At 72.5% G+C, this 56,366-nt stretch carries 56 protein-coding genes and 3 tRNA genes (1 of these 59 running past the window's edge); 19 read left to right on the top strand and 40 right to left on the bottom strand.

The genetic code is table 11. The features are described 5' to 3' along the window. Nucleotides 1-217: 217 nt before the first annotated feature. The 9 genes from ABZU74_RS03875 to rsmD all read right to left on the bottom strand — a co-directional run bounded on the left by ABZU74_RS03875 (nt 218) and on the right by rsmD (nt 8,156). Complete coding sequence (locus tag ABZU74_RS03875) at nt 218-2,437, bottom strand: MMPL family transporter (RefSeq protein ID WP_355418257.1); 2,220 nt, start codon at nt 2,435-2,437, stop codon at nt 218-220. 219 nt (nt 2,438-2,656) lie between these two features. Continuing rightward, complete coding sequence (gene mutM / locus ABZU74_RS03880; protein ID WP_355418259.1) at nt 2,657-3,514, bottom strand: bifunctional DNA-formamidopyrimidine glycosylase/DNA-(apurinic or apyrimidinic site) lyase; 858 nt, start codon at nt 3,512-3,514, stop codon at nt 2,657-2,659. After that, nucleotides 3,507-4,430, bottom strand: a complete 924-nt coding sequence (gene rnc, locus ABZU74_RS03885) for a ribonuclease III (protein WP_355418261.1) — start codon at nt 4,428-4,430, stop codon at nt 3,507-3,509. The genes mutM and rnc overlap by 8 nt, the downstream gene beginning before the upstream one ends. Continuing rightward, complete coding sequence (locus ABZU74_RS03890; RefSeq protein ID WP_355418262.1) at nt 4,427-5,410, bottom strand: phosphate acyltransferase PlsX; 984 nt, start codon at nt 5,408-5,410, stop codon at nt 4,427-4,429. Before ABZU74_RS03890 ends, rnc begins: the two co-directional genes overlap by 4 nt. A gap of 114 nt (nt 5,411-5,524) precedes the next feature. Then, the gene (gene rpmF / locus ABZU74_RS03895) at nt 5,525-5,698 is read right to left on the bottom strand and encodes a 50S ribosomal protein L32 (protein WP_030335284.1); all 174 of its coding nucleotides are present in this window, start codon (nt 5,696-5,698) and stop codon (nt 5,525-5,527) included. Nucleotides 5,699-5,703: 5 nt separating this feature from the next. After that, nucleotides 5,704-6,267 (bottom strand): YceD family protein, encoded by a 564-nt coding sequence (locus tag ABZU74_RS03900; protein ID WP_091393061.1) that lies wholly within the window; start codon nt 6,265-6,267, stop codon nt 5,704-5,706. A gap of 109 nt (nt 6,268-6,376) precedes the next feature. Beyond that, the gene (locus tag ABZU74_RS03905) at nt 6,377-6,874 is read right to left on the bottom strand and encodes a hypothetical protein (protein ID WP_355418264.1); all 498 of its coding nucleotides are present in this window, start codon (nt 6,872-6,874) and stop codon (nt 6,377-6,379) included. A 239-nt stretch (nt 6,875-7,113) separates the two neighbouring features. Continuing rightward, nucleotides 7,114-7,596 (bottom strand): pantetheine-phosphate adenylyltransferase, encoded by a 483-nt coding sequence (gene coaD, locus ABZU74_RS03910; protein ID WP_334510137.1) that lies wholly within the window; start codon nt 7,594-7,596, stop codon nt 7,114-7,116. Beyond that, complete coding sequence (gene rsmD, locus ABZU74_RS03915; protein ID WP_355418266.1) at nt 7,593-8,156, bottom strand: 16S rRNA (guanine(966)-N(2))-methyltransferase RsmD; 564 nt, start codon at nt 8,154-8,156, stop codon at nt 7,593-7,595. Before rsmD ends, coaD begins: the two co-directional genes overlap by 4 nt. A 385-nt stretch (nt 8,157-8,541) precedes the next feature. On the opposite strand from rsmD, the gene ABZU74_RS03920 reads away from it, so the two are divergent. Then, nucleotides 8,542-9,684, top strand: coding sequence for an LPXTG cell wall anchor domain-containing protein (locus tag ABZU74_RS03920; RefSeq protein ID WP_355418268.1), 1,143 nt, complete (start codon nt 8,542-8,544; stop codon nt 9,682-9,684). 76 nt (nt 9,685-9,760) lie between these two features. On the opposite strand, the gene recG is transcribed toward ABZU74_RS03920, so the two are convergent. Both recG and ABZU74_RS03930 read right to left on the bottom strand, forming a co-directional pair. Then, nucleotides 9,761-11,959 carry an ATP-dependent DNA helicase RecG gene (recG, locus tag ABZU74_RS03925; RefSeq protein WP_355418270.1) on the bottom strand — a complete coding sequence of 733 codons (2,199 nt, stop codon included), beginning with the start codon at nt 11,957-11,959 and terminating at the stop codon, nt 9,761-9,763. Then, nucleotides 11,956-13,569, bottom strand: coding sequence for a DAK2 domain-containing protein (locus ABZU74_RS03930; RefSeq protein ID WP_355418272.1), 1,614 nt, complete (start codon nt 13,567-13,569; stop codon nt 11,956-11,958). The genes recG and ABZU74_RS03930 overlap by 4 nt, the downstream gene beginning before the upstream one ends. 287 nt (nt 13,570-13,856) lie before the next feature. On the opposite strand from ABZU74_RS03930, the gene rpmB reads away from it, so the two are divergent. Next, nucleotides 13,857-14,048, top strand: coding sequence for a 50S ribosomal protein L28 (gene rpmB / locus ABZU74_RS03935; RefSeq protein WP_007456456.1), 192 nt, complete (start codon nt 13,857-13,859; stop codon nt 14,046-14,048). Nucleotides 14,049-14,198: 150 nt separating this feature from the next. Here rpmB and ABZU74_RS03940 read toward each other — a convergent pair whose 3' ends face one another. After that, complete coding sequence (locus ABZU74_RS03940; RefSeq protein WP_355418274.1) at nt 14,199-14,660, bottom strand: GNAT family N-acetyltransferase; 462 nt, start codon at nt 14,658-14,660, stop codon at nt 14,199-14,201. A 29-nt stretch (nt 14,661-14,689) separates the two neighbouring features. After that, nucleotides 14,690-15,679, bottom strand: a complete 990-nt coding sequence (locus ABZU74_RS03945; RefSeq protein ID WP_355418276.1) for a thiamine-phosphate kinase — start codon at nt 15,677-15,679, stop codon at nt 14,690-14,692. A 96-nt stretch (nt 15,680-15,775) separates the two neighbouring features. Between ABZU74_RS03945 and ABZU74_RS03950 the strand changes: the two genes are divergently transcribed. Both ABZU74_RS03950 and ABZU74_RS03955 read left to right on the top strand, forming a co-directional pair. Next, nucleotides 15,776-16,009, top strand: coding sequence for an Lrp/AsnC ligand binding domain-containing protein (locus ABZU74_RS03950; RefSeq protein WP_030335303.1), 234 nt, complete (start codon nt 15,776-15,778; stop codon nt 16,007-16,009). Beyond that, nucleotides 16,010-16,702: a DUF3515 family protein gene (locus ABZU74_RS03955; RefSeq protein ID WP_355418278.1), complete on the top strand. Its 693-nt coding sequence runs from the start codon at nt 16,010-16,012 to the stop codon at nt 16,700-16,702. Between the two features lie 51 nt (nt 16,703-16,753). Here the strand turns inward: ABZU74_RS03955 and ABZU74_RS03960 are convergent, their stop codons facing one another. Both ABZU74_RS03960 and ABZU74_RS03965 read right to left on the bottom strand, forming a co-directional pair. Beyond that, on the bottom strand, nt 16,754-17,854 hold the full coding sequence (locus ABZU74_RS03960; RefSeq protein WP_355418280.1) for a D-alanine--D-alanine ligase family protein: 1,101 nt from the start codon (nt 17,852-17,854) through the stop codon (nt 16,754-16,756). 196 nt (nt 17,855-18,050) lie between these two features. Further along, nucleotides 18,051-18,269 (bottom strand): hypothetical protein, encoded by a 219-nt coding sequence (locus ABZU74_RS03965; RefSeq protein WP_355418282.1) that lies wholly within the window; start codon nt 18,267-18,269, stop codon nt 18,051-18,053. Between the two features lie 278 nt (nt 18,270-18,547). On the opposite strand from ABZU74_RS03965, the gene ABZU74_RS03970 reads away from it, so the two are divergent. After that, nucleotides 18,548-19,393 carry a helix-turn-helix transcriptional regulator gene (locus ABZU74_RS03970; protein ID WP_355418284.1) on the top strand — a complete coding sequence of 282 codons (846 nt, stop codon included), beginning with the start codon at nt 18,548-18,550 and terminating at the stop codon, nt 19,391-19,393. Nucleotides 19,394-19,398: 5 nt separating this feature from the next. Next, complete coding sequence (locus ABZU74_RS03975) at nt 19,399-19,599, top strand: DUF397 domain-containing protein (protein WP_355418286.1); 201 nt, start codon at nt 19,399-19,401, stop codon at nt 19,597-19,599. A gap of 41 nt (nt 19,600-19,640) precedes the next feature. Here ABZU74_RS03975 and ABZU74_RS03980 read toward each other — a convergent pair whose 3' ends face one another. The 5 genes from ABZU74_RS03980 to ABZU74_RS04000 form a co-directional block, all read right to left on the bottom strand. Next, the gene (locus ABZU74_RS03980; RefSeq protein ID WP_355418288.1) at nt 19,641-20,690 is read right to left on the bottom strand and encodes an ROK family protein; all 1,050 of its coding nucleotides are present in this window, start codon (nt 20,688-20,690) and stop codon (nt 19,641-19,643) included. A 205-nt stretch (nt 20,691-20,895) separates the two neighbouring features. Beyond that, nucleotides 20,896-21,672 carry a putative protein N(5)-glutamine methyltransferase gene (locus tag ABZU74_RS03985; protein ID WP_355418290.1) on the bottom strand — a complete coding sequence of 259 codons (777 nt, stop codon included), beginning with the start codon at nt 21,670-21,672 and terminating at the stop codon, nt 20,896-20,898. A gap of 8 nt (nt 21,673-21,680) precedes the next feature. Continuing rightward, on the bottom strand, nt 21,681-22,799 hold the full coding sequence (locus ABZU74_RS03990; RefSeq protein WP_355418292.1) for a cystathionine gamma-lyase: 1,119 nt from the start codon (nt 22,797-22,799) through the stop codon (nt 21,681-21,683). Between the two features lie 8 nt (nt 22,800-22,807). Beyond that, nucleotides 22,808-23,815 (bottom strand): NAD(P)H-dependent glycerol-3-phosphate dehydrogenase, encoded by a 1,008-nt coding sequence (locus tag ABZU74_RS03995; protein WP_355418294.1) that lies wholly within the window; start codon nt 23,813-23,815, stop codon nt 22,808-22,810. Nucleotides 23,816-23,891: 76 nt separating this feature from the next. Then, nucleotides 23,892-24,629: a lysophospholipid acyltransferase family protein gene (locus ABZU74_RS04000; RefSeq protein WP_355418296.1), complete on the bottom strand. Its 738-nt coding sequence runs from the start codon at nt 24,627-24,629 to the stop codon at nt 23,892-23,894. Nucleotides 24,630-24,756: 127 nt separating this feature from the next. Here ABZU74_RS04000 and cofC point away from each other — a divergent pair, with 127 nt between their 5' ends. The 5 genes from cofC (at nt 24,757) to ABZU74_RS04025 (ending at nt 30,535) form a co-directional block, all read left to right on the top strand. Then, nucleotides 24,757-25,404, top strand: coding sequence for a 2-phospho-L-lactate guanylyltransferase (gene cofC / locus ABZU74_RS04005; RefSeq protein WP_355418298.1), 648 nt, complete (start codon nt 24,757-24,759; stop codon nt 25,402-25,404). A gap of 104 nt (nt 25,405-25,508) precedes the next feature. Then, the gene (locus ABZU74_RS04010) at nt 25,509-25,706 is read left to right on the top strand and encodes a cold-shock protein (protein WP_355172353.1); all 198 of its coding nucleotides are present in this window, start codon (nt 25,509-25,511) and stop codon (nt 25,704-25,706) included. Between the two features lie 54 nt (nt 25,707-25,760). Next, entirely contained in the window at nt 25,761-28,124 is a 2,364-nt protein-coding gene (locus ABZU74_RS04015; protein ID WP_355418300.1) for an RNA degradosome polyphosphate kinase, read from the top strand. Between the two features lie 24 nt (nt 28,125-28,148). Beyond that, nucleotides 28,149-29,669, top strand: coding sequence for a CYTH and CHAD domain-containing protein (locus ABZU74_RS04020; protein WP_355418302.1), 1,521 nt, complete (start codon nt 28,149-28,151; stop codon nt 29,667-29,669). Beyond that, entirely contained in the window at nt 29,657-30,535 is an 879-nt protein-coding gene (locus tag ABZU74_RS04025; RefSeq protein WP_355418304.1) for an NUDIX hydrolase, read from the top strand. Before ABZU74_RS04020 ends, ABZU74_RS04025 begins: the two co-directional genes overlap by 13 nt. A gap of 19 nt (nt 30,536-30,554) precedes the next feature. On the opposite strand, the gene ABZU74_RS04030 is transcribed toward ABZU74_RS04025, so the two are convergent. The 4 genes from ABZU74_RS04030 to leuC all read right to left on the bottom strand — a co-directional run bounded on the left by ABZU74_RS04030 (nt 30,555) and on the right by leuC (nt 35,558). Beyond that, nucleotides 30,555-32,498 carry an endonuclease/exonuclease/phosphatase family protein gene (locus ABZU74_RS04030; protein WP_355418306.1) on the bottom strand — a complete coding sequence of 648 codons (1,944 nt, stop codon included), beginning with the start codon at nt 32,496-32,498 and terminating at the stop codon, nt 30,555-30,557. Nucleotides 32,499-32,660: 162 nt separating this feature from the next. Beyond that, nucleotides 32,661-33,338: an HU family DNA-binding protein gene (locus ABZU74_RS04035; RefSeq protein ID WP_355418308.1), complete on the bottom strand. Its 678-nt coding sequence runs from the start codon at nt 33,336-33,338 to the stop codon at nt 32,661-32,663. Nucleotides 33,339-33,510: 172 nt separating this feature from the next. Then, entirely contained in the window at nt 33,511-34,098 is a 588-nt protein-coding gene (gene leuD, locus ABZU74_RS04040; protein ID WP_355005286.1) for a 3-isopropylmalate dehydratase small subunit, read from the bottom strand. A gap of 14 nt (nt 34,099-34,112) precedes the next feature. Then, nucleotides 34,113-35,558, bottom strand: a complete 1,446-nt coding sequence (gene leuC, locus ABZU74_RS04045; RefSeq protein ID WP_355418310.1) for a 3-isopropylmalate dehydratase large subunit — start codon at nt 35,556-35,558, stop codon at nt 34,113-34,115. Nucleotides 35,559-35,607: 49 nt separating this feature from the next. Between leuC and ABZU74_RS04050 the strand changes: the two genes are divergently transcribed. Further along, a complete protein-coding gene (locus tag ABZU74_RS04050; protein ID WP_007456408.1) occupies nt 35,608-36,294 on the top strand; it encodes an IclR family transcriptional regulator in 687 nt (228 codons plus the stop codon). Between the two features lie 150 nt (nt 36,295-36,444). Here the strand turns inward: ABZU74_RS04050 and ABZU74_RS04055 are convergent. From ABZU74_RS04055 to ABZU74_RS04070, 4 genes are all read right to left on the bottom strand, one after another. Then, nucleotides 36,445-36,517, bottom strand: a tRNA-Glu gene (locus ABZU74_RS04055). Between the two features lie 206 nt (nt 36,518-36,723). Further along, nucleotides 36,724-36,796, bottom strand: a tRNA-Glu gene (locus ABZU74_RS04060). A gap of 135 nt (nt 36,797-36,931) precedes the next feature. After that, a tRNA-Gln gene (locus ABZU74_RS04065) sits at nt 36,932-37,003 on the bottom strand. 108 nt (nt 37,004-37,111) lie between these two features. Further along, complete coding sequence (locus ABZU74_RS04070; RefSeq protein ID WP_355418312.1) at nt 37,112-37,915, bottom strand: fumarylacetoacetate hydrolase family protein; 804 nt, start codon at nt 37,913-37,915, stop codon at nt 37,112-37,114. A 174-nt stretch (nt 37,916-38,089) separates the two neighbouring features. Here ABZU74_RS04070 and ABZU74_RS04075 point away from each other — a divergent pair, with 174 nt between their 5' ends. Further along, entirely contained in the window at nt 38,090-39,514 is a 1,425-nt protein-coding gene (locus ABZU74_RS04075) for a hypothetical protein (protein ID WP_355418314.1), read from the top strand. A gap of 34 nt (nt 39,515-39,548) precedes the next feature. Continuing rightward, nucleotides 39,549-40,415, top strand: a complete 867-nt coding sequence (locus ABZU74_RS04080) for a 3-methyladenine DNA glycosylase (protein ID WP_355418316.1) — start codon at nt 39,549-39,551, stop codon at nt 40,413-40,415. Nucleotides 40,416-40,429: 14 nt separating this feature from the next. Here ABZU74_RS04080 and ABZU74_RS04085 read toward each other — a convergent pair whose 3' ends face one another. The 9 genes from ABZU74_RS04085 to ABZU74_RS04125 all read right to left on the bottom strand — a co-directional run bounded on the left by ABZU74_RS04085 (nt 40,430) and on the right by ABZU74_RS04125 (nt 47,887). Further along, nucleotides 40,430-41,026, bottom strand: coding sequence for a TetR family transcriptional regulator (locus tag ABZU74_RS04085; RefSeq protein ID WP_355418318.1), 597 nt, complete (start codon nt 41,024-41,026; stop codon nt 40,430-40,432). A gap of 73 nt (nt 41,027-41,099) precedes the next feature. Further along, the gene (locus ABZU74_RS04090) at nt 41,100-42,098 is read right to left on the bottom strand and encodes an aldo/keto reductase (RefSeq protein WP_355418320.1); all 999 of its coding nucleotides are present in this window, start codon (nt 42,096-42,098) and stop codon (nt 41,100-41,102) included. Between the two features lie 120 nt (nt 42,099-42,218). Then, nucleotides 42,219-42,644, bottom strand: a complete 426-nt coding sequence (gene arfB, locus ABZU74_RS04095) for an alternative ribosome rescue aminoacyl-tRNA hydrolase ArfB (protein WP_355418322.1) — start codon at nt 42,642-42,644, stop codon at nt 42,219-42,221. A 34-nt stretch (nt 42,645-42,678) separates the two neighbouring features. Beyond that, nucleotides 42,679-42,975, bottom strand: coding sequence for a hypothetical protein (locus ABZU74_RS04100; protein WP_355418324.1), 297 nt, complete (start codon nt 42,973-42,975; stop codon nt 42,679-42,681). Between the two features lie 98 nt (nt 42,976-43,073). Further along, nucleotides 43,074-43,943 carry a trypsin-like peptidase domain-containing protein gene (locus tag ABZU74_RS04105; protein WP_355418326.1) on the bottom strand — a complete coding sequence of 290 codons (870 nt, stop codon included), beginning with the start codon at nt 43,941-43,943 and terminating at the stop codon, nt 43,074-43,076. Nucleotides 43,944-43,981: 38 nt separating this feature from the next. Continuing rightward, a complete protein-coding gene (locus ABZU74_RS04110) occupies nt 43,982-44,941 on the bottom strand; it encodes a VWA domain-containing protein (protein ID WP_355418328.1) in 960 nt (319 codons plus the stop codon). Further along, nucleotides 44,938-45,951 carry a DUF58 domain-containing protein gene (locus tag ABZU74_RS04115; RefSeq protein WP_355418330.1) on the bottom strand — a complete coding sequence of 338 codons (1,014 nt, stop codon included), beginning with the start codon at nt 45,949-45,951 and terminating at the stop codon, nt 44,938-44,940. Before ABZU74_RS04115 ends, ABZU74_RS04110 begins: the two co-directional genes overlap by 4 nt. Further along, nucleotides 45,948-46,997 (bottom strand): MoxR family ATPase, encoded by a 1,050-nt coding sequence (locus ABZU74_RS04120; RefSeq protein ID WP_355418332.1) that lies wholly within the window; start codon nt 46,995-46,997, stop codon nt 45,948-45,950. The genes ABZU74_RS04115 and ABZU74_RS04120 overlap by 4 nt, the downstream gene beginning before the upstream one ends. 380 nt (nt 46,998-47,377) lie before the next feature. Further along, the gene (locus tag ABZU74_RS04125; RefSeq protein WP_355418334.1) at nt 47,378-47,887 is read right to left on the bottom strand and encodes a hypothetical protein; all 510 of its coding nucleotides are present in this window, start codon (nt 47,885-47,887) and stop codon (nt 47,378-47,380) included. Nucleotides 47,888-48,275: 388 nt separating this feature from the next. On the opposite strand from ABZU74_RS04125, the gene ABZU74_RS04130 reads away from it, so the two are divergent. Then, nucleotides 48,276-49,214, top strand: coding sequence for an endonuclease/exonuclease/phosphatase family protein (locus ABZU74_RS04130; protein ID WP_355419127.1), 939 nt, complete (start codon nt 48,276-48,278; stop codon nt 49,212-49,214). 22 nt (nt 49,215-49,236) lie between these two features. On the opposite strand, the gene cimA is transcribed toward ABZU74_RS04130, so the two are convergent. Further along, nucleotides 49,237-50,820, bottom strand: coding sequence for a citramalate synthase (gene cimA, locus ABZU74_RS04135; protein WP_355418336.1), 1,584 nt, complete (start codon nt 50,818-50,820; stop codon nt 49,237-49,239). A gap of 304 nt (nt 50,821-51,124) precedes the next feature. On the opposite strand from cimA, the gene ABZU74_RS04140 reads away from it, so the two are divergent. The 3 genes from ABZU74_RS04140 to ABZU74_RS04150 all read left to right on the top strand — a co-directional run bounded on the left by ABZU74_RS04140 (nt 51,125) and on the right by ABZU74_RS04150 (nt 53,068). Next, nucleotides 51,125-51,655 (top strand): carboxymuconolactone decarboxylase family protein, encoded by a 531-nt coding sequence (locus ABZU74_RS04140; RefSeq protein WP_355418338.1) that lies wholly within the window; start codon nt 51,125-51,127, stop codon nt 51,653-51,655. 143 nt (nt 51,656-51,798) lie between these two features. Continuing rightward, nucleotides 51,799-52,257: a PRC-barrel domain containing protein gene (locus ABZU74_RS04145; RefSeq protein ID WP_141908179.1), complete on the top strand. Its 459-nt coding sequence runs from the start codon at nt 51,799-51,801 to the stop codon at nt 52,255-52,257. A gap of 55 nt (nt 52,258-52,312) precedes the next feature. Continuing rightward, the gene (locus ABZU74_RS04150) at nt 52,313-53,068 is read left to right on the top strand and encodes a tyrosine-protein phosphatase (RefSeq protein ID WP_355418340.1); all 756 of its coding nucleotides are present in this window, start codon (nt 52,313-52,315) and stop codon (nt 53,066-53,068) included. A gap of 66 nt (nt 53,069-53,134) precedes the next feature. Here ABZU74_RS04150 and ABZU74_RS04155 read toward each other — a convergent pair whose 3' ends face one another. Continuing rightward, nucleotides 53,135-54,232 carry a branched-chain amino acid aminotransferase gene (locus ABZU74_RS04155; RefSeq protein WP_355418342.1) on the bottom strand — a complete coding sequence of 366 codons (1,098 nt, stop codon included), beginning with the start codon at nt 54,230-54,232 and terminating at the stop codon, nt 53,135-53,137. A gap of 155 nt (nt 54,233-54,387) precedes the next feature. Further along, nucleotides 54,388-55,419 (bottom strand): 3-isopropylmalate dehydrogenase, encoded by a 1,032-nt coding sequence (locus ABZU74_RS04160; protein WP_355418344.1) that lies wholly within the window; start codon nt 55,417-55,419, stop codon nt 54,388-54,390. 228 nt (nt 55,420-55,647) lie between these two features. Between ABZU74_RS04160 and ABZU74_RS04165 the strand changes: the two genes are divergently transcribed. Further along, nucleotides 55,648-56,366, top strand: the 5' portion of a protein-coding gene (locus ABZU74_RS04165; RefSeq protein WP_355418346.1) for an FAD:protein FMN transferase. Its footprint extends 124 nt past the window's final position; the window shows 719 of its 843 coding nt (coding positions 1-719); its start codon is at nt 55,648-55,650; its stop codon lies beyond the right edge, outside the window.

Consider the following 56,366-nt stretch of genomic DNA (forward strand, 5'->3'; position numbering starts at 1 on the left):
CGCCCCGCCCCGCCCCGCCCCGCCCCGCCCCGCCCCGCCCCGCCCCGCCCCGCCCCGCCCCGCCCCGGGATCTTGCACTTTCGGTCGCTGATTTGCCGGGGGTAGCCGGCTTTGTCGGGACAGCAGCTGCAAGATCGGCGGGGCGGAGGGCGGGCACGGCAGGACGCGAGCGGGGTGGGGCGCGAGCGGGGCGCGGGCAGGGCGCAGGTGCGGGTGGTTACGGGACCGGCACCAGTTCCGGGGCGGAGGCGGGTGGGTCGGTGGGCGCGGGCACCGGGCTGCGGCGCAGGAAACGCGGGGCCCACCAGTTGGCGTCGCCGAGCATGGTCATCAATGCCGGCAGCACCACGCCCCGGATGATGGTGGCATCCAGCAGGATCGCCGCCGCCAGGCCGATGCCGAGCTGCTTCATGTCGATCGTGCTCAGCGTGGCGAAGATCGAGAAGACCCCGACCATCACGATGGCCGCGCTGGTCACCACCCCGGCCGACGAGGTGATTCCGTACGACACGGCGTCGCGGTTGGGCAGCCCGGACCGGACGCCCTCGCGGATCCGACTGACCACGAAGACGTGGTAGTCCATCGAGAGGCCGAAGAGCACCACGAAGAGGAACAGCGGCAGCCAGGACACGATCGCGCCCATCGACGTGAAGCCGAGCAGCCCCTGCGCCCACTCACCCTGGAAGATCAGCACCAGCAGGCCGTACGCGGCACCGGCGGAGAGCAGGTTCAGCGCGATCGAGCTGGCCGCGATCACCACCGACCGGAAGGTGAACGCCATGACCAGGAACGTCAGCACCAGCACGAAGCCCATGACCAGCGGCAACTTGTCCCGGACGTGAGACGCGTAGTCCTCGCTGTCGGCCACGCCGCCGCCCACCGCGTACTCGATGCCGGGTATGCCGCGCAGCTCGGTCGGGACCAGGTCTCCGCGCAGCTTCTCCAACGACTGCACCGATCTGTCGTCCCGACTGGCGTAGGGGGTGGGGACGTCCAGCACCGCGACCCGCTGGTCGGCCGACACCTCGATCTTCGGGCCGTCCGCCTCGGCCGGGGCGAACAGCGGGTCGCCGGCCGCCCGGGTGGACAGGTCGGTGAGGGCGGCGCGCACCCGGTCGGCCTGGTCGGCGGGCGCCCGGACGGCCACCACGTGATTGGTGCCCGCGCTCGGGAAGGCGGCGGTGAGCCGGTCGTACGCCTGCATCGCCGGAGTCGTGCGGGGCAGGTCCTCCATGCCGGGGAACTTCAGCTTCATGCCGAGCGCCGGCGCGGCCAGCGCGAGCAGCAGCCCGACCGAGATGACAAGCGTCGCCACCGGCGCGCGCAGCGCGGGCCGGAGCACCGCGGGCCACAGCCGGGGCGCGCGGGGCCCACCGTGCCGGCCGGTACGCGGCGCGGTCAGTCGCCACAGCAGCGGCACCCGGGGCCGGTCCACCCAACGGCCGAGCCGGGCCAGCAGGGCGGGCAGGACGGTGAGCGAACCGGTCACCGCGACGGCGACCACGAGGATCGAGCCGATGGCGAGGGACGAGAAGACCACGTCGCCGGCGAGCAGCAGCCCGGCCATCGAGATGATCACCGCGAAGCCGGAGACCACCACGGCGTGCCCGGAGGTCTCCGCGGCGATCTCCACAGCGTCCAGACCGGACCGGCCCTTGGCGCGTTCCTCCCGCTCCCGGCGGATGTAGAACAGCGAGTAGTCGACCCCGACCGCCATGCCGATCAGCAGGATCACCGGTGCCGTGGTGTCGGTGGCCGGGACAAGGTGCGAGGCGAGGGTGGACAGACCCATCGCGGCGGCCACCGAGGAGAGTGCCAGCAGCACCGGCACGCTCGCCGCGATCAGCGCGCCGAACGCGATGATCAGGATTGCCAGGGTGACGGGCAGACTGAGCAGTTCGGCGCGCTTGAAGTCCTTGCCCAGGGTGTCGTCGAGGGCCTGACCGATGGACGGCCCGCCGACCTGCTCGACGCGCAGTCCGGGGTGCGCGGCCTGCACGGTGGCGGTGGCGTCCCGCAACGGTTGCACCCGCTCCGACGCCGTCTCCGGGTCACCCGACATGGTGATCGGCAGCAGCAACGCCGAGCCGTCCCGGGCGGCGACCGGCTGGCCCACCCCGGCCACCCCGGTGACCGTACGCAGCCGGGCCGCCGCGTCGTCGGCCGCCGCCTTCGCCGCCGCCTGGTCCAACGCGCCAACCCGGGAGGTGATGAGGACGTTGTCCACGGCCGGGTCGTCGAAGTCACCGGCGTCCACGATCAGGCTGGCCCGCCCCGCCTCGCCGATCGCCTGGTCAGCGCTGGTGGCCTCGTTGAGTCCGGCGGCGTTGCCGCCGACGAAGCACACCGCCACGAACACGGCCCACAGTGCGATCGCCCGCCACGGGTGCTCGGCGCTCCACCGCGCCAGCCGCACCGTCACCGGTCTTCTGCCCATCTCGGGTCCCCCTGTCACGTCAACCCCCTGTCGACGGTGCTGACGCTAGGTGCGTGACGAGGCGGTCACATCGGGGATCGACCCGGGCCCACCCTGGAACTACCGGACCGGGCGCGGGGTGCGTTCGTCGGTGGTCGGCCCGCGATCTGGACGTACCCCGGGGTTCTGCCCGGAGCGACCCGCCGTGACCCGCCGACGTCGCCCCGAGCCGGCTCCGGGTCATCCCCGAAGGGAACCCCGGGGCCGTGGCTGACAGTGCGGGCAGCTGTACGAGGAGCGGTTCATGAACGCCTCGCGGCGGATCGGCGCACCGCACCGGCGGCACGGCTCGCCCTCGCGGCCGTAGGCGTTCAGCGCCCGGTCGAAGTAGCCACTCTCGCCGTTGACGTTGACGTAGAGGGCGTCGAAGCTGGTGCCGCCCTCGCTGATCGCCTCGGCCAGCACGTCGCGGACGTGGCCGAGCAGGCGCTGCGCGGCCGGGCCGGTCAGCGCGTCGGTGGGTCGGCCGCCGTGCAGCTTGGCGCGCCAGAGCGCCTCGTCGGCGTAGATGTTGCCCACCCCGGAGATCAGGGTCTGGTCGAGCAGGGCCCGCTTCACCTCGGTGTGCCGACGGCGCAGCGCCGCGACGAACTCCGCATCGGAGAACTCCGGGTCCATCGGGTCGCGGGCGATGTGCGCGATCTCGTCGGGCAGCTCGGCGCCGCCCTCGCTCACCGAGAGCCCGCCGAACGTGCGCTGGTCGACGAAGCGCAGCTCCGGCCCGTCGTCGGCGAACCGGAACCGGACCCGCAGGTGGGTCTCGTCGGTGGTGCCGGACGGCTGGAGCAGCATCTGGCCGGACATCCCGAGGTGCCCGATGATGGCGTCGCCGCTGTCCAGTGGCAGCCACAGGTACTTGCCGCGACGGCGGGCGTCCAGCACCGTCCGGCCGGCGAGCACGTCGGCGAAGTGCACGTCACCGGGGACGTGCCGGCGGACCGCACGCGGGTGACGGACCTCGACCGAGACGATCCGACGGCCGACGACCCACTGGGCCAGACCCTGCCGGACGGTCTCCACCTCGGGCAGCTCAGGCACCCCGCGACCCCGTCTCGTGGCCGTCGCCGCCCCCGGCCGGCAGTGCCTGCGCCAGGTGGTCGGCCTGCTCGGCCTGGGCCGCCCGCTCGGCGCGCTCCAGCGGCCCGAACGGCACGTCGGAGTCCGCCGAGCCGCCCCGGTCGACCGGCTGGTCCTGGCGGCCGTCGCCGGCCCGCCCGTCCTGACCGTCGTCGCCGTTCTGGCCGTTCTGCTCGGCGAGCGTCCGCCAGGCGGCCTCGGCGGCCCGCTGCTCGGCCTCCTTCTTGCTGCGCCCCTCGGCGCCGCCGTACCGGTTGCCGGCCACCACCACCCAGGCGGTGAACGTCTTCAGGTGATCCGGGCCGGTGCCCTCGATCCGGTACTCCGGCACGCCGAGCCCGAGGGCCGCCGTCAGCTCCTGCAGGCTGGTCTTCCAGTCCAGGGCGGCGCCCCGGCCGGCCGACTCGGCCATCAGCGGGTCGAAGAGTCGGTGGATGACGATCCCCGTGGTGTCCAGGCCGTACTGGAGGTAGATCGCGCCGAGCAGCGCCTCCAGCGTGTCGGCGAGGATGCTCGCCTTGTCCCGGCCCCCGGTGGTCTCCTCACCCTTGCCGAGCAGCAGGTACGCGCCGAGCCCGTCCGGGCCCAGACCACGGGCCACGTCGGCGAGCGCCCGCATGTTGACCACGCTGGCCCGCAGCTTGGCCAGCTGCCCCTCGGGCAGATCCGGGTGGTTGTGGAAGAGCGCCGTGGTGATCACCACGCCGAGCACCGAGTCGCCGAGGAACTCCAGCCGCTCGTTGGTCGGCAGCCCGCCGTTCTCGTACGCGTACGACCGGTGGGTCAACGCGCGCTGGAGCAGCTCGGGTTCCAGGCTCACCCCGAAGGCGGCTTCCAGGTGACCGACGGACGCCCGCCGCCGCTTGTCGTTGCTCATGTGCGTACCTCGGTGTCGGTGGAGCAATCGGTGCGATCCGTCACGGCGTCGCGGTCGAGCAACGCGGTGACCAGATCGGTGGCGCGCCGCCGCCACAAATGGGCGGCGAGAGCTATGCCGGAGGCGACGTCGTCGGCGCGGGCGGACCCGTGGCAGACGACCACCGTCCCCGCGACGCCCAACAGGGCCGCCGCGCGGGGCGCGCCGCCCTGCGCAGGTGGGCCGCCTGCCATCGCGTACGCGCCCTCAATGGCCTTGAGCAGCACGTTACCGGTGAAGCCGTCGGTGACGACCACATCGGCGCGCGCGCCGAGGGCCACGTCGTACCCCTCGACGAGACCGACGTAGCGCGCCCCGCCGGGCAGCGGTTCGACGGCGAGCAGCGGGTCGGTGGCGCGGCGGACCCGGTCGCCCTTGCCGGCCTCGGTGCCGACCGAGAGCAGCCCGACCCGGGGCGCGGTGATCGAGTGGGCGACCGCCGCGTACGCGGCGCCGAGCACGGCGTGGCGGGCCAGGGTGGCGGGGCGGGGTTCGAGGGAGCCGCCGACGTCCAGCAGCACGACCGGCCCCGCCACGGCGGGCAGGGTGGCGGCCAGCGCGGGTTGGCGGATCTCCGGCGAGCGGCCGAGGCCGAGCACGGCCGCGGTGACTGTGGCACCTGTGGCGCCGGCGGAGACGACGGCGTCGGCGGTCCCGTCACGGACGGCGGTGACCGCGGCCCGGACGGTGCTCTCGGCGCGGGCGGCGCTGGGATGGTCGGCCATTCCGACGACATCGCGGACGGGCCGCACAGTGATCCGGGCGCGTTGCGCCGGATCGAGGGCAGCAATCAGCTCGTCGGCGACCTCGGTCGGACCGACGAGAAGCAGATGCAGGTCAGGGTCGGCGCGCATGGCCCGCAGAGCGCCGTCAACCACGACGGCGGGAGCGTCGTCCCCGCCGAGGAGGTCAACGGCGATCCGCGCGGCGCCCGGCTCCACCGGAACGCCGGCCGGATTGGGCCGGCCGGCGTCGGAGGGAGCCGGGGCACCGGGCGAATGCCAGGATGCGCGCGCCGCCCGACCTGGGGTCGGGGGCGTCACTCGGCGTCCAGGTCAGACCTCGAGAACCTGGCGGCCGTTGTAGGTGCCGCAGACGGAGCAGGCGGCGTGCGGCAGCTTCGGGGACTTGCACTGCGGGCACGCAACGGTCGCGACCACCGTCGCCTTCCAGTTCGCCCGGCGGGACCGGGTGTTGCTGCGCGACATCTTGCGCTTCGGGACGGCCACGGTTCTTACTCCTCTGTAACGGTCAGTTGCGACAGGCCCGCCCAACGCGGGTCGATCTGCTGGTGACTGTGGTCGGCCGGCAGATCGTCCCAGTGCGCCCCGCATTCGGGGCACAGTCCTGGGCAGTCCTCCCGGCAGAGCGGGTTGGTCGGCAGCGTGAGCACCAACGCGTCCCGCAGCGCCGGCTCCAGGTCGATCAGATCGCCCTGCATCCGGCCCACCTCGTCCTCGTCGGTCGTGGCGTCCGTGGTGCTGTCCTCGTACGCGTACAGCTCCTGGATCGTCACGCCCATCGAGTCGTTGATCTCGCGCAGGCAACGGCCGCACTCGCCCCGGACGGGACCGGTGATGGTCCCGGAGACGAGCACGCCCTCGGACACCGACTGCAACCTCAGATCGAGGTCGAGGTCCGCGCCCTCCGGCACGCCGATCAACTCCACACCGAGGTCCGCCGGTGCCGGCACGACCCGCCGGACCTCACGCAACGCGCCAGGGCGACGCGGGAGGTCCCTCGTGTCGAGGACCAACGGCGACCTGGGGTTGAGTGTCGATGGCGAGTGCTTGGGCATAGTTAGACTCCGGCCGGTGAGAGGCCGACAAAAAAGGTTACCTGGACGACCGCCGGACCGTCGAACCGGGGGCGACGCCCGCCTGAGAAGTCGGCTGGTGAGGTGCCGCTCAGAAGGGTAGCGGGCGTTCCGCCTCTTCCCCAGCGAAGGTGCCGATCTCCCGTAGTGCGTGCATCTTGTCCCGGCCGCGCTCTATCGAGGCCAGCGCCCGGGTGAGGAACTGCTCGAAGTTGGCGAGCGCGGTGTCGACGTAGTCGTCGACCTCCTCACGCAGGCGCTGCGCCTCGGCCCGGGCCTCGCCGATGATCCGGGCGCCCTCGTGCTCGGCCGACACGGTGATCTCGTTCACCGAGACCAGGCGGGCGTGTTCTGCCTCACCCTCGCTGATGATCCGGTCCGCCTCGCGCTTGCCGGCGTCCATGATCTTGTCGCGCTCCTCCAGGAGCGCGGCGGCGCGACGCAGGTCGGCGGGGAGATCGGCACGCATCTCATCGAGGGCAGCGATCATCTCACCCCGGTCGACCATGCAGTTGTTACGCGACATCGGGACGGAGCGGGCCTGCTCCAGGATGGCGATCAGTTCGTCGATGCGATCGAGCGGGTCCACCGGCTACCTCACTCCTGTCGTTCGTCGGCCGACCTCCATGATGCGGGCTACGGCCGTTCCCCGCGCCACCAATCATGTCGTGCCCGCCCCACCGCCGCCCCACTCACCCCAACCCGGCGAGTCGCGACATAGTCACCCCCGGCTCCCTACGCGCCTATCTTGCGCTTTCGGTCACGCCAGACCACACCTGAAAGGGCGATCCGGGAACCGCAGGTGCAAGATCGCGGGGGTGGCGGGGGTCAGGGGCGGGGGCCCAGGCGGGTTTGGAGGGCTTCGCGGACCGGGTCGGGGACGTGGGCGGAGATGTCGCCACCCCACTTGGCCACGTCCTTGACCAGGCTCGACGAGAGGAACGAGTAGAGCGGGTTGGTCGGCATGAAGAGCGTCTCGACACCGGCCAGACCGATGTTCATCTGAGCCATCTGCAACTCGTAGTCGAAGTCGCTGACCGCCCGCAGCCCTTTGATCAGCACACTGGCCTGCTGGGCCCGGCAGAAGTCCACCAGCAGCCCTCGGAACGACTCGACCCGCACGTTGCCGTACGACGAGGTCACCTCGCGGAGCATCTCGATGCGCTCCTCGACGGTGAACAGGCCACTCTTCGACTGATTCACCAGCACACCGACGATCACCTCATCGAAGAGCCGGCTGGCCCGCCCGATGATGTCGAGGTGTCCGTTGGTGACCGGGTCGAACGAACCGGGGCACACCGCTCGTCTCATGATCGGCGACCGTACCAAAGGGTGGTCTCGCCGTAACGGCGACTGCGCTCGGCGGTGATCCCGTCCACCCAGTCGAACTCCCTGGTCCGGCGGGACCGCTCCACCACCACCAGCGCGTCGGGCGCCAGCCAGCCCCCGTCGACCAGCGCGGCCAGCAGCGCGGTGATCTCCTCGTCCGGCACCGCGTACGGCGGGTCGGCGAAGACCACGTCGTACGGCTCGCCGTCCGGTCCGGCGGCCAGCACCGTCGCCACCTTGCCGGTGACCAGACGGGCCGCCGGGCCGGCGCGGAGGGCCGCCACGTTCTCCCGGATCACCCGGGCCGCCCGCGGATCGGACTCGACAAGCAAGACGTGCCGGGCACCCCGGGAGAGCGCCTCCAGCCCGACCGCGCCGGAGCCGGCGTACAGGTCGGCGAAGCGGGCGCCGTCGAGATCGACAGTGGCCTGGACGGCGCTGAACAGCGCCTCCCGGACCCGGTCCGAGGTGGGTCGAGTGCCGGCGCCGGGCGGCGCGGCGATCCGCCGGCCACCGAGCGTGCCGGCCACGATCCGGGTCACCGCTTCCTCCTGCTCATGCCCGCGACGCTACGCGATGCGGCGCGGACCCGGTCAGCACGGCGCGGATCCGAGGAGCCGGCCAGCCGGCGAAAACGCGGAGCACCTGAGCGCGGCATCCACCGTGGAGCCGCCATCGGGCGGACCGTCCCCAGTGACCGGACCGACACCTTCGGTCTATCAAAGATCACGAATTGAACACATTGCCGGATGGCAATGATCTGAACTCCCCTCATTAACCACCCATCAGTACAGTCTCCCCCTGTCCCCGCTTTCGCCGCGGGAACACCACCGCGTCGCGCGACGCCCCGGTGAGCAGGTGACTCCCCCGTCACGATGCCTCCCGGCCTCCCGCCACGCGATCCGTACCCCCTCACCAGGAGCAGGCGTGAACCCTCCCAAGTCTCCGTTCAGGCGCGTCGCGGCCATCGCCGCGGGCGCGCTGATCGGCCTCGCCGGCGTCGTGACGTTCGCCGCACCCGCCAGCGCCCACCACAGCGAGATCCAGGTCAAGGCCGACTGTGACACCGCCACCGGCGAGTGGGTGGCCACCTGGACCGTCAGGAGCTACGCCCCGGGCAACGTCAAGAACTACAAGTTCAGCGAGGTCTCGGCGAAGACGTACGTCGGCGACACCGCCAGCGACGCCACCATCGCCGGCATCGCCGTGACCGAGGGCAAGGTCTACCCGCACGCCGTCAGCGACGCGGTGACCGCCACCCAGCGCCTGGACGCGAAGACCACCAAGGCCACCCTGTCGGTGCGGGCCATGTGGGACAACGAGTTCGAGGACGACCAGCTGCGCTCGAAGTCGATCGAGTTCAGCGGGGTCTGCGCCGAGGAGCAGCCCCCGGTGCCGGCGACCCCCAAGCCGACCGCCAGCGTGGCCGCCGACTGTGACGGCGACGTCCTGGTGAAGCTCGAGAACGGCAAGGACGCCACCGCTCCGGCGAAGTTCACCATCACCGGTGCCGACGACTTCACCAAGACCGTCACCGTCAAGGTCGGCGAGAACGAGTCGGTCAAGGTGCCGGCCAAGAACGCCACCAGCATCAAGGTCGTCGCCGACGGCGTGGACAAGGCCCTCTTCGAGGGCACGCCCGCCGCCGCCGAGAACTGCGTCGAGCCCGGCGAGCCGGCCGGCAGCTACAAGTCGACCTGCACCGAGCTGATCTTCGACATCGCCAACCCGGCCGATGGTGAGACGATCACCATCACCTTCACCCCGAACAAGGGCAAGGCCCAGACGTTGACCGTCGAGCCCGGCAAGAGCGGCACCGTCACCTTCCCGGCGCAGGAGGGTCTGACCGTGACCCCGACCGCCGAGGGTCTTGACGACAGCAGCCCGATCGCCTGGGAGAAGCCGGCCGACTGCACCCCGGGTCAGGGTGGTGGCGACAAGGACGAGCCCGCCCTGCCGCTGACCGGTGCCGCCACCGGCGGCATCATCGCCGGCGCGGCGGTCCTGCTCGCCGCCGGTGTGGCGCTGTTCATGGTGGCCCGTCGTCGTCGGGTTCGCTTCACCGCCTGAGACAACCCGCTCTGACACCTGAGGGCGCGCCGACCACCCGGTCGGCGCGCCCTCAGCCATGTGACGGCCTGCGCGGTCAGCCCTTTTCCAGGTACTCCGCGCGGTCCTCGTCCACCAGTGCGGCCACCGAGGCGGCCAGCGCCGGACTGCGGGTCAGCTCCGGGTCGTCCTCGATCAGGGTGATCGCCTCGGCGCGGGCGTCGCGGATCAGGTCGGCGTCACGTCGCAGGGACAGCAACCGCAGGTGCGAGCGGTGCCCCGACTGGGTGGCACCCAGCACGTCGCCCTCACGGCGCTGCTCCAGATCCAGTTCGGCGAGCTTGAAACCGTCGCTGGTGGACGCCACCGCGTCCAGCCGCTCCCGCGCCGACGACCCCTCGGCCGCCTCGCTGACCAGCAGGCACAGCCCGGCGGCAGCGCCCCGGCCCACCCGGCCCCGCAGCTGGTGCAGCTGGGAAACACCGAACCGGTCGGCGTCCAGCACGATCATCACTGTCGCGTTCGGCACGTCCACGCCAACCTCGATCACTGTCGTCGCCACCAGCACGTCCAGGTCACCGGCCGCGAAGGACCGCATCACCGCGTCCTTCTCGTCGGCCGGCAGTCGACCGTGCAGCACCCCGATCCGCAGACCGTGCAGCGGCCCTTCGGCCAACAGCGGGGCCACCTCGGTGACCGCCAGCGGTGGCCGCCGGCCGTTGTCGTCCTCGGGTGGCGGTTCCTCGTCGCCGGTCGGCCCGTCACCGATCCGCGGACACACCACGTACGCCTGGTGGCCGGCGGTCACCTCCTCGCGCAGCCGACGCCAGGCCCGGTCCAGGTAGGCCGGCTTCTCGGCGGCCGGCACCACGTGGGAGGCGATCGGCGACCGCCCTCGGGGCAGCTGGGAGAGCGTGGAGACCTCCAGGTCGCCGTAGACGGTCATCGCCACAGTGCGCGGGATCGGGGTGGCCGTCATCACCAGCACGTGCGGCGGCTGGTCGGCCTTGGCCCGCAGGGCGTCGCGCTGCTCCACGCCGAAGCGGTGCTGCTCGTCGACCACCACCAGGCCGAGGTCGGCGAAGTCGACCCCCTCGTAGAGCAGGGCGTGGGTGCCGAGCACGATGCCGGCGGCGCCGCTGGCCACCTCACCGAGCGCCCGGCGGCGGGCTGCCGCGCCCAGTGAGCCGGTGACCAGCTCGACCCGGGTGGCGTGCTCGGCGGAGCCCAGCTCACCGGCCCGCCCGAGCGGCCCGAGCAGGTCGAGCATGCCGCGGTGGTGCTGGGCGGCCAGCACCTCGGTGGGCGCCAGCAGCGCGGCCTGCCCGCCCGCGTCGACCACCTGGAGCATCGCCCGCAGCGCCACCACCGTCTTGCCCGAGCCCACCTCGCCCTGCAACAGGCGGTGCATGGGGTGCGGGGTGGACAGGTCCGCCGCGATCTCCACGCCCACCTCCCGCTGACCGGCCGTCAGCTCGTACGGGAGTCGGGCGTCGAAGGCTTCCAGCAGCCCGCCCGGCCGCGCCGGGCGGGGCCGGGCCGGCCAGTCAGCCGCCCGGTGCTTGCGCTGCACCAGGGTCACCTGGACGGCGAAGGCCTCGTCCCACTTGAGTCGCCGGCGCGCCTGGTGCAGCGCCTCCTTGCTGGACGGCCGGTGGATCTCGGTCAGCGCGGCACCCAGCCCGACCAGCTTGCGGCTGGCCCGCACTCCGCTCGGCAGTGGATCGTCCGGCGGGGTGAAGGTGTCCAGTACGACGCGCACGCAGCGCGCGATCACCCAGGTCGGCACGGCCGCGGCGGCCGGGTAGACGGGGATCAGCGCCCCGGCGAACTCCTCGATGTCGTCGCTGACCGCCGCCTCGCCGTCGCCACCCTCGCCGAGCAGGACGTACTCCGGGCCGTTGAGCTGCCGTTTGCCCCGGAACTCGGTGACCTTCCCGGCGAACAGCCCCCACCGGCCCGGGCGCAGCTTCCGTTCGCGCCACGCCTGGTTGCCGAAGAAGGTCAACGTCAGCACCCCGCCGGAGCCGTCGCCGACGGTCACCTCCAGCAGGTTGCCCCGCCGCTGGCGCATCGGACGCACCGCGGTGCGCTGCACCTGGGCCAGCACTGTGACCTGCTCACCGACGTCGAGTGAGCGGATGTCGGTGTGCTCACCCCGCTCGTCGTAGCGACGCGGGAAGTGGTAGACCAGGTCACCCGCGGTGTGCAGGTCGAGGTGCGAGGCCAGCGCCTTGGCTGTCTTTTCCCCGACCAGCTTCTTCAGCGGAGTGTCCACCTTGGCTGGTTCGCTCATTCGATCCCTACCAGGAGCGGATAAAACGGCTGACCGCCCGGGTACGCGTGCACCTCGACGAACGGCCAGCGTCGCGCGACGTGCGCGCGGACGGCATCGGTGAGCCCGGCCGGAGCGTCCACCCCGGCCAGCAGGGTGACCATCTCGCCGCCACCACCGAGCATCCGGTCGACCACCGCGGCGCAGGTGTCGGTGAGGTCGGTGCCGATGAGGTGCACCTCCCCCTCCACCAGCGCCAGCACGTCACCGGGGCGGCACGGGCCGGCCACTGTCAACGCCTCCCGGCTGGCATGGCAGACCTCTGCGTAACGGCAGGCGCCGGCCGCCTCGGCCATCGCGATGACGTCGTCCTCGAAACGGCGGTCACCGTCGCGGACCGCGAGGGCGGCCAGCGCCTGCACCGGCGAGCGGGTCGGCACCACGCTGACCTTGATGCCGTACCGATGGGCCTCGCGGGCGGCCGCGCTCGCCACCGCCTCGGTGTTGGCGTCGTTGGGCAGCACCACCACCCGCGCCGCGCCGGTGCTGCGGACGGCGTCCAGCAACTCGCCGGTGGACGGGTTGCCCGGCACCACTGTGGCACCCTCCGCGGCGAACAGGTCGGCGATGCCGCCGCCGGTGGCCACCACCACCGCGGCCCGGCCGGCCACCGCCGGGCCGGAGGGCGACTCCGACTGGTCGGCGAAACGGGTCACCGATATCCGGTACGGGCGGCCGGCGGCGACACCGGCCTCGACCGCCGCGCCCACGTCGTTGACGTGCACGTGCACGTTCCAGGTGCCTTCCGGCTCACGCCCGTCGCCGACGACGACAAGTGAATCTCCCAACGCGTCGAGTGCCCGCCGCAACCCGGCGACCGCCTCGGCGCGGGCGTCGAGCAGGAACTGCACCTCGTAGGCGTACTCGTCGGAACCGGTCTCGCGGGCGACGGTGGCCGCCGGGCGGGCGGAGCGTGGGGTCGGCGCGGGCCGGGCCGCGTTCTCCCCGGTCAGCACCTCGACCAGGGCGTCGAGCAACACACAGAGCCCTCGGCCACCGGCGTCGACCACGCCCGCGCGGGCCAGCGCCGGCAGCTGCTCCGGGGTCCGGGCGAGCGCCTCGGCCGCCGCCCGGGCCGCGACGCCGGCCACCGCCGGCAGGTCGTCGCTGTCCGCGCCTTCGGCTGCGGCGGCGGCCGACGCGACCACTGTGAGCACTGTGCCCTCGACCGGCCGGGAGACCGCTGTGTACGCGGCGGTGGTGCCGGACCGCAGCGCGGCGGCCAACCCACGGCCGCGCACCGCCGGCACCTCGGCGGCCTGGTCGGCGAAACCCCGCAGGATCTGCGAGAGGATCACCCCGGAGTTGCCCCGCGCGCCGAGCAGCGCGCCCTGGGCCATCAGCCGCAGCGCGTGCCCGTGCGCTGTCGGCCCGCTGTCGGGGAGAGTGTCCAGATTCATGGCGAGGGCCTGCTGGGCCGAGGTGAGGGTGAGCACCAGGTTGGTGCCGGTGTCGCCGTCGGGCACCGGATAGACGTTGAGCTGGTCGATCTCGCCCTGGTGGCGCTTCAGTGCGGCCAACCCGCTCGCGCACCAGCGGCGGACCGCGGCGGCGTCGAGGGTGTCCAGCACGGGCAGAAGCCTACTGGCGCGCACCGACACCCGTCGGACTCGTCCGGCGTGTCCTCCGCGCCCCGGGCCGGCGCTGGCCGCGACGGGGACCACCCGCTCCGGTACCCTTGCCGCCGGGCCGGCCCACCGTCGGGCGGACAGGCCCACGACCAGGCGTGAGCCGGGGCACGGGCGAGCGCCGGACCGGGCCGGTTGGCCGGGTCGGCGAGTCATCGGGTAACCTGACCAGGTTGCCCGGGCAGCACCTGCCGGCGACCTCATGAACGTATCAATCCCAGGAGTATCCCGTGGCTAGCGTGTGCGACGTCTGTGGCAAGGGACCGGGCTTCGGCCACAACGTGTCCCACTCGCACCGGCGGACCAACCGCCGCTGGAACCCGAACATCCAGTCGGTGCGTACCCCGGCCGGTGGCGGCAACACCAAGAAGTTGCAGGTCTGCACCTCGTGCATCAAGGCCGGCAAGGTCACCCGCGCCTGACGCGGTAGCACCCACCTTCTCGTACGGCTCAGCCGGCGGACCCCGAGGGTTCGCCGGCTTAGTCGTGTCCGCAGCAGCAGCCGCCGCCCACCGGCCCGGCAGGGTCGGGCACGCCGGCCCGGCCAGGCCCGCCGGGGCCCGACCGGCAGGTCAGAGGGTACGGCCGAAGGAGACGCAGCCCTCCGCGTCCTTGTAGTAGCCGAAGTTCGGGATCCGCTCGTACCCGGCGGAGCCGTACATGGCGATCGCCTCGGGCTGCTTGTCGCCGCACTCCAGGACCACCCGCTTGCGGCCCTGCTCGCGGGCTGAGCGCTCGACGGCCGCCAGCACCGCGCGGGCCACCCCCCGCCCCCGCGCCGCCGGTGCCGTGTACATCCGCTTCAGCTCCGCGGTGTCCGCGCCGTGGCTGCGCCACCCGCCGCAGCCGACCGGCTCGCCGGCCAGGTAGGCCACGAGGAACGCGCCGTCGGGCGGTTCGAACTCGGCCGCGTCCACCGGGGTGTCGTCGCCGGAGCCGCCGTAGCGGGCGCCGAGGTCGGCCAGTGCGGCTTGGATCAGGTGCTGCGCCACCGGTGCGTCGAACCGCACCGCCCGGATCTCGATCTCACTCACGGTGTCCAGGGTACGGCGGCGGGCGGGCCTCACCGGAAGTGGTCCCAGCCTGCCGGGCCGTCGTAGGCAGCGCCGTCGACAGTCACACCGGCACCGTCCGTGACCAGGCCGATCTGCCGCCAGCCCGACGGCAGCACCACCGCCGGGGGAAAGGTCGCGGCAAGCGCGTGGTCGTCGCCACCAGCCAGGATCCAGGTGTACGGGTCGACGTCGAGTGCCTGCGCTGCGTCGGCCATCTGCCGGGGCACCTCGAACCCGTCGCGGCGTACGTCGATCGCCACCCCGCTGGCCGCCGAGACGTGCCCGAGGTCGGCGAGGAGCCCGTCCGACACGTCGATCATGGAGGTGGCGCCGAGCTGGGCGGCCTGCGGGCCGGCCGGGTAGGGCACCTGCGGCCGCCGGTACGCCTCGACGAGCAACCGTGGGGTACGGAAGCCCCGGGTCAGCACGGTCAGCCCGGCTGCCGCGTACCCGGTGCGCCCGGCCAGGGCGAGCACGTCCCCGGGGCGGGCGCCGGACCGCAGCACGGGCGGACGACCGGCCAGGTCGCCCAGCGCGGTGACCGCGACGGTCAGGGTGGGGCTTGCGGACATGTCCCCGCCGACGACACTCGCGCCGACCGTCGCCGCCTCCGCGGCGAGCCCGTCGGCCAGTTCCTCGGCCCAGCCGGTGTCCAGGTCCGCCGGCATGCAGAGAGCGACGAGCAGGGCGGTCGGCGTGGCGCCCATCGCCGCGATGTCCGCCAGGTTGGCCGCTGCCGCCCGGTGCCCGACGTCGCGGGCCGAGGACCAGTCCCGCCGGAAGTGCCGCCCGTCGACAAGCACGTCGGTGGAGGCCGCCACCCGGCCGTCCGGGGCGGCCACCAGCGCCGCGTCGTCGCCCGGGCCGAGCAGGGTCGTCGGCCCGTACGACAGCCGGGCGGTGATCTTCTCGATCAGCCCGAACTCCCCGATCCCGGACACACCGACGCCACCGCGGGCGTTCCGCCCGTGCTGCCCGGCTCCGCCGTGCTCGCTCACCGCTGCTCCTTGACCACCGATAGGGATCAGACCTGGTCCGTAAGGTAGTTTCACCCTTCGGGCCGCTCCCGGGCGGCGACGGACGGAGGTCGAGTCGTGGTACAGGCGTACATCCTCATCCAGACCGAGGTCGGCCGCGCACGTGACGTGGCGGGTCTCATCGCGGACATCTCCGGCGTGGTACGCGTCGACGCCGTCACCGGGCCGTACGACGTGGTCGTCCTCACCGAGGCGAACACCGTCGACGAGCTCGGCAAACTCATCGTCAGCAAGGTGCAGATGGTGCCCGGCATCACCCGCACCCTCACGTGTTCGGTGGTGCGGCTGTAAGTGGAAGAGATGACGACCTCCTCCTCTGCTCTGGACGACGACGGGACGCGCGACGCGGCCGACGGGACGCCCGAGCCGGCTGACGGTAACCGTGAGTCGACCGATCCCGCGGCCGCCGCGCCGGCTGGCCGCGATCGGACCATGCGTGGCGCCGCCCTGCTCGCCACGTTGATCGCGCTGCCGATCACGCTGCTGGTGGCCGTACTGGCCTTCAGCAAGCTCAGCCCGGACACTCCGGCCGCCGCGCCGACACCCTCGGCGACCACCGCCCGGGTGCAGTCCACCACCCCGGTGGAGATGGCCGCCCCGGCGCTGGCCGCCCGCCCGGCCACTGTCTGCCGGGCGCTGCTCTCCCAGCTTCCGGCGAGCATCCGCGATCTGGCCCAGCGGCCGGTCACCGCCGGTCCGGAGCAGAACGCCGCGTACGGCGACCCCGCGCTCACCGTGGCCTGCGGTGGCACCGAACCGGCCTTTCCCAGCACCGACGAGGTCTGGACGGTCAACCGGGTCTGCTGGCACCTGGCCGAGCAGGCCGACGCGGCGGTCCTCTCCACCGTCGACCGGGAGACGCTGATCACCGTGCGCGTGCCACGCTCGTACGAGCAGCCGTTGCAGTGGTTGCCGACGATCTCCAGCACGATCGTGGCGAGCGTGCCCTCCGGCGGCGCCATCCCGTCCGGCTGCCAGCACTGAGCTCGAACCGGCCCCGCCCGCGCCGGCTGTGCGCGGGCCGGGCCGGACGGCTCAGTGCAGGCCGACGCCGCGCCGCTGGGCGGTACGGATCAGCCGGTTGACCAGCTTCGGGTACTCCAGGCCGGAGGCCGCCCACATCCGCGGGAACATCGACGTCGGGGTGAAGCCGGGCATCGTGTTGATCTCGTTGAGGTAGACGTCCAGCTCGGGTGTGACGAAGAAGTCGGCCCGGGCCAGACCCGCGCAGTCCAACGCGGTGAACGCGCGGACCGCGTACTCCTGCACCTGGCGGGTCACCTTCTCCGGCAGGTTGGCCGGAATGTCGTACTCGCAGGAGTCGTCGAGGTACTTCGCCTCGAAGTCGTAGAAGTCGTGGTCGGCGACGACCCGCACCTCGGCCAGCACGGACGCCTCGGGCGCGCCACCGGCCTCGCCCTCCAGCACACCGCACTCGATCTCGCGGCCGACGATCGCGGCCTCGATGATGACCTTCGGGTCGAACTGCCGGGCGGCGGCGACCGCCGCGTCCAGCTGCGCCCAGTCGGTGACCTTGCTGACGCCGAACGACGACCCGGCCCGGGACGGCTTGACGAAGACGGGCAGGCCGAGCCGCTCCTTGTCCTGCTCGCTGAGCGTCATGCCGTTGCGCAGCACGGCGTACGTGCCAACCGGGATGCCCTCGACGGCGCAGAGCTTCTTGGTGAACTCCTTGTCCATGGCGGCCGCGGAGGCGAACACGTTCGCCCCGACGTAGGGGATGCCGGCCATCTCCAGCATTCCCTGGATGGTGCCGTCCTCGCCGTACGTGCCGTGCAGGACCGGGAAGACCACATCCACGTCGGCCAGCGCCCGGGGACCCTCGGTCGGATCGAGCACCATCAGCCCGTTGCCGGTGGGGTCGGCGCGCAGCACGATGTCGTCGCCGGAGTCGGCGGTGATCTCCGGCAGCTGACGGGCGTTGATCGCGAGCTGGGCAGGGTCTCCGTTGGTCAGCACCCACTGGCCGGCCCGGGTGATGCCCACCGGCACCACCTCGAACTCGTCCGGGTCGAGTGCGCCGAACACGCTGCCGGCGCTGACGCAGGAGATGCCGTGCTCCGGGCTGCGGCCGCCGAAGACGATCGCCACGCGGGTCTTGCCTGGGGTGGTCACTCCGGTCACCTCTTCGTACGCGACTGCGGCTGGTCGTGCTCGCCGGTGGCGCTCACCCGGTTGACCTTACTGTGCGTGGCCACGGGGCGAGGCGATACCCGGCGAGCCACGGCGCGACACGGCAATCGGTCATCAGAGGATATACGGTGCGTGATCGGACGGTAGCGGCACTCGCGGGCCGCTGACCTGGGCCTGCTCAATCCCGGGAGTGCCGGCGGCCGACCGCGATCACCTTCACCCGCTGCCGGCCGGCCCGCACCATGCCCAGCGCCATGAACGCTCCGGCGATGCGGTCGGCGGCCTCCCGGCTGCTGGCACCGACGACCTGCCGGCGCCGTTCCGGCGCGACCCGCTCGTTGCGGTTGACGTCCTCGACCGGGCGCACGTCGGTGAGCACGACGAGGAAGCGGGTCATCGCGTGCCGCCCGAGGGTACGGCGGGGGGCTCCGGGCGGGTTCGCACGTCGTCTCCTTCCGGCGGGCCGGGATGGCGGGGCGGCACGCGACGATCGGGTACGGGGGAGAAACCCGATCGCCGCGCGCCCCATCCCCTCCGGTCGCTCACCACCACCGTCGCCACGACAACCGGCGGTGAGGACGCCATAACAGATTGACACGTGTACAGCCGTGAATGCAACTCTCATCGACGTTCTCTCATGCAGACGTTCCCGCAAATGTGTGCGACCATCGATGCATGGCTCCGAAGACCGCCCGTGCCCGCCGGCTCGGCATCGCCCTGCGCCACCACCGGGAAGCCGCCGGGCTGACGCTGGAGACCGCGGCGGATGAGATCAACAGCACCCGCAGCACCCTCTCCCGGTACGAGAACGCCCAGACCCTGATCAGCCCGGCCACTGTGCGCGCCCTGCTCACCTCGTACGGGGTGGGCGCCGAGGAGGTGGCCGCGGCGGTGCAGCTCGCCAAGGACGCCCGCAAGCCGGGCTGGTGGGTGTCGTACTCCTACCTGCTGGATCCCCGCACCATCGACTTCATCGCGCTGGAGGCCGAGGCGACCGCCATCGCCAACTTCGAGCCCTCGGTGGTGCCCGGCCTCCTGCAGACCGCGGACTACGTCCGTGGCGTGATGCGCGGCGGGCCGCACACCCTCGGCGACGACCTGGTGGAACAACGGGTCAAGATCCGGCTTGACCGACAACAACGGCTCACCGCCGACCAGCCGCCCATTCTCGACGCGATCATCGACGAGGGCGCGCTGCTACGCCCGGTCGGCGAGCAGTCGGTGATGAACGGGCAACTCCGGCACCTGGTCAAGATGGCCGAGCTGCCGAACATCAGCGTCCAGGTGATCCCGCTCTCCGCCGGCTACCACCGAGGCACCCGGGGTTCCCTGCACATTCTCGAGTTCGCCGACCCGGAGGACCCGATCATCGCGTCGGTGGAGACCGTCGCGGGTCAGATGATCCTCGACCGCGCCGGTGAGACGCGTACCTGCACCAAGATCATGGAGCATCTCCGAAGCGTGGCGCTCAGCCCGGCGGACAGCCGCGAGATGCTCCTGTCAGTCCTGAAGGGACGGTAGGACCGATGACCCCGATGATCACAGCGGCCTTGGCCGCGGCGACGTGGCGCAAGAGCAGCCGCAGCGGCGACGAAGGCGCCTGCGTGGAGGTGGCCACGATCCCGCAGCTCGTGGCCGTCCGCGACTCGAAGGACCCGGCCGGCCCGGCCCTGCTGTTCCCACCGGCGGCCTGGGCCGCCTTCGCCCAGGCGCCGCCCCAGCGCTGACCTGAGGTGCCGAGCCGGCGCGGGTCGTGGCCCGCGCCGGCTCAGGCAACCAGCGGGCGGGGCTCCGGAACGGCGCGTAGCGCCTCCAGCGCGGCGATCGCGACGCCTCGGGCACCTGCCATGTCCCGGTCCGGCACCAACGCGAAGGTGGCCACCGCCGCCTGCTCCTCACGCAGCATGGTGTGCTCCCGAACCGTCGCCAGGAACCAGTCGCGGAACTCCGGTGCCGCCTCCACCACCCCACCGCCGACGAAGTACGCGTGCGGGTCGGTGAAGTTCGCGGCGACGGTGAACAGCCGCCCCAATGCCATCGCCTGCTGGGCGAAGAGGTCGCGCGCGAGAGCGTCCTCGCGCTCGCCGTACCCCCGGACCAACTTGGCCGCCCGTGCCACCGGCTCGGCCGCGAGCGGATGGTCGGGGTACCGGGTCAGCCAGTACGGCAGCAGGTTGCGTTCGATGCCGGTCAGCGACGCGACGCTCTCGACGTCGCCGGTGAAACCGCAGGCGCAGGTGGGTTCCGGCTGGCCCGGGCCGAGCAGCCCGCTCAGCGGGATGTGCACGTGGCCCAACTCCCCCGCCATCCCGGCCGCACCGGCGATCACCCGACCGCTCTCGACCACACCACCACCGAGACCGGTGCCGACGATCGCGGACACCGACGAGCGGTTCATCGCGTCGGCGCCGAAATGGACGTGGTGGGCGTACAGCGCGGCCGCGTTGCCGTCGTTGTGATAAATCACCGGCAGGCCGAGCCGTCGCTCCAGCGCCCCTCGCACGTCGAAGCCGCGCCAGGCCGGCTGGGAGAAGTTGGTGGACCCCCGCGACGAGATGACGCCCGCTGCGCTGGCCGGGCCGGGCGTGTCCAGCCCGACCGCCTGGACCAGGTCACGCGGCACGCCGGTCTGGGCCAGGGCACCGTCCAGCGCCCGGGCCAACGCCTCGATCGCCGCCTCCGGCCCGGACCGCACCTCGCTGGGGATCTCCAACAGCCCGTCCACCAGGAAGCGGCCGTCCACCGTCAGCACGGTGGCGTTGTTGCTGGTGCCGCCGTTGTCCAGCCCGACGACCACCGGCACCCCTGCGCTGCCCACCGAAACCACCTCCCGCCGTCGTGACTGTGAGCCGAGGCTAGTGCCAAGCCCTCTCCCCCGCCACGCCTAGGCGGCCCGAGCACCCTCAGCCGGCCGTGCACCAAGCCGCTCGGCAGTCCGCCACCGTCGATCAAGGAGTTGTGGTGGAGGATGAAATACTCGTTATGGCGCTTACCGGGCACCACAACTCCATGATCGACTCGGGTCAGGGACGGCGGGCGAACACCGCTGTGGCGTCCAGGTCTTCGTCGTGGCGCACTGTTGGTACCAGGCCGGCCGCGCTGAACGCATCGCAGAGTGTGTCGACCTGGGTGGTGCCGGCCTCGACCACCAGGTGGCCGCCGGGGGCGAGCCAACCGGCCGCGTCGGCACCCACCCGGCGCAGCACCGAAAGCCCGTCCGGGCCGCCGTCGAGCGCCACCGGGGCCTCGTGCAGTCGCGCCTCCGGCGGCATCAGCGCGACCGCGTCGGTCGGCACGTACGGGGCGTTGGCGACCACCAGGTCCAACCGACCCCGCCACTGGCGGGGCAGCGGCGCGAAGAGGTCACCCTCGTACACCTCGGCGTCCAGCCCGACGACGTTGCGCCGCGCGCACGCCACGGCCGCCGGGTCGATGTCGGCGGCGGCCAGCCAACGCGGTGCCAGCCGGTACGCCAACGCGACAGTGGTCGCCCCGGAGCCGCAGCAGAGGTCGACCACGGCCGGCGCCGCGCCGGTCAGCTCAGCCGCCACCTCGACCAGCAGGGCGGTCCGGGCCCGCGGCACGAAGACGCCCTCGTCGACGGCGATCCGCAGGCCGCAGAACTCCGCCCAGCCGAGCAGGTACTCCAACGGTTCACCGGCCACCCGGCGGTCGGTCAGGTCGGCCAACGCCGCCGGACTCTGCGCGGCGGCCAGCAGCAGTTCGGCCTCGTCCTCGGCGTAGACGCAACCGGCGGCCCGCAGCCGGCTCACCAGGGCGGCACGGCCGGACGATTCCACCGGGGACCTCAGACCGGTCCTGCGGCGTCCAACGCGGCGGCGATGTCGGCCACCAGGTCCGCGGTGTCCTCCGCACCACAGGAGAGCCGGACGAAGCCGGGCGCGGTGTCGTCGCCCCACTGCGCCCGGCGGTCCGCCGTGGTGTGCAGGCCACCGAAGGAGGTCGCCGCCGCCACCAGCCGGGCGGCCTCGACGAATCGGCCCACCCGGTCGGCGTCGCCCAGGTCGAACGAGAGCACCCCGGGGATCCGACGCATCTGCGCCGAGGCCACCGGGTACGCGGGGTCGTCCGGCCGCCCCGGCCACCGCAGGCCGGTCACGTCCGAGCGGCCGGCGAGCAGGTCGACGACCGCGGCGGCGTTCGCGCTCTGCCGCGCCAGCCGCAGGTCGAGAGTGGCCAGTGACCGGTGAGCCAGCCAGGCGTCGAACGCGCCCGGAACCGCCCCGGTGGTCGTACGCCAGGTCGTCACCGCGTCGATGAGGTCGGCGGACCGGCTGGCCAGATAGCCCAGCAGCAGGTCGGAGTGGCCGGTGAGCGCCTTCGTGCCGGAGGCGACCACCAGGTCGGCACCGAGATCCAGTGGGCGCTGACCGAGCGGGGTGGCCGTGGTGTTGTCGACAGCGAGCAGCGCGCCGGCCGCGTGCGCCCGGTCGGCCAGAGCAGCCACGTCGACGACGTCCAGGCCCGGATTGGCGGGCGTCTCCACCAGCACCAGCCGGACGCCCTCGAACGACGGGTACGGCCCGACGGTCGGCACGAAGAGCACCCGGACGCCGATGGCCTCCAGCACAGATGTGGCGAACGCCCGGACCGGGAAGTATCCGTCGGTGGGGAGCACCACGGTGTCCCCCGGCCGCAGCAGGGTGAGCAGCAGGCCGGTGATGGCCGCCTGACCGGTCGCGAAGACCCGGCAGTCGCCGCCCTCCAACTCGCCCACCGCCGCCTCCAGCAACCGCCGGGTCGGGTTGTCGGGGCGGCCGTAGCCGTTCGGTGACGTGCCCTGACCCTCGAACGGGTCGAGGTGGTACGGCGCGGCGAAGACCGGCCCGGGCAGGAACGGGTCCCCCGGTGCCGGCTCGGGCAGGCCAGCGCGTACGCAGCGGGTGCCGTCTCCCCACTCGTTCATCGGGTTCCTCACTCGTACGACTCGGGTTTGGCGGTGCGGCTCATCAGGGTCTCCACGGCGAGGCGCGGGTCCATCCCCTCGTGGCAGATCCGCTCGACGTGCTCGGTGATCGGCATCTCCACGCCGTGCGCCCGGGCCAGGTCGCGGATCGCCAGGCAACTCTTCACGCCCTCGGCGGTCTGCCGGGTGGCGGCCTGGGCCTGTTCCAGCGTCTCGCCCCGCCCCAGATGCTCCCCAAAGGTGCGGTTGCGGGCCAGCGGGGACGAGCAGGAGGCAACCAGGTCGCCCATTCCGGCGAGGCCGGCGAAGGTGATCGGGTCCGCACCGAGCGCCACGCCCAGCCGGGCCGTCTCGGCCAGCCCACGGGTCATCAGCATGGCCCGGGTGTTGTCGCCGAAACCCATCGCGGTGGCGATGCCGTACGACAGGGCGATCACGTTCTTGACCGCCCCGCCCAGCTCACAGCCGATCACGTCGTCGTTCGTGTAGGGGCGCAGGTACGGCGTCCGGATCGACGACTGGACGAGCGTGGCGCGGGCGCTGTTCGTTCCGGCGACCACCGTCGCGGCGGGCTGCTCGGCGGCGATCTCCGGGGCCAGGTTCGGGCCGGACACGACGACCACCCGGTCCGCGGCGACCCCGGCGGTCTCCACGATGACCTCGCTCATCCGCTTGGTGGTGCCCAGCTCGATGCCCTTCATCAGCGACACCAGTGTGGAATCCGGGTGCAGGTGCCCGGCCCATGCGGCGAGGTTGCCGCGCAGGGTCTGTGACGGCACGGCCAGCACCACCACCTCGGCGCCGGTGATCGCCTCGGCGGCGTCGGCGGTGGCGGTGACGCGGGCCGGCAACAGCAGGTCGGGCAGGTACTCCGGATTGCGGCGCTCGGCCCGGATGCACTCGGCGACCGGCGCCCGACGGGCCCACACCGTCACGTCCCGCCCCGCGTCCGCGAGGATTTTGGCGAACGCGGTGCCCCAGGAACCGGCACCGAGCACCGCCACGTGACCACTCATGCCACCGCTCCGCTTCGCTTCGCGGCGGCCTGGCCGGCACCGCTGCCGAGCCCGACGATTCGCTCGCTCCGCTCGCTCATGCCGCCTCGTCCCGCTGCTCGCGGCCGACGGAGGACCGGGCCGGTCGCTCCCACAGTGGCGGCGGGGTACCGCCACGGATCTCGGCGAGCATGTCCCGCAGCCGCAACATGATGGTGTCCGTCATCTCCTCGAGGGTGGCCCGGGTCGGCTGGGCGTCCGCCCACCGGCTCAGGTCGATCGGCTCTCCGGCGGCAACTGTCACCGGAATCCGGGGGCGCAGGCTGACACGTGCCGTCCGCGGGTCGAAGATCCGTTCTGGCCCCCACATCACCACCGGTACGACCGGGGCGCCGGTGGCCAGGGCCAGCCGGGCCGCACCGGTCTTGGCCTTCATCGGCCAGAGCTCCGGCTGTCGCGTGGTGGTGCCCTCAGGGTAGATCACCACCGCGCCGCCCTCGTCGAGCGCGGCGACCAGCGCGTCCAGCGAGCGGACAGCGTCCACGCTGCCCCGCTCGACCGGGATCTGCCGGCACCGGTGCAGGATCCAGCCGACCAACGGCACCCGGAACACGCTGGCCTTGCCCAGGTACTGCGGCCAGCGCCCGGAGTCGTAGATGAAGTGTGCGGACACCAGCGGGTCGGCGTGGGAGATGTGGTTCGCCACGATGATCATTCCGCCGTCGCGGTGGAGATGCTCCTGACCACGCCAGGTACGCCGGGTCCAGACGGTCATCACCGGCTTCACCAGCCCCACGGCGAACCGTTGCCAGAACCCCAGCCTCCGCCGTGCCACTGTGCCTCCTCATCGCGCCCAACCCCGCCGCGAAATCCCGCCCGCGACACCCGCAGCGGAAATCATGCCTGCTCGCCCCCGGTACGGCCAGCGAGGGGCCCGTCGTCCGGCTGGCAGGATTGCGGACGTGAGTCAGCCGAGGTGGGCCGTGGTGGTGCCGGTGAAGCGGCTCGCCGTGGCCAAGAGCCGGCTGCGGGGCGCGCTGCCCGGCGTACCGCATGAGGAGTTGGCGCTGGCCCTGGCGGCCGACACGCTCCGCGCGGTGCTGGCCTGCCCGGCGGTCGCCGAGGCCCTGGTGGTGACCGACGACGTCCGGGTGGCGGCGGCGGCGCGGGCCGCCGGCGCTCGGGTGCTGCCGGACGAGCCGGACGCCGGGCTGAACGCCGCGTTCCGGCACGGGGCGGCCGGGGCCGTCGCCGGGTGGGTGGCCGGGATCACCGCGGACGTGCCGGCGCTGCGCCCGGCCGAGCTGGCCGGCGCGTTGCTCGCGGCGCAGAACGGCCGACCGGGGGTACGCCGGTTCCTGCCGGACGCACCCGGCGGTGGCACTGTGCTGCTCACCGCCGGGCCGGGCGTGCCGCTGGACCCGCGCTTCGGGGTGGGCTCGGCGGTCGCGCACGCGGCGAGCGGGGCGCTGCCGCTCGACGGCGACTGGCCCAGCCTGCGCCGGGACGTGGACACCGCCGCGGACCTGGCCGCCGCCGCGCGGCTCGGGCTGGGGCCGCGCACGGCCGCCCTGGTGGCCGCCGGTCGCGCCGCCCGTGCCGCCGGCTGACCCCGCCTGGCCCGCGTTGAGGGCTGACCCCGCCTGACCCGCGCCACGGGCTGAGCCTGCCCGGGCCGCGCCACCGGCTGAACCCCCGGGTGTACGGTGCCAGCATGCAGGGCACGGTGGCCAGCTACGACGCGGCGACACGCAGCGGTGTCCTGCTGCTCGACGACGGCACCGAGATGCGCTTCCCCGCCCGGGCCTTCGACGCCTCCGGGCTGCGGCTTCTCCGGCTCGGCCAGCGGGTCCACATCGACACCGATCCCGACGGCGAGGTTGTCCGGGTGACATTGCCGACGATGATCTGAGTCGGCGAGCCCAAGTTCATTTTGCGTTTACCGTAATCAGGTGATTATGAGCGGGTGAGCACCCCTCGCGAACAACCCGCCAGCCCGCCCGCCACCGACCTCCGCAACGGCTCCCGCGCGCGCGGCACCGATGGGCGCTTCCGCCCGTCCCGCGCCGAACGCGCCGGCGCCGCCCGCGCCGACACGCTCGCCGACGATCCCGGCGCCGCGTCCTCCGGACTGGACGAGGTCCTCGACCCCGCGCCGAGGATCGACACGGACGGCCCGGCCGCCGGTGACGTCCACCAGGTCCTGCCGGGCGACCTGCCGACCGGCGCCGGGCAGGCGGACGACGACGAGCCCCCGGCGGCCCCGCCGCTGCCGGAGGACCGGTTCCTCAACCGGGAGCTGTCCTGGCTCGACTTCAACGCCCGGGTGCTCACCCTGGCCGAGGACCAGCGCACCCCGCTGCTGGAACGGGCCAAGTTCCTGGCCATCTTCGCGAGCAACCTCGACGAGTTCTACATGGTGCGCATCGCCGGGCTGAAGCGGCGGCTCTCCGCCGGCCTGCCGGTGCGCGGCGGGGACCGGCTGCCGCTGCGTACCCAGTTGGAGCTGATCGCCGAACGGACCGGCGCCCTGGGCGCCCGGCACGCCGCCTGCTTCGTCGACGACGTGCTGCCCAAGCTCGCCGACGAGGGCATCCGGATCCTGCGCTGGGGTGAGCTGGGCGACGGCGAGCGGGAGCGGCTGCGCACCTACTTCCGGGAGCACATCTTCCCGGTGCTGACCCCGCTCGCTGTGGACCCGGCGCACCCGTTCCCGTACATCTCGGGTCGGTCGCTGAACCTGGCGGTGGCGGTTCGTGACCCGGACGGCGGTTCTGAGCTGTTCGCCCGGGTGAAGGTGCCCAACAACGTCCCCCGCTTCGTGCGGGTGGACCGGGACCAGCCGGGTGTGCGGATGTTGCCGGTGGAGGACCTGATCTCGGTGCACCTGGGGCAGCTGTTCAGTGGCATGCAGGTGGTCGAGTGCCACCTGTTCCGGGTCACCCGCAACGCCGAGGTGGAGGTCGACGAGGACCGCGACGAGGATCTGCTCCAGGCCCTGGAGCGGGAGTTGGCCCGGCGACGGTTCGGTCCCCCGGTTCGTCTGGAGGTCGCCGCGTCGATCTCCGACCACATGTTGGAGCTGCTCGTCCGGGAGCTGGACATGGACGACCAGGACGTGCTGCGGGTACCCGGGCTGCTGGACCTGTCCGCGCTGTGGCAGGTCTACGGCGAGGCGGACCGGCCGGACCTGAAGGACCCGCCGTTCGTGCCGGCCACCCATCCCCGGCTCGCCGAGGGTGAGGTGCCGCGCAGCGTCTTCTCCACCCTGCGCGACGGGGACATCCTGGTGCACCACCCGTACCACTCGTTCGCCACCAGCGTGCAGCGCTTCATCGAGCAGGCCGCCGCCGACCCGAACGTGCTGGCCATCAAGCAGACCCTCTACCGGACCAGCGGCGACTCCCCGATCGTCGACGCGCTCGTCGACGCGGCCGCCGCAGGCAAGCAGGTGGTGGTGCTTGTGGAGGTGAAGGCCCGCTTCGACGAGGTGGCAAACATCGGCTGGGCCCGCACGCTGGAACGCGCCGGCTGCCACGTGGTGTACGGCCTGGTCGGTTTGAAGACGCACTGCAAGACCGCGCTGGTGGTCCGGCAGGAGGGCAACCAGATCCGTCGCTACTGCCACATCGGCACCGGCAACTACCACCCGAAGACGGCCCGACTGTACGAGGACTTCGGCATGCTCACCGCCGACCCGGAGATCGGCGCCGACCTCACCGACCTGTTCAACGTGCTCACCGGTTACAGCCGGCAGACCGCGTACCGGCGGTTGCTGGTCGCCCCGCAGGGCATCCGCAGTGGCCTCATCGAGCGGATCGAGCGGGAGATCTCGCACGTCCGCCTGGGCATGCCCGGCCTGGTCCAGTTCAAGGTCAACTCCCTGGTCGACGAGGGGGTGACCGACGCGTTGTACCGCGCCTCGCAGGCCGGCGTCCACGTCGACCTGCTCATCCGGGGCATGTGCACGCTGCGTCCGGGGGTGCCGGGGCTGTCGGACAACATCCGGGTCCGCTCGATCCTCGGCCGGTTCCTGGAACACTCCCGGGTGTTCCGGTTCGGCAACAACGGCGAGGCCGAGTTCTGGATGGGCTCGGCCGACCTCATGCACCGCAACCTGGACCGTCGGGTGGAGGCGCTGGTGCAGGTGAGCGACCCGGTCGCCCGCGCCGAACTGGACCACGTGCTCACCCTCGCGATGAGCCCCGAAGTGGACGCGTTCGAGCTGGCCGGTGACGGGACCTGGACCCGGCGTACCAGCGGTGACAACGCCGCCCGCGCCCATCTGCAGGAACTGCTGCTGCGCCGCGTCGGTGGCACGGCCAGCTGACCGCGCAGCGCATAGGCTGAGCTGATGGTCGAGGAGGAGCAGAAGTACGAGGTGGACGACGCCTACGTGCTGCCGGACCTGGCCGGCACGGCCCCGGCCGGCGGTCGGGTCCGGGCCCTGCCACCGGTGACGCTTGTCGCCCGCTACCTCGACACGGTGGACCTGCGGCTGGCCCGGGCCGGTGCCTCGCTGCGCCACCGCCGGGGCGACGAGCTGCCCTGGACGGTGAAACTGCCGACCGGGACGCCGGGCGTCCGGCACGAGATCTCCCGTCCCGGGCCGAAGGGGCAGCCGCCGCCGGAGCTGGTGGAGCTGGTCACCGTCCTGCACCGGGGGGCGCCGCTGGCCCCGGTGACAGTGGTGCGGACGGTGCGGCACGCGTACGAGGTGTGTGACCGGGCCGGCACGGTGCTCGCCGAGGTGGTGGACGACCGGGTGACAGTGCTCGACGACGCCGGCGCCACCACCGACACGTTCCGCGAGGTGGAGGTGGAGCTGAAGGCCGGTGACCGGAAGCTGCTGGACCGGGTCGGTGGGGTGCTGCGCGAGGGTGGCGCCCAGGGCGGGTCGTTCACGCCGAAGCACGTACGGGCGCTGGGCGCGACGGCGCAGGCCGATCCGGACCTGGTCGCGCCGGCCGGGCTGCCCGCCGAGCCGACCTCCGGTGACGTGGTGACCGAGGCGGTCCGCAAGGAGATCCGCCGGCTGTTGACGCACGACCCGCTGGTCCGGCTGCGCGCCCCGGCCGACGGTGGCGACACCGCAGTGCACCAGATGCGGGTGGCCTGTCGACGCCTGCGCAGTGATCTGCGCACCTTCAAACCGTTGCTGCGCAAGACCTGGTCCCGGCCGCTGCGCGACGAGCTGCGCTGGTTGGCAGGTGTGCTCGGCGCTGCCCGTGACGCCGAGGTGCTGCGCGACCGGCTGCGTCGCACCGCCGACGCCGACCCGTTGAGCCCGCTCGACCGGGGCGCGGTGGGCCGGCTCGACGAGGTGCTCGCCGAACGGCAGCGGGAGGCGCTCACCGGGATCGACGAGACGCTGCGCTCCGCGCGTTACCTGGCCCTGGTGGATTCCCTGGTGCTGGCCGCCCGCGCCCCCCGACTCACCCGCCGGGCGGCCGCGCCCGCCGCGCAGGCGCTACCCGCGCTGGTGGCACGCCCCTGGCGGCGGTTGACCGGGCCGGACGGCGTCGACGGGCTCGACGCGCAGTCGCCGGACGACCGCTGGCACGCCGTTCGCAAGGAGGGCAAGCAGGCCCGGTACGCGGTCAACGCGGTGGCCCCGACGGTCGGCAAGGGCGCGCGCCGGCTGTCCCGCGCCCTCGCCCGGGTGCAGGATGTGCTCGGCGAGCACCAGGACGCGGCGGTGGCTGCGGACACCTGGCTGGAGATCGCCGCCGCGCGGCCGGACGACCATGAGCTGGCGGTCACCGCCGGGCGGCTGGCCGAGCGGGAACGCCTGTCGGTACGCCGGACGCGGGGTCTCCTCCCGGCCGCCTGGCACCGGGCCACCCGACCACGGCGGACAAGTTGGCTGCCGTGACGGGCATCCGGGCGGCCGGCGGGGTGGCCTGGCGGCCGACCGCCGACGGCGTACGCGTCTGCGTGGTGCACCGCCCCCGCTACGGCGACTGGACGCTGCCGAAGGGCAAGCTGGAGCCGGGCGAGCACGCGCTGGCCGCGGCGGTCCGTGAGGTGGCCGAGGAGGCCGACGTGCGGGGCGTGCCGCAGGTGCGGCTGCCGTCGGCGCGGTACCGCAGCGAGGGGCAGCCCAAGCTGGTCGACTACTGGTCGATGCTCGCGGTGGCCAGCGGCGGTTTCCAACCGGGCACCGAGGTGGACGACATCCGCTGGCTCGCGGTGGACGACGCGATCCGGTTGGTCAGCTACCCGCACGACGCCGAGGTGTTGGCGGCGTTCGCCGCGCTGCCGTCGGTGACCGCGACGGTCGCGCTGGTCCGGCATGCCCACGCCGGTAAGCGGGCCACCTGGTCCGGCCCGGACGTCGGACGCCCCCTGGACGCCGAGGGGTGGGCTCAGGCGAGCACGCTGGCCGAGCTGATCGCCCTGATCCGACCGGCCCGGCTGGTGTCGGCGTCGCCGCGACGGTGCGTGCAGACGCTCGATCCGGCCGCCGCGTTGCTCGACCTGCCGATCGAGGTCTGCGGCGACCTGGACGAGCCACAACCCGGCCAGCAGAGCGACGAGCAGATCCTGGCCACCGCCGCCCGGCTGCTGGAGCTGGCCGGCACCGGTGGGCAGTCGGCGGTGTGCAGCCAGGGCAAGGTCCTGCCGGGTGCCCTGGAGCGGCTGACCGGCCGCACCGATGAGGACTTCACCACGCCGAAGGGCGGCGGCTGGCTGCTCGCCTTCACCGCCGACCGGCTGCTGGCCACAGATCGCCTGTAGGGGGCCGCGTTCGCCTTCGTCAGCGGGGCGGCAGGGTCACTGTGACCGCGACCGGCAGGTGGTCACTGGCCGTGCTGCGCGGCGCGACCGGGTCGCTGGGGGTCAGGCCGGGCGAGACGAAGATGTGGTCGATCTGCTGGCGCGGGTCGTCCGCCGGGCTGGTCGCCAGCGGTCGGGCGGCCGCCAACGCGTCGACCAGGCCGGCGTTGGAGAACTCCGCGAACGCCTCGTCGCCCGGCTCGGTGTTCAGGTCACCCGCCACCACCAACGGCCGACCGGCCGCGTACCGGGTGGCGAAGTTGGCGACCGCGCGGGCCTGGACCACCGGGCCCTTGCCGGGTGGAGGTTGCAGATGGGTGCTGACCACTGCGGTACGGACACCGTCGCCGAGGTCCAGCGTGACGGCGAGGGCCTGCGCTCCGGTGGGGGCGCCGACGGCGGCCAGCGGCAGGGTCCGCGGATCGCTTACCGGCCAACGGCTGAGCACCGCGTCACCCCAGACGGGGTCGGCGGCCGGCCCGAAGACGTAAGGCATGCCGAGCCGGTCGGCCAACAGGTCAAGGGTGTCGTGCCCGCCGTTGAGCAGCCAGGCCCGGTCCACCTCGCTGAGCAGCACCACGTCGGGCCGTTGCCGGTCGACGACGTCGGCGAGGCCGGTCAGGTCGAACCGGCCGTCCAGCCCGAAACCCATCCGGATGTTGTACGCCACCACCGTCAACCGTGCCGGGGGGCCGTCCCGGTTGCTGGCCACCGGCACCTCGTCGGCGAGGACCGGTGCCAGCAGGGCCAGCGCGGTGACCGAAGCGGCAGCCCGGAGCGGCGGAAACGGCCCGGGAAGCCGTTGGACGACGGGACGGGCGGTGAACGCCACGGCGGCGACCAGCACGGCCACCACCACGGGCACCGCCGCGTTGGGATAGCCGAGATCGTAGGCCGAGTAGTACCCGACGGACCCCAGCGCGAAGACGAGCATGCCGGCGGTGACCGCGTACCCCCGCCGGGAGGCGCCGGTGCCGGCGTTCGCGGTGTCGCTGTCCGGGTGGCTGGTGTCGTCGGTCAGGGCGAGGCAGGCGCCGAGGCCGACAGATGCGAGCAGGATGGCGGGCAGGAGCAGGTCGCCCCGGTCGAGGGCGAACAGCACCGCGCCGGCGAGCAGCGCCACCGGTCCGTACGCCCGGCCCCACCCGCGAGGTGGCCGGGTCAACGCGGCGCCAAGGAACCCGGCGACCGCCACCGGCACCGGCGCCAGGCCGAACAGCGGCGAACGGGCCACCCCGTCCCCGGCGACCAGGTACGACATCCCGGTCCGGGTCAGTGCCGGGGAGAGCGCCACCATTCCGGCCAGCAGCAACGCGGGCCCGGCCAGCAGCCAGGCCCGGGCACCACCGGGGCCGGCGGCGGCATCAGCGGGGGCGCCAGCGGTGTCAGCGGGGGCGTTACCTGCACCGCCGCGCTGGCCGGGTTGCGCCGTGCCGACCAGGAACACCGCCACCGCGACGGCGCTGAGCAGCCAGGCCACCCAGTCCCCCCGCCAGACCAGGTCGACGGTGTCCAGCACCGCGTGCACTGCCGCGTTGACAGCGAACCCCAACGCCAGCCCCGGGACCGGACGGTCGGTGTCGGCGGCGACGCCGACCAGCCAGACCAGCCCGGCGAGCAACCCGGCGGTGGCCAACCAGAGTTGCGGACGCCCGCCCGGGGCGGCGGTGAGGGTGAGCCGGGCGACGGCGAGCGCGACAGCGGCGACGACGGTGACCGGGCGGGCTCCGACTCGGCGGACCACGGCGGGTGCGCCCATCGCGAGCACGAACCAGCCGAGGGCGAACGCCCCCATCAGCTCGGCCGGGGTGGACGCCGCCTGACCGAAGATGGTGATGATGCCGGGTAACCAGACCCGCAGCACGTCGATGAGGAGAAGCACGCCCAGCGCGAGCGTCCCGGTGGTGAGCTGGCGGTAGCGCACCGGCGCCCCATTTCCCGTCGACGGGCCGGCCCAGGGGTGGCCGGCACGGCGATTCTGCGTGAGCGCGACAACCGGGTCAACGGTCCCCGTACGCCGAAAGACAGTTCCGGTACGCCGAAAGGGCGCCCACCCACGGGTGGACGCCCTTGCGGTACGGGTCGGTCAGCGCTTGCTGGCCGCCTTCTTGGCCGGAGCCTTCTTCGCCGGCGCCTTCTTGGCCGCCGTGCTCTTGCTCGCCGCCGCGGTGGTCTTCTTCGCAGCGGTCGACCGGGTCGCGGCGGTGGTCTTCTTCGCCGCTGTGGTCTTCTTGCTGGCGGCCGTCTTGGTCGCCGTGGTGCTCTTGCTCGCCTTGGCCGGGGCGGTCTTCTTGCTGGCGGCCGTCTTGGTCGCCGTGGCGGTCTTGCTCGCCTTGGCCGGGGCGGTCTTCTTGCTGGCCGCCTTCGCCGTTGTCGCCTTGGTGCCCGCCGCCTTCGCGGTGGCCGCCTTGGTCGCCTTCGTGCCCGCCGCCTTGGCCGTGGCGGTGCTGGTGGTGGCCTTCTTCGTCGCCACCGTGGCCTTGGGCACCTTGCCGCTGGCCACCATTTCCTTGAACCCGGCGCCGGGGCGGAAGGTCGGGACTGACGTCTTCTTGACCTTCACCGCCTCGCCGGTACGCGGGTTGCGCGCTGTTCGCGCGCCACGCACACGCTTTTCGAATGCTCCGAATCCGGTGATCGCCACCTTCTCGCCCTTGGTGACCGCCGCCTGGACCTCGGTGAGGACCGCGTCGAGCGCGGCCGTCGCCATCTTCCGGTCCCCCAGGCGAACGGCGAGCGCCTCGATGAGCTCGGCCTTGTTCACGACTTCCTCCCGATTGTGCAACTGACTCGTCGCGAGCCATTCTGCGCGCACGGTATGCCCTGTGCTGCCGGGACACAAACATTCGGTAGAAAAAAGCCCTTGTGTCGTAACGGATTCACCCCCACCGGATGGCCCGATGGGGGTGAAATCCGCTGTGCGAGCGGCCTAACGGCTATGCCACGGAGGGCAGGAACGGCAGTCGGCGCGCCTCGTAGGAGTCGATGTCGGCGGCGTGGCGGAGGGTGAGTCCAATGTCGTCGAGGCCTTCCAGGAGGCGCCAACGGCTGAAGTCGTCCAGCGGGAACGACCAGCTCGCATCCCCTGCCCGCAGCTGGCGGGCGGTCAGGTCGACGGTCACCGGAGTGGTCGGATCCGCCTCGACCAGGTCCCACAACTCTTCGACGGCTTTCAATTCCAACTCGACCGGCAACAGACCTTCCTTGAGGGCGTTGCCGCGGAAGATGTCACCGAAGCGCGGGGCCACCACCGCGCGGAAGCCCCAGTCCCGTAGCGCCCAGACCGCGTGCTCCCGGGAGGACCCGGTGCCGAACTCCGGGCCGGCGATGAGGATCGACGCCCCGGAATAGTTCTCATCGTTGAGCACGAATGCCGGATCTTCCCGCCAGGCGCTGAACAGCCCGTCGGCGAAGCCCGTCCGGGTCACCCGCTTGAGGTACACGGCGGGGATGATCTGATCGGTGTCCACGTTGGATCGGCGCAGCGGCACGGCGGTGCCTGTGTGGGTGGTGAACTTGTCCATCTCGTCGATCCCTTCTACAGGTCGGCGGGGGCGGCCAGCCGGCCGACCACGGCGGTGGCGGCGGCCACCGGCGGCGAGACCAGGTGGGTACGCCCACCCCGGCCCTGACGGCCCTCGAAGTTGCGGTTCGAGGTGGAGGCGGAGCGCTCGCCGGGCTTCAGCGTGTCGGGGTTCATGCCCAGACACATGGAGCAGCCCGCGAACCGCCACTCGGCCCCGGCGTCGGCGAAGACCTTGTCCAGCCCCTCGGCCTCGGCGGCCTCGCGTACGGCGGCGGAGCCGGGCACCACGAGCATCCGGACGCCCTCGGCGACCCGGTGGCCACGCAGCACGTCCGCGGCGGCCCGCAGGTCCTCCAGGCGGCCGTTGGTGCAGGAGCCCACGAAGACCACGTCGATGGGCAGCTCCCGCAGCGGGGTGCCGGGGCGCAGGTCCATGTACTCCAGGGCCCGGCGGGCCGCGGTGCGCTCCGAGTCGGTGACGAACTCCTCCGGGTCCGGCACCGGGGCGCTCAGCGGGGCGCCCTGCCCGGGGTTGGTGCCCCAGGTGACGAACGGGGTGATCTGGCTGGCGTCCAGGGTCACCTCGGCGTCGAAGCGCGCGCCCTCGTCGGTGGGCAGCGTCCGCCACCACGCCACCGCCGCGTCCCAGTCCGCGCCCTGCGGCGCGTTCGGTCGACCCTTGAGGTACGCGAAGGTGGTCTCGTCCGGCGCGATCATGCCGGCCTTGGCGCCCCACTCGATGGACATGTTGGCGATGGTCATTCGCCCCTCCATGGAGAGGGCGCGGATCGCCTCGCCGCGGTACTCGACGATGTGCCCGCGACCCCCACCCGTGCCGACCTGCGTGATCAGCGCGAGCACCAGATCCTTGGCGGTGACGCCGGGCGCGAGGCGGCCGGTGACGTTCACGGCCATCGTCTTCGGCCGGCTCTGCGGCAGCGTCTGGGTGGCCAGTACGTGCTCCACCTCGCTGGTGCCGATGCCGAAGGCGAGCGCGCCGAAGGCGCCGTGGGTGGCGGTGTGCGAGTCACCACAGACGATCGTCAGGCCCGGCTGGGTGAGACCGAGCTGCGGGCCGATCACGTGCACGATGCCCTGGTTGTCGTCGCCGAGCGGGTGCAGCCGCACCCCGAACTCGGCGCAGTTGCGGCGCAACGTCTCGATCTGCGTACGCGACGTGGGGTCCGCGATGGTGAGCAGGTCACCACGGCGGAGGCGGAACGCCGGGTCGGCGTACCCGGTCGGGGTGTTGTGGTCCTCGGTCGCGAGGGTCAGGTCGGTACGACGCACCCGGCGCCCGGCGAGCCGCAGCCCGTCGAACGCCTGCGGGCTGGTCACCTCGTGCAGCAGGTGCAGGTCGATGAAGAGCAGGTCCGGCTCACCAGCGGCGGACCGTACGACGTGCGCGTCCCAGACCTTCTCGGCCAGGGTCCTCGGCTCAGGAGTGACTCCCACCATCTGGACATCCTAAATTCTGGGAGGTAAGTTTCGGCTTGTGGGACACAGTATGAGCGGTGTCGGCGTTCTCGACAAGGCGGTGGTCATCCTGGCCGCCTGCGTGGACGGCGCCAGCCTGGCCGAACTCGTTGAACGCACCAAGCTGCCCCGGGCCACCGCACATCGGCTGGCCCAGGCCCTGGAGATCCACCGAATGCTGGTGCGGGACACCCAGGGCAGATGGCGGCCCGGCCCCCGCCTGGGCGAGTTGGCCAACGCCGCACCGGACGTTCTGCTGACCGCCGCCGAGCCACTGCTGGCCGCGCTGCGCGACGCCACAGGTGAGAGCGCGCAGCTCTACCTGCGCCGCGCCGACGAGCGGATCTGCGTGGCGGCGGCGGAGCGCGCCAGCGGCCTACGGGACACCGTTCCGGTCGGCTCGGTGCTGCCGATGACGGCCGGCTCCGCGGCCCAGATCCTGCTCGCCTGGGAGCCGCCGGAGGCGGTGATGCCGCTGCTGCCGCGCAGCAAGTTCACCGGCCGCACCCTCGCCGAGGTACGCCGTCGTGGCTGGGCGCAGAGCGTCGCAGAGCGGGAGGCCGGTGTGGCGAGCGTCTCCGCCCCGATCCGCGACCGCACCGGCCGGGTCATCGCCTCGGTCAGCATCTCCGGCCCGATCGAGCGCCTGGGTCGCCGCCCCGGCGAACGCCACGCCATGGCCGTGGTGAGAGCCGGCCAACGCCTATCCGGCCTCTGACCACCCCCGGCCCCTCCCCCTCTTTCCCGCGTTGATCATGAAGTTATTGCCATCGACCTCGGCGTTTCGTGACAACAACTTCATGATCAACAGGAGGTGAGCGGGGGACGAGAAAGGCTCATCTCGCGGAGCGAGATGAGCCTTTGGTTGTAGCCCCGACCGGATTCGAACCGGCGCTACCGCCTTGAGAGGGCGGCGTCCTGGGCCGCTAGACGACGGGGCCAGAACTTTCCGTTCACCACCCTCGCAGGCGGTGCGACTGTAGTCTAGCGGCACCGTACCCGGGCGCGAGCGCGGGGTGCGGGGTCACCCGTGCGCCCGGCGGCGGACCGGAACGAGGCCGGCGGCAGACACGAAACAGCCCGCCTCAGCACCGGCGGCGGACACGAAACAGCCCGCCTCACCAGGTGAGACGGGCTGTGCACGATGTAGCCCCGACCGGATTCGAACCGGCGCTACCGCCTTGAGAGGGCGGCGTCCTGGGCCACTAGACGACGGGGCCAGAACAAACAACTTGCTCCCCCACCTCACCGGCGGAGGAGCTGCACTCTACCGAAGACCCGACTCCGCCCCTTCGGGGCGGAGTCGAACTCCGTCAGAATCCAGCGTCTGGAAATTCTCGCGAATTCCAGCAGCGCTGGGGTACCAGGACTCGAACCTAGACTAACTGAACCAGAATCAGTCGGGCTGCCAATTACCCCATACCCCATTGGCCCCTTGCGGCGCCGGGAGTGAACTTTACCCTCCCGGTGCCGGCAGGCCAAATCCGATCCCCCCGAACCACCCGTGAGCTGTGGAAACAGGGGCATCAGACGGATCAGGCGACGGGAACCACCGGGTTGGTGAGCTCGCCGATGCCGTCGATCCGCACGGTGACCGTATCCCCCTCGACAAGCGGGCTAACCCCGGCCGGAGTGCCGGTGAGAACGACGTCGCCGGGCAGCAGAGTCATCACGTGCGAGATGTACGACACCAGACCCGGCACGTCGAAGACCATGTCCTTCGTCCGGCCGAGTTGGCGTACCTCCATCTCCTCCGGGTTGCGACCCACCTCACAGCGGATCTCCAGGTCGGACACGTCCAGCCCGGTGGTGATCCACGGGCCGATCGGGCAGAACGAGTCGAAACCCTTGGCCCGGGTCCACTGCCCGTCCGAACGCTGCAGGTCCCGAGCGGTGACGTCGTTGGCGCAGGTGTAGCCGAAGATGGCGCGTTCGGCGGCGGCCCGGTCGGCGCGGCGCGCGCCCGGCGCCCCGATCACGACCGCCAGCTCCGCCTCGTGCTCGACCTGCTTGGAGAAGATCGGCAGTCGGATGGCGTCCCGGGGGCCGATCACCGAGGTGGACGGCTTGAGGAAGAGCATGGGCTCCTTGGGCACCTCGTTGCCGAGCTCGGCGGCGTGGTCGGCGTAGTTGCGACCGACGCAGACCACCTTGCTGGGCAGGATCGGCGAGAGCAGCCGGACGTCGGAGAGGGCCCAGCGGGCCCCACTGAAGGAGAGTTGGCCGAACGGGTGGCCCTCGATCTCGGCGATGGTCAGGCCCTGCGGCCCGGCCTCCGGTTCGCCTTCGACGGCACCGAACGACATTCCCTTGGCATGGGCAAAACGAGCGATACGCACCCCGCCAATCTAGCCCCGCCGGCACCCCCACCGGCCAGGACCGGCCCTCCGGTGTGCTCAACCCGTCACCGCGCGGCACCCTACCGGAGCTGGAGGTGACCGGGGCGGGCTTCCGGAATTCGTACCCGCACGGAGGCGGCTCGCCCCTAGCGTCGGCTCCGGAGGTTCGTTCGTATGCCTGCATCGACACGACACCACAGAGCCCTCGCAGTGTTCGTGCACTGCCTCGGCATCCTCGCCGCCGTGCCGGCCCTGCCGACGGCGGCTCCGGAGGCGGCGGCCGCGCCACGACCACCGGCCGCCACTCCGCGGCCAACGGCTGCCACACCGGCGCCACCGGCTGCCACACCAGCAGCAGCGGCCACCCGGCCGCCGGTGGCGATGGTCGCGCGGGTGGCCGAGCCCACCCCGCCCTCGGCGCCACCGGCGATGGCACCGCCGACCCGGGCACCGGCGTCCGCGCCCCCGCAACAGGTCACGGTGGCGGTCGCGACGGAGAGCAGCCCGGCACCGAGGTACCGGATCCAGGTGCGCAACGTGAGCAACTCGCCGCTGGAGACCACTGTGCGTCAGGAACTGCCGGCCGGTTCGTCGACGACCGCGATCAGCGGTGGTGGCCGCCGGTCCACCCCGGCCGGCGGATCGGCCACCGAGGTGACCTGGCGGTTGCGGCTGCCCGCGCACAGCACCACCACGCTGGGCACCGCGCTCGCCGCGACCGCGCCGGGCCGTCCGCTGACCGCGCCGACCTGCGCGTTCACCAGTGACGGCAGCCGGCCGTACGACTGCGCCACGGCCACCTGGCAGGCGGCGGTGGCACCGGCGGCCGAGGTGACCGAAGCGCCGCCGTGGCGCCGCTACCCGGTGCTGCTCGCCGGACTGGCGGTCCTGCTGCTGATCAGCTCCGCCCTGCTGTGGGTGTGGCGACGTCGGCGCGGGCGTCGGGTGACGGCTGCCGCACTCGCCACCGGCGGCGGGGCCGAGGGTGGCCGCGGGACGGTCTATCCCCGGCCGGCAGCCCCGAGCCCGGTGCGGCGTCGGCGTACCCCTCCGGTCTGGATGTTGGTGGGCGCCGCCGTCGTGGTGCTGGCGGCTGTGGTCGGCACCGCGGGTTGGACGGCGACCCGGCAGGTCGCGTCGATCGACACGCAGAAGCAGCCCACCAGCGGCGCGTGGATGGGCACCGGGGTCACCGGGTCGATGGGCGTGCCGTTGCGCGAGTCGGCGTTCGAGTTCACCGTGTACCGGATGATCTGCGGCGCGCCCGGCACCGCGGGCAAGCCCGACGGCGGTGGCGCCGCACCTGCCAACGGCCGACGCTGCGAGGCGACCGTGGGCGTGCGCAACGTCACCGGCGACCACCAGCCCTGGCACAGCGAGCTGCAACGGGCGTACCTGCCCGGTGGCCGCTGGGTGAGCGCTGACGAGTCGGCCACCCGGACGGCGAACCTGGGTCGGGACGTCTTCGCCGACCCGATGGCGGCCGGCACCCGGATGGTGCTTCCGCTGGTCTTCACAGTCGATGGGCGGGATCCGCCCCAGCAGCTGGAGCTGCGCAGCGGGGTGTTCTCCGCCGGGGTCCGGGTGCAGATGCCCTGACCGGTGTCTGGGCGGCGGTCGTACCCTGGGGTGCGTGACCGCCGCCCTCGCCCCCGCCGTGCTCGATGTGGCGCAGTGGCAGGCCCGCCGGCGGGCCCACGAGGAGCGGGTGGACGTCTGGCTGACCCCGCACCTGGCCCGGCGGCGACGCGGTGAGCGGCATCCGGTGGCCGACTTCCTGTTCACCTACTACTCGCACCGCCCGGCCCAGCTGCGTCGCTGGCACCCGGGGCCCGGGGTCGAGCTGCGGGACGCCGATCCGGCCGAGTTCGGCCGCGACTACCGCGCCGGTGCCGCCGGGGTCACCCTCGACACCGATGGGGTACGGGCCCGGCGCGGCGAATCGATCGCCTGGGTCCGCTCCCTGTTGGCGGCGACGCGTGGACGGGCGCCGCACTTCGGCTGCTTCGGGATGCACGAGTGGGCGATGGTCTACCGGCAGACCCGGGAGGAGCTGCGGCACAACGCCTGGCCGCTGCGACTGAGCGCGGAACGCACCGCCGAGGTCGTCGAGGAGCGGGGCGTGCGGTGCAGCCACTTCGACGCGTTCCGGTTCTTCACCCCGCCGGCCCGCCCGTTGAACCTGCTCACCCCGACCCGGGAGACGCAGCACGCGCACGAGCAGCCGGGCTGCCTGCACGCCAACATGGATCTGTACAAGTGGGCGTACAAGCTGTCGCCGTTGGTCTCCTCGGAGCTGGTGGCCGACGCGTTCGACCTGGCCCGGGACATCCGCACGCTGGACATGCGGGCCAGCCCGTACGACCTGGCGGCACTCGGCTACCCGCCGGTGCGGGTGGAGACTCCGGACGGCCGGGCGGAGTACGCGGCGGCGCAGCGCGGGTTCGCCGAGCGGGCCGCGGCGCTGCGCGACCGGCTGCTCGCCGCCGTCCCGGCCTGACCCGGGTCGGCCGCTCAGGTTGCCGGGCGGGTGCGCAGGCCGTCGATGAGCAGCGCCACCACCGCTTCCATGTCGTCGTCGAGGCCGGGCTCGTTCCAGTCGGCCCGGTGGGCCGGGTGGTGGAACCGGGCGGTGGCCTGCAACAGGGCCCGGCCGGCCACCGCCGGGTCGGGCACGGAGAATTCGCCGGCCGTCACCCCGTCCGCGACGATCAGGCTGAGTTGACCGGCGAGGACCTCCAGGTGGGTGGCGACCGCGCCCTCGGAGAGGGTGGCGAGCTGGTGGAAGTTGTCGAACAGCTCGGGGTCCTCCCGCGCCATCCGGCGTTTGGTGCCACTCAGCTCCGCCAGCCATCGACGCAGCCGTCGCGGAGCCGGGTCGGGCCCGGTGGCCACCTCGATCAGCGGGGTGGACACCCGGGCCAGCCACCGTTCGGCGACCGCGTCGCGCAGCGCCGCCTTGCTGGCGAAGTGCCGGTAGACGCTGCCGTGGCTCACGCCCAGCGCGCGGGCGACGTCCAGCACGGTGGCCTTGGCCGGCCCGTAGCGGCGCAGCACCTCCTCGGCGGTGTCGAGGATGCGGTCGGCCGTCAGGGCGGTGGCGTCGCTCATCGCCCCAGCCTTCCTGACGGCGCTGCCGGCCGTGGCGCGACCCCCAGCCGGCGGACGCGCCACGGCCGGGTGGTCACGCCCGCTCGCTGTCCAGGTGGGCCATCTGCGCCTCGTCGTAGCGAGTTCCGGCGGCCGCGCCCGCGGGAATGGCGGCTTCGATGGCAGCGAGGTCGGCCTCGGTGAGTGTGATCGCCGCGGCCCCCAGTGCCTCGGTGAGCCGGTCCCGGCGGCGGGCGCCGATCAGGGGCACGATGTTCTCGCCGCGGGCGAGCACCCAGGCGATGGCGATCTGCGCCACGGTGACGCCCCGGGGTTCCGCGATGGCGCGCAGCGCGTCCACCAGGGCCAGGTTGCGGTCCAGGTTGTCGCCGGAGAATCGGGGCAGGTGGCTGCGGAAGTCGGCGTCGGAGGTTTCCCGCCGCGTCGTCCAGTGGCCGCTGATGAGCCCGCGGGACAGCACCCCGTAGGCGGTGATCCCGACGCCGAGCTCGCGGGCCGTCGGCAGGATGTCGGTCTCCGGGTTGCGGGAGATCAGCGAGTATTCGATCTGCAGGTCGGTGATCGGGTGCACGGCGTGCGCCCGGCGCAGGGTTTCCGCGCTCACCTCGGACAGACCGATGTGGCGGATGTGACCGGCCTTGACCAGCTCGGCCAGGGCGCCGACCACGTCCTCCACCGGGACGTCCGGGGAAAGCCGGGCCGGGCGGTAGATGTCGACGTGGTCGGTGCCGAGACGGCGCAGGGTGTACGCCAGGAAGTTCTTGATCGCGGCGGGGCGGACGTCGACGCCGTTCCAACCGCCGTCGGCGTCGCGCAGAGCGCCGAACTTCACGCTGATCAGGGCGTTGTCGCGGTTGCGGCCGCGCAACGCGTCGCGCAGCAGCAGCTCGTTGTGCCCCATGCCGTAGAAGTCGCCGGTGTCCAGCAGGGTGATGCCGGCGTCCAGTGCGGCGTGGATGGTGGCGATGCTCTCGGCCTCGTCGGCGGCACCGTAGAGGTCCGACATGCCCATCAGGCCGAGCCCGAGCGCGGAGACGGTCGGACCGGTGGTGCCGAGGGTGCGGGTGTTCATGGGGTGTTCCTCTCACCTGGGTGACATGCTGAGCGTACACCCTTTGGGTAACAGATTTCAGATTCTGTCACCCCATATTCGAAGGAACCCCGGCGACGGAGGGACTGATCGGGTGGTTTGTTACTCGCCGTCTGTTCGACGGTCGCGCTTGCGCTGGGACTGGCGCTTCTTCTCGGCCAACCGGCGCTCCTTCGCCCCACGGGACGGGCGGGTCGCTCGACGAGTCGGAGGTGGGGGCTCGGCGGCCTCCCGCAGCAGGGCGGTCATCCGTGCCCGGGCCGCCTCCCGGTTGGCCAACTGGGCCCGGTGCTCGCTGGCGGCGATCGTCAGCACCCCGTCAACGAGGCGGTTGGCCAGCCGGGCCAGCGCCCGCGACCGCAGCCAGTCGGGCACGGCGGGCGAGTTGGCCAGGTCGTAGCTGAGCTCGACGCGGGAGTCCGCAGTGTTCACACCCTGCCCGCCCGGCCCCGAGGAGCGGGAGAACCGCTCCCGTAGCTCTCCGGCGGGGACGACCCACCGGTCGGTCACCCGCAGTCCGTCGTCCACGTCCCGAGGCTAACCCGCCACGGGCTGCCGGGGGTTATCGGTGCGGAGGCTCGCTCTGGGTTGGGGACGTACTGGGCGCCGGCCCGGCGGTCTCCTCGTCGGAGCCGACGGCCGCGTACGCCACCGCGCCGAAGAGCAGCAGCCCGATCACCGCGGCCTTCACGGCGACGCCACGGATCAGCGACCAGGCGCCCCGGCGGGCGCCTGGCACCGATTTCTTGACGGTCTGGTAATCGTTCCACCCGCGTCGTGCCCGGGCGTACGCCGACCCCACTGCACATCCGATGACCAGGCCCACCAGCAGGAGGACCGTGAGAAGAGGACGCTCCACCTCCGCCAGTATCCATACCGAGCGTAATATTTCCATGGTCCGATGCCGTCCGGCCGGATATCTGACAGTGGCAGCCCCGGTAAGGGCGTTCGGGCAGTTCAGCCGCCCTTGCCGATGATCGTGTCCGCGGTCTGCTGCACCTGGTCGATCGGGATGGCGAACCCGATGCCGATCGAGCCGTTTCCGTCGATGGTGGCGATGGCGGTGTTCACCCCGACCACCTCCCCGCGCGCGTTGACAAGTGGCCCACCGGAGTTGCCGGGGTTGATGGACGCGTCGGTCTGCACCGCGCTGTGCCGGTTGTTGCCGAGCCGCACCTGCCGGTCCAGCGCGCTGACGATGCCCGCGGTGACCGTTCCCGCAAGGCCGAGCGGCGAACCCACCGCGAGGACCGGCTCACCGACCCGGGTCGCGCCCGGCTTGGCCAGGGGCAGCGGGGTGAGACCGGCCGATGCGGGCACCTTCAGCACCGCCAGGTCGCTGCGCGGCTCCCGTCCGACCACCTCGGCGGCGAACCGCCGGCCGTCGGGCAGTTCCACGGTCACCGGCCCGCCACCCCCCTTGGCCAGGATGTGGTCGTTGGTGATCAGGTGCTGCTGGTCGTCCACGGCGAAGCCGGAGCCGGTCGCGGACCCGCCGGTCGTGGACCCGCTGGTCGCGCCGCCGGCCAGCACCGACACCACACCGGGTACGGTCCGCTCGGCCGCCGTGACCAGCTCGGCCGGCACCGGGGCGGCGGACGCGGCAGCCGGCCCACCAGCCCCGTCCCGGCTGGCCACCACGCCACCGGCGAGAGCACCGGAGACGGCCGAGACCGCCACCACGCCCAGCACGGCGAGCAGCCGCCCGGGCCGCCGCCCGCCCGGGTCACGCTCGGGCGCGTCCCACCACCCGCGCCCGTCCGGGTCGAGTTCCGGCGAGATGAACCAGGGACCGCGCGGTTCGCCCAGTCCGGTCTGCACTGCCATGCGTACTCCTCACGGTCGACGTCGGTTGTGCTCGGCGGTCAGGGCAGTCGGGAGAACCAGCGCATCGAGCCGGCAGCGGCGCCCATCGCGAACACCAGCCCGAGGCCGATGAACCGGGCCGAGACGTCCTGCCGCTCCGTGCGGTAACCGACCGAGCTGCCGATGTCGTCGTACACGGCGCGCAACTCGTCGGTGGTGCTGGCCTCGTGGAACATTCCGCCGGTCTCCTCGGCGACCGCCTTGAGGGTCTGGCCGTCCACCGGCACCTGGATGGGCCGGCCACCGCGATCGACGAACCCGGACGGTGTGCCGAACGAGATCGAGTGCACCGGCACCTCCGCCTTCACCGCTTCCGCGGCCGCCTCCATCGGGTCCATCCCGGAGGTGTTCGCGCCGTCGGAGAGCAGGATGATCCGGGCGGGCGGGGTCTCCTTCGCGGCTTCGCTGTCCAGGCTCTTGACCGCGCCGAGTGAGGTGTTGATGGCCTCGCCGATCGCGGTGCCCTGGACGCCTGTGATGCCCTCGGCGAGCCGGTCGATCCCCTCGTCGAGAGCGTCCCGGTCGGTGCCCGGGGGCACCAGCACGGCGGCGCTGCCGGCGAACGCGACGAGACCCACGTTGAACTCGTCGGGCAGGCCCTCCACGAAGCGCCGGGCAGCCTCCTTCGCCGCGGCCAACCGGTCCGGGTCGACGTCGGTGGCGAGCATCGACGTGGAGACGTCGACCGCCACCATCACCGTGGCCCGTTCCCGGGGCACCCGGACCTCGGCGCTCGGGCGGGCGAAGCCGACCACGAGCAGCGCCAGCATGGCCAGGAAGAGCCCGGCCGGTACGTGCCGACGCCAGGCGGGCCGCTCCGGCGCCACCCGGTCGAGCAGCCGCAGGTTGGTGAAGCGGACCGCGTAGCGGCTGCGTCTCCGCTGCATCACCAGGTACGCGACGACCAGGGCGAGCACGCCGAGCAGCAGCCAGAGTCGCAGCGGCGACTGCCAGATCACGCGGCACCTCCCCGGGGCTGGCCGACCGGCGCGGCGGCCAGCCGACGCTGGGTGTGCACGTGCCGGACGATGTCCGCACTCCAGTCCCCGTCGGTGCGCAGCGCGAGGTGGGTGGCCCCACTGCGGCGTAACGCCTGGTGGACCTGTTCGCGTTGGGCGGCGGCGGCCTGCGCGTACCGCTCCCGCAGCCCACGGTCCGATGTGCACACCTCGCGGTGCCGGCCGGTCTCCGGGTCGACGAGCGTGATCAGGCCGACGTCCGGCAGCTCCAGCTCACGCGGGTCGGTCACCTCGATCGCCAGTACCTGGTGTCGGACGGCCAGCCGGCGCATGGTCCGCTCCCAGGGCGCTGCCTGGCCGGGATCGTCGGGTAGGCCGTCGAGGAAGTCGGAGACCACGACGACCAGCCCACGCCGGTTGGCGATGCGGTGCAGCGCGTCGAGGCCGTCGGCGAGATCGGGCGGTCGGGCCGTCGGCCCACGCCACGGCCGGTCGGTGGGCGCGGTGGCCCGTGGGGCGGCGAGCAGCGCGCGGAGCAGGGCGAGCAGATGGGTACGCCCGCTGCGGGCTGGGAAGCGGCGTACCCCGTCGGCGCGCAGCACCTGGGCGCCGAGGCGGTTGCCGACGCCTGCGGTCAGGAAACCGACCGCCGCGACGGCGGCCACCGCCAGTTCCCGTTTGTCCAGCTCGGCGGTGCCGAACTCCATGCTGGCGCTGCCGTCGACGAGCAGCCAGGTGGTCAGTTCCCGGTCGGCGTCGACCTGCCGGACGTGCGGAACCGCGGTCCGGGCCGTCACCGCCCAGTCCATCCGGCGGACCTCGTCCTCGCCCGGCCGGTATTCGCGACTGCCTGACGGTTCACTGCCCGGACCGGGCAGCAGACCGCGGTACTGGCCGTGCAGCAGGCCGTTCAGTCGGCGTGTGACGGTCAGCTCCAGGCGGCGCAGGCGCTGGTCCGGGGCCAGCTCGGCCAGGCCGGGGTCGGCGGACGCGGTGGTGGCGCGTCTCATGCCGCCGCCAGGTCCGGTGTCTGCTGCGGGTGTCCGGTGGCCAGCCGGGGCGGCGGTACCGCCTCGACGAGCCGTCGCACCAGGCTCTCGGCTGACACCCCGTCGGCCACCGCGTCGAAGGAGAGCACCAGCCGGTGGGCGAGGACGTCGACGGCCAGGTCACGGATGTCTTCGGGCAGCACGTACTCCCGCCCCCGCAGCAGGGCCTGTGCCCGGGCGGCCGCGACCAGGCCCAGGGTGGCCCGAGGGCTGGCCCCGTACGCCAACAGTGGGGCGATCTCCGGCAGACCGAACCGGCCCGGGTCGCGGGTGGCGAGGATCAGCCGCACCACGTACTCGGCCAGCGCGTGGTGGACGAAGACCCGCTCGGCGTGCACCTGGAGGTCCCGCAGCCGTTGCGCGTCGAGCACCTGGCGCGGGGTCGGCCGGTCGGTGCTCATCCGGTAGAGGATGGCCAGCTCGTCGGCGTCGCTGGGGTAGTCGACCACCACCTTCATCAGGAACCGGTCGCGCTGCGCCTCCGGGAGCTGGTAGACCCCCTCCGACTCGATCGGGTTCTGGGTGGCCAGCACCAGGAACGGCTCCGGGACCGGCCAGCTTCGTCCGCCGATCGAGACCTGCCGTTCGGCCATCGCCTCCAGCAGCGCCGACTGGACCTTGGCCGGGGCCCGGTTGATCTCGTCGGCCAGCACCAGGTTGGCCATGATCGGGCCCAGTTCGATGTCGAAGGTCTCCTTGGACGCCCGGTAGATCCGGGTGCCGACGATGTCGGAGGGCACCAGGTCGGGGGTGAACTGGATCCGGGAGAAGGTGCCGCCGACAACTGTCGCGAGGGTCTGCGCGGCAAGTGTCTTGGCCACGCCGGGCACCCCCTCCAGGAGGCAGTGTCCGTTGGCGACCAGGGCGGTGAGCAGGCGTTCGACGAGGCGATCCTGCCCGACGATCACGCGTTTGACCTCGAAGAGGGTCTGTTCCAGCTCGATGCCGGTCGGCTCCGGATCGACCGGGCTGGGCATGCTGGCCAGGGTGTCCGAGATGTCCGTCACGGTGCTTGCTTCCCGGGCACACGCCCGGCAAACGTCGGATTGTGCGGGCCGGACCGGCCCGGAGTGGCCGGAATGGGGATGAGCCGCGCGGAAGGGTGACGACCGTCGCGAGTCAGTCGAGGGGCGGACAACGGACAGTGACCGACCATGGAGTGCCCGACCGGGTACGAACCGGTCGAGGACGGCACTGGTGGACCGTCGACCGGGCCGTGGCGCCGTCGACCGTGCTGATCCACTCGGGTTTCACGGAAGTCGGGGTGTCCCCCGCTCAGGACACAGCGACTTTCAGGAAAGCGAGTGGATCAAGGCTGAGCGGAGGTGTCTGCGGCACGAGGTCCGGCCCCCGCGCCACAGGCAACGGGGGCCGGGTGTCGGTTCGGTCAGGGCGTGTGGGTGAGCAGGGTGAAGCCCAGGTCAGCCGGGGTCCCGGCCGAGTTGCGGGTCTGCACGAAGACCGCGTTGGGCGTGCTCAGCCGGGGCGCGACCGAGATCTCGCCGGCCGGCGGGATGCAGCAGGCGTCGGACCGCGAGATGGTGGCCAGGAAGGCACCGGCCGAGACGGTGTAGCCGAACTGCACCTCGTACTGGCCGGGGCCGTACTTGATCACGGTGCCGGTGCCACGCGCCTTGGTGCCGTTGGAGTTGACGACGGTGAAGGCGTTGGTGGCCACCAGCGTGGTGGCCGCACCCGCCTTCAGCGCGGCCTTAGCCTTGCGCGCCGACTCGGCGGTGACCGGAGGCTGCGCGTTCGTGTGGCGTGCCGCCGGTTGGACGGCCTCCTGCGGCGCCTTCGCCGACGGCTGGGCGATAGCGATGCCCCCGCCGGCGAGACTGAGCCCCAGGACGGCGAACGTGACCGCTGCCGCCTTACGTCGGAAGGATGTGGTCATGACAGGTCCCCCTTGTGTGAGCGTGCGAATTCGGCCGACCCGCGGGGGCGGGACGGATGACTGCCAATAAATAGGCGTACGACGGCAACGTGGGTGGGGGAAAGCTGATTCACTTACACCCGACGAGGTTGATTTCTCGACGATCTACATCCCCCCTGAGCTGCGGTTACTACTCAGAGTTGCGTCGTTTAAGCCAGATGGAACGTAGCACCGGAAAAAGCCGTCAGTCAATAGTTGATCTCGCTTTTCCGAGGTGTCAACCAGCTGTCAGATAATTGTGAAATGTGAGCCCACCGCCATTCATGAAATGGCTTCGCGGGGCCCGACTAGGATCATCGCCGTGATCATCGACGCTCCGCCCGCGCGCCGGAACGCTCGGCTCGGCACTGTGCTCTGCTGGCTTGCCGTCGTACCCACAGCACTCTGGGCGGTTGCCCGACTGCTCGGCCTGGACCGGGGGCCGTTGGTGCAGGCGCTCGCCTTCACGCCGTACGTCGCGGGCGGCAGCGTGCTGGTCCTGGGCCTCGCGCTCGCCCTACGGCGTTGGTGGCCGGCGGCGCTCGCGGCCCTGGCGGCGGTGGCGTTGCTCGGCACCGTCACACCTCGGGCGCTGGCCAGCCCGCAGCCGGCGGCGGCCGGGCCGACCGTGCGGCTGCTCACCGCCAACCTGCTCGCTGGCGCCGGTGACGCGGGAACACTTGTGGACCTGGTCCGCCGGCACCAGGTGGACGTGCTCACCGTGCAGGAGTTCACCCCGGACGCGCAGGCCGCTCTGGATCGGCTCGGCCTGGACACGCTGCTGCCGCACCGGCAGCTCAACCCGGAAATCGGCACCGCCGGCTCCGGGCTCTACTCACGGTGGCCGCTCACCGACGTCGGCGTCCGGCGCAACCTCGACGGTTGGGGCTTCACCCAGGCGTACGCGACGGTGTCCGTCCCCGGCGGACCCCCGGTCCGCGTCGAGTCGGCCCACCCCTCGGCGCCGTACGCGCTGGACCAGGTGGACGCCTGGCGTGCCGACCTGACCGCCCAACCACCGGCCACCCCGGACGGTGGCTTACGGATCCTCGCCGGGGACTTCAACGCGACCCTCGACCACGGCCCACTGCGGGCCCTGCTGCGCAGCGGTTACGTCGACGCCGCCGACGCCACCGGGCAGGGCCTGATCGGCACCTGGGGTCCGTACGACGGCGACCTCATCCCACCCGTCACCATCGACCACGTCCTGGTCGACCACCGCATAGCGATCCACTCGGTGCGGGTGTTCGCCCTACCCGGCAGCGACCACCGCCCCGTCCAAGCCACCCTCACCCTCCCCGCCCCCTGACCGAGGGCGGGGAGGCGGAGAGTCAGACGGAGGCGGGGGCCAGGCCGTAGGTGAGGGCGTCCACCAGGGCGTGCCAGCTGGCCTCGACCACGTTGGGGTGGACGCCGACAGTGGTCCAGTCTCGGCCGCTGTCGTCGGAGGTTTCCAACAGCACCCGGGTGACCGCGCCGGTGCCGTGGCTGCCCTCCAGGATGCGCACCTTGTAGTCGGCCAACTCGAAGTCGCGCAACTGCGGATAGTGCCGCGTCAGCCCCACCCGCAGCGCCTCGTCGAGCGCGTTGACCGGGCCGTTGCCCTCGGCGGTGGCGATCACCCGCTCACCGCGAACCCGGATCTTGACGGTCGCCTCGGAGACGACCGCGCCGTCCTCGCGGTGCTCGACCAACACCCGGTACGACTCCAGGGTGAACGGTCGAGCCGGACTGCCCTCCGGCAGCTCGGAGCGGACCAGCAACTCGAAGGAGGCATCGGCCGCCTCGAAGGACCAGCCCCCCGCCTCCAACTCCTTGACCCGCTTGGTGACCCGGGTCAGGGCGTCCGGGCTGCCGGCCAGGTCCAGGCCGAGCTCACGACTCTTGAGCTCGACGCTGGCCCGACCGGCCATCTCGGTGATCAGGATCCGCATGTCGTTGCCCACCACCGACGGGTCCACGTGGTTGTAGAGCAACGGGTCGACCTTGATCGCGCTCGCGTGCAACCCCGCCTTGTGGGCGAAGGCAGCGGCCCCGGCGTACGCCTGGTGGGTGTCGGGGGCGATGTTGGCGATCTCGGCGATGGCGTGCGAGACCCGCACCATCTGCGCCAGGCAGCCCTCCGGTAGGACGGGCATGCCGAGCTTGAGCTGAAGGTTGGCGACGACAGCGAAGATGTCGGCGTTGCCCGGGCGCTCGCCGTACCCGTTGGCGGTGCCCTGCACATGACGGACACCCGCCTCGACGGCGGCGATCGTGTTGGCCACGGCGCACGCTGTGTCGTTCTGCGCGTGTATGCCGAACAGCGCGGGGTCGACGCCGAGTCGGTTGGTCAGGTCGACGATCGCGGCGGTCACCTGGGACGGCAGCATGCCGCCGTTGGTGTCGCAGAGCACCATCCGCTCGGCGCCCGCGGCGAGTGCGGCCTGCACCACGGCCGTGCCGTACGCGGGGTCGTGCCGGTAGCCGTCGAAGAAGTGTTCGCCGTCGACGAAGACCCTTCGGCCCTCGCGGACGAGGTGGTCGACGGTGTCGTGGATCATCGCGAGGTTCTCCGCGCCGGTGGTGCGCAGCGCACGCTCGACATGCCGGATGTCGGCCTTGGCGACCAGGGCCACCGCCGGCGTCTGCGCGTCCAGCAGGGCGCGCACCTGGGGATCGTCCGCGACCGGGACCCCGGCCTTGCGGGTGGCGCCGAACGCGACGAGTACGGCGTGCCGCAGGTCCAGCTCGGTGCGGGCGCGGCGGAAGAACTCGGTGTCCTTGGGTACCGCGCCCGGCCAGCCGCCCTCGATGAAGCCGACGCCGAACTCGTCGAGCAGCCGGGCCACGGCCAGCTTGTCGACCACTGAGTAGGTGAGCCCCTCGCGCTGGGCGCCGTCGCGCAACGTGGTGTCGAAGACCTGGAACGTCATCAGGATCCTTTCTCGGAGCAACAAAAAGACCTCCCGCGGATGCGGGAGGTCTGCGCGCTCGGCAGAGGGGAGAGCCGGCGCGCTAGGTCGCAATAATCAGGGCGGTGCTGGTCACGATGGCCACTCTGCCACCCCTCCCCTGGGTTTGGGAGGAACAAACCACATAGCGGGACGGTGATGGCCGCCGCTCCGCGTACGAAGGAGGACCTGTGCTCACAGCCGGTGACCGCTTCCCCGAGGACGAACGCACCGCCTGCGTACCGCTGGACGCGGATGCGTTCCTCGCCGCCGGCGGGGTCTGACCATGGGCCTGGACGCGATCAAGGCGGCCCTGCCGGAGTACGCCAGGGACATCGCGCTCAACCTGGGCACCACCATCGGGACCGCGGCGTTGACCCCGGCGCAGAGCTGGGGCACGGCGCTGGCCTGTGCGGTGACCGCCCGGAACCCGGTGGTGCTGCGGGAGATCGCGGCCGAGGCGCTCGGACACCTCGGGCCGGAGGGTGTCGAGGCGGCCAAGGGCGCCGCGGCGATCATGGCGATGAACAACATCTACTACCGGGCCAAGCACCTGATCGGCGACGAGCAGTACGCCTCGATGCCGGCGCGACTGCGGATGCAGATCATCGCGAGGCCGGGGGTGGACAAGGGCGACTTCGAGCTCTGGTGCCTCGCCGTGTCGGCCATCGCCGGCTGCGGGGTGTGCCTGGAGTTGCACGAGAAGAAGTTGCGCGGCAGCGGCTTCACCCGCGAGCAACTGCACGAGGCCCTGCGGATCTCGGCCGTGGTGCACGCCGCAGCTGTCACCCTGGACGCCGAGGCCGCACTGGCCTGAGCGGGTACGCCCCGACGGGCCGATGCCGCACCTCGCGGCTCGGCCCGTCGCCGTGCCGTGGCCTGTCGCCGTTTCCGGCCCCCGACAGCCGGGTAGCTCCTGCGGAGACATGAGTTGATCGGTGACAGTCAGGAGTGAACGGCATGGACAGGATCGATCCGCACGCCACCCACGCCGGGCCGGACCCGCTGCGCGGCGGCGACCAGGGCACGGTGCCCGGCGGCGCGCCGGCCGGCACGTTCGACCCCTGGCGCTACCGGGACCAGGCCGGCGTGGCCGACGCCGACCTGGTGGGCTACAAGGTCGAGGCCACCGACGGTGGAATCGGCAAGATCGACAGCGCCAGTCACGAAGTGGGCGGCAGCTACCTGGTGGTGGACACCGGGCCGTGGATCTTCGGCAAGAAGGTGATGTTGCCGGCCGGCACCGTCAACCAGGTCGACCACGACCAGCGCACCGTCTCCGTCGACCGGACCCGGGATCAGATCAAGGCCGCCCCCGAGTACGACGAGACCAGCCACAGCGACCCGAGCTACCGGGATCAGCTCGGTGGCTACTACGACGAGACGTACGGCGCGCTTCCGCCCGGCACCGCACGGTGACTGTTCGACCCGACGGCCGGTGGGGCGCTGCCTCACCGGCCGTTACCGTGTGAGCGTGGACGTCACCGAGGACAACAGCCAGCTCTCGCTCCCCGCCACCTTCAACTTCCGCGACGTCGGCGGCTACGTCGGCCACGACGACCGATCCGTACGCCGAGGCCGGCTCTACCGCTCCGACTCGCTGCACCGCCTCACCGAGCAGGACCGGGACGCGTTCGCCGCGATCGGGATCCGCACCGTCATCGACCTACGCCGCCCCGCCGAGGTGGAGCGGGACGGCCGGGTGCCGGCGTACCAGGGACTGACCTACCGGCACATCCACCCTGAGCACGCCGACTGGGCGGGTACGCCGCACGAGGAGGGCGCGAGCCTGGCCCGGTACCTCGCGGACCGGTACGCCGACCTGGCCCAGACCGGCACCGCCGGGCTGGCCGAGGCGGTCGGGCTGATCGCCGACTCCGCCAACGCCCCGGTGGTGGTGCACTGCGTCGCCGGCAAGGACCGCACCGGCATCGTCTGCGCGCTCACCCTCGCCGTACTCGGCGTCGACGACGCGGACATCACAGCGGACTACGCGTTGAGCAGTGCGGCGTCGGCCCGGTACAGCGCCTGGCTGGCCTCGGTCACCCCGGGCGGGGTGGACGTTCCGGCGCCGTTCCTGAGCTCACCCGCCGAGGCGATGCAGATTTTCCTGGACGAGCTGCGCGCGGGGCACGGTTCGGTCGAGGCGTACCTGCGCCACGCCGGGGTGACCGACGAGCAGCTGGCCGCGCTCCGTGACCACCTGCTCGACGAGCCCACCAAGGCGTAGCCCACTGACGGGCAGGGCCGACTGCGCCGGCCCGTCCGGGTGGACGGGCCGGCGCGGCGACGGAGGTCAGAAGACCCGCTGCACCCAGCCGTGCGGGTCGGCAGCCTTGCCTCGCTGGATGTCGACAAGCTGCTGACGCAGGGCCATGGTGACCCGGCCGGGCTCGCCACCACCGATCAGGAACTCGCCGTCCGGGAAGCGGACCCCACCGATCGGGGTGACCACCGCCGCGGTGCCGCAGGCGAACACCTCCCGGAGGCGACCGCTGGCGGCGTCGGCCTGCCAGTCGGCGAAGCTGACCGGACGCTCCTCGACCTGGTGCCCGGCCGCGCCGGCCAGCGTGAGGACGGCGTCGCGGGTGATGCCCGGCAGGATCGTGCCGGTCAACGGCGGGGTGACCACGGTGCCGTCGTCGTAGACGAAGAAGACGTTCATGCCGCCCAGTTCGTCGACGAACCGGCGCTCCACCGCGTCCAGGAAGACGACCTGGTCACAGCCGGCCTCGATGGCCTCCGCCTGGGCCGCCAGCGACGCGGCGTAGTTGCCGCCGCACTTGGCGGCGCCGGTGCCACCGGGCGCGGCCCGGGTGTAGTCCGGGGAGACCCAGACGGTGACCGGCTTGACGCCACCGGTGAAGTAGGCCCCGACAGGTGAGGCGATCACCATGTAGAGGTATTCGTTGGCCGGGCGGACGCCGAGGAAGACCTCGCTGGCGAACATGAACGGCCGCAGGTAGAGGCTGCCGTCCTCACCGGTGGGGATCCACTCCCGGTCGATCTCGATGAGCTTGTGCAGCGAGTCGACGAACACCTCCGGCGGCAGCACCGGCATCGCCATCCGCTGCGCGGAGGTGGCGAAGCGGGCCGCGTTGGCGTCCGGCCTGAACATCGTCACGCCACCGTCGGCCGTCCGGTACGCCTTGAGCCCCTCGAAAATCTCCTGCGCGTAGTGCAGCACCGCGCTGGCCGGATCCATCGGGATCGGGCCTCGCGCCTCCACCCGGGCGTCGTACCAGCCCTTGCCGTCGGCGTAGCGGACGGTGACCATGTGGTCGGTGAAGACGCGGCCGAACCCGGGGTTGGCCAGCAGGGCGGCCCGATCGGCGGCGGATACCGGCGCGGCATTCGGACGGATCTCGAAGTCGAGCTTGTCACCACCGCTCATCGCGCTGACCTCCCTGCGAAACAACGGCATGCGGGACCGCACACCGACATGGCTGTGCCAGAAACTTACCCCGAACGGTCGTTCAGCCGGTAGCGCCGGGCCGGCCTGCCCGGGCCGACCAGGCCCCGGGCCGGTCGGCTCTCGGGCCGGGAGGGTCAGGCTACGGCGTGGGCCGCGAGCCGGTCGCCGACCTCTTCGGTACGCAGCGTCACGCCCGGAACCCGGCCGGCCAGCTCGGCGGCGACCGCCGCGTTGACCCGGGCGGCGGACTCGCTGTGCCCGAGCTGCTCCAGCAGCAACGCGGCGGAGAGCACTGCGGCGACCGGGTCGGCGATGCCCTGCCCGGCGATGTCCGGCGCCGAGCCGTGCACCGGCTCGAACATCGAGGGGTACGCCCCCTCCGGGTTGATGCAGCCGCTGGCGGCCAGCCCGATCCCGCCGGTGACGGCCGCGGCGATGTCGGTGAGGATGTCGCCGAAGAGGTTGTCGGTGACCACCACGTCGTAGCGCTGCGGCTGGGTGACCAGGAACATGGCCGCCGCGTCGACGTGCTGGTACTCGGTGGCGACGTCCGGGTGCTCGGCGGCGACCGCGTCGAACGTGCGTGCCCAGAGCGACCCGGCGTGGGTCAGCACGTTGGTCTTGTGCACCAGGGTGACCTTGCGCCGCTCCCGGCGGCCGGCGCGGGCGAACGCGTCGCGGATCACCCGCTCCACGCCGTGCCGGGTGTTCAGGCTCTCCTCGGTGGCGACCTCGGCCGGGGTGTCCCGGTGCAGGGAACCACCGGCGCCGGCGTAGAGCCCCTCGGTGCCCTCACGCACCACCACGAGGTCGACCTCGCCCGGCTTCACGTTGCCCAGCGGGCCGGCGACCCCGGGCCAGAGCCGGGACGGGCGCAGGTTGACGTACTGGTCGAAGGCGAAGCGGAGCTTGAGCAGCAGGCCCCGCTCCAGCACACCCGGCGGGACCGTCGGGTCACCGACCGCGCCGAGCAGGATGGCGTCGTGCCCGGCGAGCTCGGCCAGGACCGAGTCGGGCAGCACCTCTCCGGTACGGTGCCAGCGGGCGGCGCCGAGGTCGTACTCGGTGGCCTGCACGTCGGGCAGCACCGCGTCGAGGACCTTGCGGGCCTGCGCGACCACCTCGGGCCCGATGCCGTCTCCGGCCACCACCGCGATCCGCGCCACGACCGCACTCCTCTGCTCAACGGTTCCGTTCGGGCAACGGTACGTCGCCGTCCCGCCTCCCGGTACGCTGCGTCCACCATTTGGGACACGGGAATGCACAGGTCTCTCTCAGCTGGGACTCATGGGGCGGTCATCTCCGCTGCCTACGGTAGTGGTCAGTGGGTCGCGGGGGCCCGCTGACAAACGGGGTCGCGATGACGCGGCGCCACGTGCGAGGGGGCAGATGCGATGCGCATCGACGAGCAGCCACGGACCCGCTGGCCGGACCCGTCCGCGTTCCGCAACCGCCGGCCGGACCTTCGACTCGGCAGCCGCCGGCACCGGATCGACCCGGCCACGGCCACCGAGGGCCGGATCGCTGTGCAGCACACGGTACGCACCGCGACCGCCGAGTACACCCTGCTGCTCAACGCCCCCGAGTGGCTCGGCCGCCGGGGCGTGGGCGAGGCGCTGCGGGACAGCGTCGCCGAGCTGCGCGCCATCGACCTCACCTACGGCCCCAACCGACCGGAGAGCCTGGTCTCCCGGCTGCGTCGGGGCGAGATCAGCCCGGATTCGTATCCGCCGCTCGCCGATCTGGTGGACCGCTGCGCAGCGATGCGGGCGGCCACCGACGGGTGGTTCGACGCCTGGGCGGTGCCCGGCGGTTTCGACCCGGGTGGCCTGCTCGGCGGTTGGGCGGTGGAACGCGCCGCGGAGCGGCTGCGCGCCGCAGGCATCCACGACTACGCCGTACTCGCCGGCGCCGACCTCGTCGTCCGGGGCCGCGCGCCGCACGGCGGCCCCTGGCGGGTCGCGGTGCACCACCCGACCGCACCCGAGCGCGCGCCGCTGGTGCTGGAGATGACCGCCGGCGCGGTCGGCACCTCCGGGGTGACCGGGCGGCAGGGGCACGTGGTGGACCCGCACACCGGCGAGCCAGCTGATCAGCTCGTCGCCGCCACAGT

This window comes from Micromonospora sp. NPDC005171 (assembly GCF_040608575.1).
GTDB lineage: Bacteria > Actinomycetota > Actinomycetes > Mycobacteriales > Micromonosporaceae > Micromonospora.

What these genes read in the sequence shown, in the direction of transcription:
- ABZU74_RS03875 (WP_355418257.1), bottom strand. Translation starts at nt 2,437, where the DNA reads ATGGGCAGAAGACCGGTGACGGTGCGGCTGGCGCGGTGGAGCGCCGAG.
- rnc (WP_355418261.1), bottom strand. Translation starts at nt 4,430, where the DNA reads ATGAGCAACGACAAGCGGCGGCGGGCGTCCGTCGGTCACCTGGAAGCC.
- ABZU74_RS03900 (WP_091393061.1), bottom strand. Translation starts at nt 6,267, where the DNA reads ATGCCCAAGCACTCGCCATCGACACTCAACCCCAGGTCGCCGTTGGTC.
- coaD (WP_334510137.1), bottom strand. Translation starts at nt 7,596, where the DNA reads ATGAGACGAGCGGTGTGCCCCGGTTCGTTCGACCCGGTCACCAACGGA.
- recG (WP_355418270.1), bottom strand. Translation starts at nt 11,959, where the DNA reads ATGAGCGAACCAGCCAAGGTGGACACTCCGCTGAAGAAGCTGGTCGGG.
- ABZU74_RS03965 (WP_355418282.1), bottom strand. Translation starts at nt 18,269, where the DNA reads ATGACCCGCTTCCTCGTCGTGCTCACCGACGTGCGCCCGGTCGAGGAC.
- ABZU74_RS03970 (WP_355418284.1), top strand. Translation starts at nt 18,548, where the DNA reads ATGGCTCCGAAGACCGCCCGTGCCCGCCGGCTCGGCATCGCCCTGCGC.
- ABZU74_RS03975 (WP_355418286.1), top strand. Translation starts at nt 19,399, where the DNA reads ATGACCCCGATGATCACAGCGGCCTTGGCCGCGGCGACGTGGCGCAAG.
- ABZU74_RS03990 (WP_355418292.1), bottom strand. Translation starts at nt 22,799, where the DNA reads ATGAACGAGTGGGGAGACGGCACCCGCTGCGTACGCGCTGGCCTGCCC.
- ABZU74_RS03995 (WP_355418294.1), bottom strand. Translation starts at nt 23,815, where the DNA reads ATGAGTGGTCACGTGGCGGTGCTCGGTGCCGGTTCCTGGGGCACCGCG.
- ABZU74_RS04010 (WP_355172353.1), top strand. Translation starts at nt 25,509, where the DNA reads ATGCAGGGCACGGTGGCCAGCTACGACGCGGCGACACGCAGCGGTGTC.
- ABZU74_RS04020 (WP_355418302.1), top strand. Translation starts at nt 28,149, where the DNA reads ATGGTCGAGGAGGAGCAGAAGTACGAGGTGGACGACGCCTACGTGCTG.
- leuD (WP_355005286.1), bottom strand. Translation starts at nt 34,098, where the DNA reads ATGGACAAGTTCACCACCCACACAGGCACCGCCGTGCCGCTGCGCCGA.
- leuC (WP_355418310.1), bottom strand. Translation starts at nt 35,558, where the DNA reads ATGGTGGGAGTCACTCCTGAGCCGAGGACCCTGGCCGAGAAGGTCTGG.
- ABZU74_RS04050 (WP_007456408.1), top strand. Translation starts at nt 35,608, where the DNA reads ATGAGCGGTGTCGGCGTTCTCGACAAGGCGGTGGTCATCCTGGCCGCC.
- ABZU74_RS04075 (WP_355418314.1), top strand. Translation starts at nt 38,090, where the DNA reads ATGCCTGCATCGACACGACACCACAGAGCCCTCGCAGTGTTCGTGCAC.
- ABZU74_RS04085 (WP_355418318.1), bottom strand. Translation starts at nt 41,026, where the DNA reads ATGAGCGACGCCACCGCCCTGACGGCCGACCGCATCCTCGACACCGCC.
- ABZU74_RS04090 (WP_355418320.1), bottom strand. Translation starts at nt 42,098, where the DNA reads ATGAACACCCGCACCCTCGGCACCACCGGTCCGACCGTCTCCGCGCTC.
- ABZU74_RS04105 (WP_355418326.1), bottom strand. Translation starts at nt 43,943, where the DNA reads ATGGCAGTGCAGACCGGACTGGGCGAACCGCGCGGTCCCTGGTTCATC.
- ABZU74_RS04115 (WP_355418330.1), bottom strand. Translation starts at nt 45,951, where the DNA reads ATGAGACGCGCCACCACCGCGTCCGCCGACCCCGGCCTGGCCGAGCTG.
- ABZU74_RS04125 (WP_355418334.1), bottom strand. Translation starts at nt 47,887, where the DNA reads ATGACCACATCCTTCCGACGTAAGGCGGCAGCGGTCACGTTCGCCGTC.
- cimA (WP_355418336.1), bottom strand. Translation starts at nt 50,820, where the DNA reads ATGACGTTCCAGGTCTTCGACACCACGTTGCGCGACGGCGCCCAGCGC.
- ABZU74_RS04140 (WP_355418338.1), top strand. Translation starts at nt 51,125, where the DNA reads ATGGGCCTGGACGCGATCAAGGCGGCCCTGCCGGAGTACGCCAGGGAC.
- ABZU74_RS04145 (WP_141908179.1), top strand. Translation starts at nt 51,799, where the DNA reads ATGGACAGGATCGATCCGCACGCCACCCACGCCGGGCCGGACCCGCTG.
- ABZU74_RS04155 (WP_355418342.1), bottom strand. Translation starts at nt 54,232, where the DNA reads ATGAGCGGTGGTGACAAGCTCGACTTCGAGATCCGTCCGAATGCCGCG.